Genomic DNA, 44437 nt, shown 5'->3' on the forward strand with positions numbered 1-44437 from the left:
CGCGCTCGCCCATCGTTGATCGGCAGTGCCGGCCGCTGGCCGGCAACCACGGGACACTGGGAGTGCCGGCCAGCGGCCGGCACTACCTCATCCAAGCGCGTCGGCCCACCACAGTGCGGCCGGTCCGGGCGGCGTGTCGCGGCGCCACAGCAGGTCGCTGTGGATGCGCCGCGGCCACCCGGGCAGGGTCAGTTCCACCAGTTGCCCGCGGTCGTAGCGTTGCACCAGCGCGCGGGGCAGCTCGGCCCAGCCGATGCCGTCCTCGGCCATCTCCATCACCATCAGGTAGTCGGTGGCGGTCCAGGCCAGGCCGGTGACCACGCGGGACTGATCGACTTCCGCGCTCAGGCGCACCTGCCGATGCCGCGCCAGTTGTGCGGCGGCGCGACGCCCGGCGCTGGCCAGCGGATGGTCGCGCGCCACGTACACCGACAGTTCGCTGTGGTGGGCCAGCGGCCGGGCCATCAGGCCATCTGGATAGTGTTCCTGTCGCGGCAGCAGGCCCAGTGCGGCGCGGCCGCTTCCGACCAGCTCCAGCACGTCCTCACCCTCCGCATCCAGCCATTCCAGTTCGATCTCTGGGAACGCCTCGGAGAAGCGCTGCAGGATCCGCTGTTCGGGATCGAGCTGATAGACATCGGAGAACACCACGGTCAGTCGCGCTTCGACCGGTGCGGCCAGGCGCACGCTCAACTGTTGCAGGCGCGCATCGGCAGCCAGGATCTCCTGCGCGTGCCCCAGCACCTGGCGCCCGGCCTCGGTCAGCTGCGGGTAGCGCCCGCTGCGATCGAACAGACTCACGCCCAGGTCGGTTTCCAGGTGGGCAATGGCGGTACTGACTGTCGACTGGGTCTTGCGCAGGCGTCGCGCCGCAGCCGAGAACGAGCCCAGCGCCGCGGCTTCCACGAAGGCCTGCAGGGATTCAGGGGAGTAGGGCATATATCCATCGCTCCTGTCGATGGAATCCATTTTGATTCCACCGTAAAAGGCGATGATACTGGCCGCCGTCGCCCCTGTCTGCGGGGCGTTCCGGACCCTCCACGCTCGGCGTGGATCCATTGATGAGGCGGAGTGGTCCCCGCCCTGCAAGGAGCTTCACATGTCCCGTACTGTTCCCGCCCGTGGCGCGCTGGTCGCCTGGGCCTGCCTGACCGTGGCGATCGTCGCCGAAGTGGTCGGCACGTCGTTCATGGCCCACGCCGCCCGCGATGGCGGCTGGACCGGCTATCTGGTCATGGCCGGCGCGCTGGCGCTGTCCTACTTCTTCCTGGCGCAGTCGGTGCGCCGCATCGCGGTGGGCGTGGCCTACGCGGTATGGGAAGGACTGGGCCTGACCCTGCTGACCGTGGTCGGCCTCACCGTCTTCGGTGAAAGCCTGTCGCTGCAGCAGCTGGCCGGCCTGGTGCTGGCGGTGGTCGGCATCGTCTGCGTCACTCTCGGGGAGGCGCACTGATGAATACCCTGGCCCTGTTTTTCGTGATCTGTTCGGCGCTGATCGACGTCGCCGCCAACATGATGGTGGCCAAGTCGGAGGGCTTCCGCCGCTGGCGCTGGGGCGTTGGAGCCATCGTCATGGTCTGGATTGCCTTTGCCCTGCTGGGCCAGGCCGTGCGTTACATGGACCTGGCCACCGCCTATGCGATGTGGGGGGCAATCGGCGTGATCGGTACCGCCACCTGCGGACGCCTGCTGTTCGGCAATCGCCTGCGTCCGATCGGTTGGGTCGGCATCGCATTGGTGACCGTCGCGGTACTGCTGCTGAGTACCGCGAAGTAACGCGTCGCCGTGCCAACCAGGGTTGGCATCTACCGGTGCGGAAGCGCTGTGCCAACCAAGGTTGGCACCTGCCAGAGCGTGAGCGCCGCAGGCAAGCGCCCCGGAGGACCCCTCCGGGGCGTTGCTGTTTCTGCAGCAGTTAGAACCGTGCGGTGAAGTTCAGCCGCGTGGTGCGGCCCGGGCCCGGCATCAGGCTCATCGCCAGCGTGTCCATGTAGTAGGTGTTGCGCAGGTTGCTGACCACCAGTTCCACTTCGGCCTTCGGGGTGAACTGCCAGCGCGCATAGAAGTCATAGATCGCGGTCGGCAGGTAGATGTTCTGCAGGCCGGTGGAGCCGGTGGTGTTCCAGGGCTTGTCCAGTTCATGGGTGGGGCCGCTGTTGTAGGTGCGGCGGATGCCGGTATCCAGTCGCTTATCGAACAGGCGGACGCCCAGCGTGCTGTGGATCGAGTACTTCGGCGGGTTCTGCGCGTTGACGAACGAGGTGCCGAAGCCGCCGTCCACGCAGTCCGGTGTGGTGTCCAGCTTGCTCCACTTCGCATACGGATCTTCGCGCAGGCGCTTGGCAGTGGCCGCATCGCAGGTACGCGCGCGCTGGTAATAGCTGGCCGACAGGTCCAGGTAGGCGATGCCGGCGTCATAGCCGGACTGCAGCTCGTAGCCCGACACCGTGTAGTTGTCGACATTGTCGACGTAAAAGGCCCAGTTGCTGGAATCGAAGCGACGGGTGATGGCGTTGTCGATATCGTTCTTGAACCAGGCCACCTTGAACGCCAGGCGATCACCGTCACGCCACAGGTCCTGCTTGAGCAGGCTGAAGCCGATGTCCCAGGAGCGGTTCTTTTCCGGCTTCAGGTCGGCCACCGGCGCCGAGGTGCTGTTGCCCAGCGTTGATTCGAACAGGCTGGGCATCTTCCAGCCTTGCGCGTACTTCACGTAGAAGAACATGTCCGCGTCGAGGTTGAAGCGGGCTTCGGCATACGGCGCGAAGCCGTGGCCGGAGCGGCGGATCGCCGGCTTGTAGCCCCAGGCGGTGGGAATCTGCTTGGTATGGAAGCCGTTGGCACCGCGCGGGTCACGGATGAAGCCGTCGAAATCGTAGGTCTGGCCCAGCGTGCTGTCGCCATAGGGCGTGGCGCGCAGCGAGTCATACGTGTAGTTGCCCTGTGCATCCGGGTACCACTCCTTGTACCAGCCCGGCAGCAGCTGGCCACCCTTGCTCAGGCGCGCGAAGGTGTAGCGCAGGTCGCGCGATTCACTGACGAAGGCCACGCGGTTGCGGTCGCGGGTGCGGTAGTCGATGAAGCGGCCGCCGGCCGTCAGCGACAGCCAGTCCCACGGCTGCCATTGCAACGACGCCACCACGCTGGCCTCGCGGCGCGTGCCCGATCGCAGGTAACGGTTGTTGTTGTAGTCCACCGGCAGTACCGGCGAGTTGGGTGCGGTGTCTTCATGCTGGAAGGACGCGCCATAGCGCAGCGTCCAGTCGCCCAGATCATTGCTGAAACGCGTGGTGTTGCTGCTGTCCAGGCCCCAACGCCGGGTCTTCACGTCCGACTGCAGCCCAGGGCCGTAGGTCTCGCCCAGCGTGTCGGGCATCTGGTCGTTGGGCACGTCCTTGAACAGCGGCGTGTTGGCGATATTGCTGTTGAACATGCGGCTGGTGGCCGTGGTGAACCACAGCGTGCTGTTCAGGTCCAGCCACGGGTGCGCCTCGGGGCGGTAACGATGGCGCAGCGAAGTGGCGTTGACCCGCATCTTCCCGGGCTCGAACTGGAACATGGTGTTGGCCTTGTCCACGTAGGTCACCCATTCGTTGGACTCACCCACGCGGCCGATCGCCGACGGCATGATTTCGCCGAAGCTGGAGTTGAAGAAGCGGTGGCTCAGCTCCAGGCGCTGGTCGGGGTTGGGTGCCCAGGTGAGTTTCAGCAACGCCGATTCGTTGTCGGTGTGCGTGTTCAGGACTTCATCGCCCGGGTGGTACAGCTTGGAAACGGCCTGGCTGGACATGCCGGTACCGCCGCTGGACAGGTGCTGGTCGTCGTAGCGGTCGGCGCCGCTGCTGCCGGCGAAGTAGTTGCCCTGGCGGCGCCGTGCGTAGGCTGCGACAAGCTGCCAGTCTTCGCCGCGCTGGGCGAAGGCGACGCTGCCGTTCCAGTCGCGCGGGTCGCGCAGGCTGTTGCGGTTGTCGCTGCCGCGCGCGATCTGCTTGAAGGTACGGGTGCGGTCGATGCTGTTGTCGGCCACGCCGCCACGCACGCGCAGGCCCCAGTCCTGGCCGTCGTCGAGGATGTCCTCGGCCTTCAGCGTTTCCATGTAGACCACGCCACCGATCGCGCTGGCGGCATTGGCGGCCAGGCTCGGCCCTTTCTCGATGCTGATCGCGCTGATCAGGTCCGGGTCCAGGTAGCTGCGCTGCTGCACGCCGGCATAGCCGCGGTACACGTCGATGGCCTGCTGGCCACCATCAATGATCACCGGCACCCGGTTCTGGCCCTGCAGGCCGCGGATGTTGACGTCCAGCGCGCCGCCATTGCGTACGTCTCCGGTGTGCACGCCGACTGCGCCGGCCAGTACATCGCCGATCGACTGGCCGCGGAAGCGTTCCAGCTGCTGGTGGTCCAGGTGCACGCGCGAGCCGCTGTCACGGTAGACAGCATCGGCATCGGCAAGCCCCCACGGCGAAGCACCTTCGCTGGCCTGGCCGGCCACGCGCAGGGTGCCGATCTGGCGTACGTCGGCGTCGGTGGCCGGGGCGGCCTGCAGCACCACGCCGCTGGCATCACGCTGGAACGAACGGCCGGTGCCGGTGAGCAGCTGTGCCAGCGCGGCCTCGGTGTTGAGCGAGGCCTGCACGCCACCGCTGTGCCGGCCGCGGGTCAGGCGCGCATCGGCAGCGATGGACAGGCCGGACTGCTGACCGAACGCGGTCAAGGCCTGGTCAAGCGGACCGGCCGGGATCTGCCAGCGAACGGCGGAGGCAGCATTCTGTGCGTGGGCGGCGGCCGGCAACAGGCACGGCGTGGCCAGGGCCAGGCACAGCGCGATGGCAAGCGGGCGAGGGGAAGGGCAGGGTAGTTTCATGGGGGCGGCGACATCCGCAATGGGTTCCCTTGTAGTGCCCGCCGAGCGCGCAGAAAGGGAACCGCGATTTCAACGCGGACGCACAACGGTCCACCATGGCCAGCGCTGCTCGATGCGGATCGGCAGGGCGCGCGCCAGCAGTTTCAGGGCCTGCAGGCTGTCCAGGCGCGGCAATACCGCGGTGACATTCAATGCGGACAGTGCCGGATCACAGCCCAGATAGCCCCGATGGTGACGGGCCAGTTCGTCGATCACCCGGATCAGTCGCGTGTCCTGCACCTGCAGGCGTCCGCCCTGCCAGTCGCCGCGCAGAGGATCGGCAGCGACCGTTGTGAGTCCCCCCATCGGTCCGATCTGCAGCGCACTTCCCGCAGGCACATCCAGCGCCGCGCCGAACATCGGCAGGCACCGCACCACGCCTTCGAACACGTCCAAGCGGCTGTGCTGGGCTTCGCGGCCGACCGCGAAGCGGGTGCCGATCGGCTGCAGGCGCGCGCCGGGTACATGCACGCTCAGGGGCAGGCCGACGAATGCGGGGTGGTGGCCGGTCTGCAGCAGCAGTTCGCCGCGCAGCAGATGCAGGGCGCGGTTGCCGTTGCCGATGTCGACGGTCACTTCGCTGCCGGCGTTGAGCCACAACTGGCTGCCATCGGCCAGCGTCCAATGACCGGTGCGCCCGGCAGCGGTGCGTTGCGTCTGCAGGTGGCGCTGCGCCTGCAGCCCGTGCAGGCCGAGAAGCGAGACCGCACCGATGCCGAGCGCGCCGCCGAGACTGCGAAGTGCGCGGCGGCGGCGATGGCCGGCGGCATCGAGCGCCGTTGCTGCCGCCGGTGCCGACAGCGGTGCGAACGACTGCCAGACCGCCTCGACCCGGCGCCAGGCGTCGGCGTGACCGGCGTCGGCCTGCAGCCACGCATGCCAGTGTTGCTGGTCGTCGTCGCTCCAGCCCTGTTGGCGCAGCGCGAACCACTCTGCCGCCTGCTCCAGCGCCGGGCCGGCCACTGCCGCGCTCATGCCGCCGCGTCGCCGGACAGGCGCAGGCAATGCAGCATCGCCTGCGCCATGTACTTCTTGACCATGCGCTCGGACACGCCCAGCTGTTGGCCGATCTCCGCATAGCCCAGTCCGGACAGCCGGGCCAGCAGGAAGGCACGCCGTGGCCGCTCGGCCAGGCCGGACAGCATGTCAGCGATGGCATGCAGGAGCTGCAGCGCCTGCGTGCGCTCCTCCGCAGAGGGATGCACCGGCTCCGGTTGTGCGGCCAGCGCGGTCAGATAGGCGCGCTCCAGGTCCGCGCGCTGCCAGTGATTGACCAGCAGCGCGTGCGCGATGGTGCTGAGATAGGCGCGGGGCAGGCGCAGTTCGGACGGATCGACGCGCCGGCTGAGCAGGCGCAGGAAGGTGTCCTGGGTCAGGTCGGCGGCGCAGTCGGCGTTGTGGGTGCGGCGGCGCAGCCAGCCCAGCAGCCAGCCATGGTGTTCGCGGTAGAACCCCGCCAGCGCGGTGCTGGAGGCGGCGGGCACGGCCATCGGCACGGGTCATTAATGAGAATGATTCCCATTATAGGGCGATCGGGCGGCGCACGACAAATCCTGCGCATGCCGCAGCAGGAGAGATCGCCGGATTTGCGATGCCCGGCGTGCTCGCCGACACTGCGGCTTTCCACAAGGAGTGCCCGCATGTTCAGCCACATCACCGTAGGAACGAACGACATGGATGCCGCGCGCCGCTTCTACGATGCCCTGTTCGCCGCGATGGGGGCACGTCCGGGTGTGTTCGACGAAAAGGGTCGGCTGCTGTACTTCAAGGATGGGCGGATGTTCGGCGTCACCGCGCCCATCGATGGGCAGCCTGCATGCCATGCCAACGGCGGCACCATTGGTTTCACCCTCGACAGTGCCGAGGCCGTGCGCGGTTGGCAGGATGCTGGCGTGGCCCATGGCGGTACGGCCATCGAAGACCCGGCTGGCATCCGCAGCATGGCCGGGCGCCAGCTGTTCCTGGCCTACCTGCGCGACCCGGACGGCAACAAGCTGTGCGCGGTGCATGTGGTGCATGTGATGTCGTGATTGGACAGTGCGCGCGTGGCCGCGATGCACGCGGTCCGCGCGCGGCTGCGCTCGCAGATATGCTTCGGCGCGCGCGTGATAGCACGGAATGGCGGGCCGGGCCTGTGACCACAGGCCGCAACTTCATGCTCTGTCCACTGCGGTTCAGCCAGAATTGGTCGGCTAACCCTTTGATCTACCGGAGAACGCCGCCCCATGGAAGTACTGGAGCCGCAACAATCCCCGGTGCGCACCCTTCGGCCTGTGTTCGCCTTCGCGGCGATCGTTGTCGTGGCGTTCGCGCTGTTCGTCAGCCTGTTCCCGCTTGGTGCGGGCCGCCTTCTGCTGAAGGCACAGGACTGGGCCGCACTCAATGTCGGCTGGTATTACCTGCTGGCGATGACCCTCTACCTGGTGTTCGTGGTCGGCGTGGCGCTGTCCAAGTACGGTGGCATCAAGCTCGGCGCCGACCATGACGAGCCGGAGTTCAGCTACCTTTCCTGGGCCGGCATGCTGTTCGCTGCCGGCATCAGCATCACCCTGTTCTTCTTCTGCGTTTCCGAACCGCTGACCCACTACCTGCAGCCGCCGCAGGGCGATCCGGCCGCGGGCGAGGCCGGCGCGCGCCAGGCCATGCAGCTGCTGTTCCTGCACTGGGGCCTGCACGGCTGGGGTGTGTTCGCGCTGGCGGCGATGGCCATGGCCTACTTCGCCTACCGCCACAACCTGCCGCTGGCGCTGCGTTCGGCGCTGTACCCGTTGATCGGCAAGCGCATCAATGGCCCGATCGGCTACACCGTGGACGCGCTGGGCATTGTCGCTACCGTGTTCGGCATCGGTGCCGACATGGGCTTCGGGGTGCTGCACCTGAATGCCGGCCTTGCGCACCTGTTCAACATCCCGCATTCCAACCTGGTGCAGATCATCCTGGTGGTCAGCATGATGGGCGCGGCGGTGGCCGTGGCCGTCTCCGGCGTGGAGAAGGGCGTGCGCTGGATGGCCAACATCAACATGCTGCTGGCGATCGCGCTGGTGCTGTTCATGCTGTTTGCCGGGCCGACGCAGTACCTGTTCAGCACGCTGATGCAGAACCTGGGCGACTACCTGGGCAGCGTGGTCGGCAAGAGTTTTGATGTGTACGCCTATGGCGGCCGACCGGAATGGCTGGGCGGCTGGACGGTGTTCTACTGGGCATGGTGGATCGGCTGGGCACCGTTCGTGGGCTTGTTCATCGCACGCATCTCACGGGGCCGCACCATCCGCGAATTCGTGTTCGGCGTGCTGCTGATCCCGCTGGGCTTCACCCTGGCCTGGCTGTCGATCTTCGGCAACAGCGCGCTGGACCAGGTGCTGCACCACGGCCAGCAGCAGTTGGCACAGCTGGCGGTGGATGATCCACCGACGGTGCTCTACGCGTTGTTGGATGGCTACCCGTGGAGCCGCACGGTGATCGCGGTGACGGTGCTGGTCAGCTTCATTTTCTTTGTGACCTCGGCCGACTCGGGGGCGGTGGTGTTGTCCACGCTGTCCTCGCATGGCGGTGCACCGGAGGATGATGGTCCGCGTTGGCTGCGTGTGTTCTGGGGCACGGTGATCGCCGTACTGACCGCCGGGCTGCTGCTGGCTGGGAGCATCGATGCGCTCAAATCTGCGGTGGTGCTGGCGTCGCTGCCGTTCTCGGCGGTGCTGCTGCTGATGATGTGGGGGCTGACCCGCGCCTTCAGTGACGAATCGCACCGCAAGCGCGCGCTGCAGTACCGGCCCTCGCCGCTGATCGGCGACGACCGCCACCACCAGGGCTGGCGCCAGCGCCTGAGCCAGGCCATGCATTTCCCGGTGCGCGACCAGGTCTACCGCTTCATGGACGACACGGTGAAGCCAGCGATGGAAGCGGTGGCCGAACAGCTGCGCGGGCAGGGTTGGGATGTATCCACCCGCTTCGAGGCCGGCGACATGGAGCTGACGGTCAATCACGGCGAGCAGCAGGACTTCCTGTACCGAGTGATCCTGAGCGGCTACCTGACCCCGTCGTTCGCCGCCCAGCAGCTGCGCAACCAGCGCTACTACCGCGCTGAAGTGCATCTGTTCGAAGGCAGCCAGGACTACGACCTGGTGGGCTACAGCCGCAAGCAGATCATCAACGACATCATCAGCCAGTACGAACGGCACCTGCAGTTCCTGCACCTGAGCCGGTGATGCGGTGGGTGCGGACCGTTGGTCCGCACACCCCTGCAGAGCCGAGCCCATGCTCGGCTCTGCAGGTGGCCCATCAGAACCGGTAGCGCGCCCCCAGCGAAACGAACTGCCCGCGCAGGTTGTACTGGCTGATGTCGAAACCATTGGAGCCACCGGCCGGGTCGAACGGCGGGTCCTTGTCGGTCAGGTTCAGCACCGACAGCGACAGCGTGGTGTTGGGAATCCCTTCGTACGCCACGTACAGGTCCAGCTGGTGATACGGCTTGATGCGATCACGCAGGCCGGGGTTGCTGGTCGCTGTCGCCACGCGCTGGTCATAGCCGCTCACGTACTGCAGGCTCAGCGTGCTGCTCCAGTCGCCCACTGCCCAGTTCAGCGACGTAGTGCCGCGGGTGCGCGGCAGTGCGCCGTGGCGGTTGTTGCCGGCCCCTTCATACGGTGCCTGACCGGCCACCAGCGGCTGCTTGAAGCTGAGCAGATGGGTCCAGCTGCCGGCCACGGTGAAGTTGCCCCAGCCTTCGGTGCGGAAGGTGCGGTTGGCTTCCAGGTCCAGGCCCGAGGTGGTCAGTTCGCCCTGGTTGGCATACTGGTTGGTGATGAACTGGATGCGTCCCTGTGCATCACGCTGCACGCGGCCGGGGAACAGCGTCGGGTTGTCGACGATGAACTGCGCGCTGTCCGGCTTGACCAGGTTGTCCTGCTCGATGCGGTACCAGTCCAGGCCGATGCTGGTATCGCCATCGGGCGACCACACCGCGCCCACGTTGAAGTTGCGCGAGCGTTCGGCCTTCAGGTCCGGATTGCCGGTGCGGATGTTGGTCACGCCACGGCTGCCACCGGGCTGCAACGGATCCAGCGGATCGATCACCGAGCCATAGCTGACGGTCTGGCCCGGCGCGATCTCCGGCAGCGAAGGCGCGCGGAAGCCACGCGAGAACGAACCACGCAGCAGCAAGCTGTCCAGCGGCTGCCAGCGCAGCGCCACCTTCGGCGAGAACGCGTTGCCGAAGTCGTCATAGTGGTCGCCACGACCGGCCACCTGCAGCTCCAGCGTGCGGTGCAGCGGCACGCTCAGTTCGGCGTAGGCGGCGCTGACCTGGCGCTCGCCGTTGACCACGTTGATGGCCGGGCGCAGCTCGGTGCCCGACAGCACCTGCGCACTGGTGCGCGCGTCCAGTGATTCCTTGCGGAACTCGGCACCCCAGGCGAAGCCGACCGCACCGGCCGGTAGCTCCCACAGCGAGGTCGAGGCCTTCACGTTCAACGAATGCAGCTTGTACCAGCCCGGACGCTTGGTCTGCAGGCGCAGTGCATCCAGCGCCCCCGGCGTGCTGGACGGGTTGAGGAAGTTGTAGTTGCCATCGCGCAGGATCTGCTCGAACGCGTAGCGGTTGACGAAGTTGTCGACGTATTCGCGCTGCGAGCTTTGCGAGGTCAGCGCCGCCACTTCCCAGTCCCATCGCTCGCCGCTGCCACGCACGCCGGCCAAGGCGCGGTAGAACACCTGCGTGTTGTCCTTCAGGCGCGGGCCGAGGTCGAAGAAGGTGTACTCGAACGGCAGTGGCGTGCTGCCCGGATTGTTCGGGTGGCCGACCGGCAGCACCGCCGGCACGTCGATCAGGGTGCCGGTGGCCGGGTTGTACGCGCGCAGGCCGGGGCCGACGGTCAGCGGCGCGCTGAAGATCTGGTCGGCCTTGTTGTGGCTGTACAGCACATCGGCGAACGCTTCGACGCTGTCATTGAAACGGTAGGTCGCGCTCAACGACGCCTGCAGGCGCTCGGCGCCGGGCTGCAGGGTCTTGAACGGCTGCGCGTTGAAGGCGCAGGCCTGGCCGGGCAGGGTGCTGCCGAAATCGCTGTACGGGCGCAGCTGGCTGCCATCCGGGCAGTTGGCGAACGGTTGCGGTGCGCGCGGGTTGGACAGCCAGTTGCCACCGGCGGTGGACCAACCGGCCAGGCGACCGCCGGGCTTGTCGCGGAAATCGCCGCTGCGGGTGTAGGCACGCTGGTCGGCGTCGAGGCGATCACGCTTGAGCAGGTCCAGCCCGAACAGCACGTTCCAGCCCTGCTGTTCGAGGTCACCGAAGCCAGCCAGCAGGTTGGCCTTGCGCTCGTTCAGGCCGCCATGGGTGGCGGTACCGAAGCCGCCGCCGACTTCCACGCCCTGGAAGTTCTTTCGCAGGATGATATTGATGACGCCGGCGATGGCATCGGAACCGTACACCGCCGAGGCGCCATCCTTCAGCACTTCGATGCGTTCCACTGCGCTGATCGGCAGCGCGTTGAGGTCGACGAAGGTGTCCTCGGTGTTGAGCGCGAAACCGAAGTTGGAGACGCGGTAGCCGTTGACCAGCACCAGCGTGTTCTTCGGAGATAGGCCACGCAGGCCGATCGAGGCCGAGCCGGCGGCGAAGCTGCCGGTGTACTGTTCGTCGAAGCTGTTGCCGGCATTGGCCGACAGGTTGCGCAGCACGTCGGTGAGGGTGGAGCGGCCGGTCTGCTCGATCTGTTCGCGGCTGACGATCTGCACCGGGTTCGGCCCGGCGGTATCGCTGCGCTTGATGTTGGAGCCGGTCACCAGCACGGCGCCGAGGGTGGTGCTGTCCTTGCCGGTGTCGGCGGATTCAGCGGCGCCGGCTGCGCCGGCGGTGAGGCCCAGCGCGATCGCGCCGGCAAGCAGGTTCAGGGTGGTGCGGTACATGGAAGCGACAACGCCGAACGGGGGAGGAACCGTCAGTACCGCACGCAGGCACATGCGCCTTCCAATGACGAAAGCGCATTCAGTTATACATCACAGGTTCTTAACGAAAGTCGGTGCCTCCGTTGGAGCAGACCCACTCGGTGGGTGCGGCACCGATCTTTGGTGGGTGCGGACCGTTGGTCCGCACACCCTGCAGGGTCACAGCCCTTTCCCTGTGGAAAGAAGCCTCATCCCCCCGCGCTACGCGCGAGAGTCGACTGACAGTCGACTCTACCGGGACAGCGCCATACCGGGACAGCGCCATACCGGGACAGCGCCATTACCGGGGCAGCGCCATCCGCTGAGGCATCAAGGCCGCAGCAGCACCTTGCCGTTACGGCCCGAACCGGCGCCAGCCTTCGCTGCCTGGGCGATGTCGTCCAGTGCGAAGATCTGCTCCACCGGCAGGGTCAGTTCGCCGCTCGCCGCACGCTTCAGCAGTTCGCCGACCAGCCGGCGCTTGTCCTCCACCGCCATCGCCTGGCTGACCTTGCTGCCCCAGAAACCCTTCACCGTGGCTTCCTTGTAGATCAGGCCGCCGGCGGGAATGCGCATCGGTTCGCCGCTCATCACTCCGAACGACACCAGGGTGCCGTGGTGGCCGAGCAGGTCGACCAGGTCACCGCTGGCGTCGCCGCCGATGGAATCCACCGCGGCCGCGGCCTGTGCTTCGCCAGTCGCCTCACGCACGCGATCCTTCCAGCCTTCCAGCGAGGTGTCGAATACATGATCGATGCCCAGCGCCTGCAGCTGCGCGACCGCATCAGCATTGCGCGCCAGGTTGGCCACATGCACGCCACGCGCCCGCGCCAGCATCGCCAGCGACTTGCCCACCGCGCCGTTGGCGGTGTTCTGCACGATCCACTGGCCCGGCTCGACGTGCAGGAACTCCAGCAGCATCAGCGCGCTCAGCGGCATGGCAATCAGCTGCGCGGCCATTTCGTCCGGGATCGCCTCCGGCATCGGAATCACCATGCGTGCCGGCGCAATGAACGCTTCGGCCCAGGTGCCGTGCACCGAGGCGGCGGCCACCCGCTGGCCGATCTGCAGGCCGTCGACACCGTCGCCAAGTGCATCGACCACGCCCAGCGCTTCACTACCACCGATCGCCGGCAGGGTCGGCTTGTAGCCGTACAGGCCGCGCACGGTCAGCAGATCGTGGTTGTGGATCGAGGCCAGCACGGTGCGGATGCGCACCTCGCCGGGGCCGGGCTCGGGCAGCGGCGCATCGGCAATGGCAAGGACGTCGGCCGGATCGCCGAAGGAGGGGTACTGGGCAGCGCGCATGGGCGGTGTTCCGGGGAAAGTTGATGTTGTACCGAACTGGGGACGCAGGCGCTGTCGACAAGGCGCCGCAGGTGCAACACGGCATCCTGCGACTGATCGTCGCGACATGTGTTGATTACCGCATCTTGTGTTGACGAGTTCGAATATCCCCACTATGTTGTGGCCGTCACTCCCGGTCAGCCGCCGCCGCCGGACATGCAGCAAACGTCCCGCGGCCCGCCCCTGAGGCTTGCCGTGTCGACGCGGCCGCCATCGTGCGGACGCAGGTCGCCCCCACGGCCCGGATACCGGCCGCAGGCGCAGGCAGATGCCGACGACCTACGTTCCCGTGCCCTGGCAATCCACCCGTTCGCCCCGTGCGCCGGTATCGCGTTCAGGGCCGCCATGGCATCGACCGCCAACGCGCGCGCGAGCCTGGAGTTTCACCACCATGACCGACAGTACCTTCCGCGTGGCCGATCTGGCCGGCGCTGGCGACGCCTTGCGCGCCGGTGGCGAGCGTGTGCCGACCTGGATCACCAAGGAGGCCGGCAACCGCCGCCTGCCGTTCGAGGCCGAGCGCCTGCAGCGCAGCATCGACGCCGTGCATGCCGAGTTCCCGCAGCTGGACGTGAGCGACTACCGCCGCGTCGTGCAGTCGATGGTCGAGCGCAAGCCGAGCATCAGTGCCGATGACCTGGTCGATCTGCTGATCCGCGAGGCCGAGTCGCGGGTGGACCTGGTCGCACCCGAGTGGGAACAGTTTGCCGCGCGCATCTACCTGCGCCGCCTGTACAAGCGCGCCAGCCGCAACCGCTTCTACGACGTCGGCCTGAAGTACGGCTCGTATGTGGGCCTGCAGGAAAGCCTGGCCGACCGCGGGATCTACAGCAACGACATCCTGCGCTGCTATTCGAAGGAAGAGCTGCAGCAGGCCGGCGAGATGATCGATCCGGAACGCGACCGCCTGTTCGCCTACAACGGCCTGTACCTGCTGGCCACGCGCTATCTGGCCAGCGATCGCAGCCGCGAGGTCTACGAGCTGCCGCAGGAGCGTTGGCTGACCATCGCGCTGTACCTCATGCAGGAAGAAAAACCGCGTGAGCGGCGCATGCAGCTGGTCAGCGAGGCGTATTGGGCGCTGTCCAACCTGTACATGACGGTCGCCACACCGACGTTGGCCAATGCCGGCAAGGTGGGTGGGCAACTGTCCAGTTGCTTCATCGACACGGTGGACGACAGCCTGCAGGGCATCTATGACTCCAACACCGATATCGCCCGCGTGTCCAAGCATGGCGGCGGCGTTGGCGCCTACCTGGGCTATGTGCGCAGCAGTGGCGCACCGATCCGTGGCGTGGCCAATTCCTCTGGCGGCGTGGTGCCGTGGATCAAGCAGCTCAACAACACCGCGGTGTCGGTCGATCAGCTTGGCCAGCGCAAGGGTGCGGTGGCGGTGTACCTGGACATCTGGCACCGCGACATCGAAGCGTTCATGGACCTGCGCCTCAACAACGGCGACCAGCGCCTGCGCGCGCACGATGTGTTCACCTCGGTGTGCGTGCCCGACCTGTTCATGGAGGCGGTGGAGCGCCGCGCCGACTGGTACCTGTTCGACCCGCACGAGGTGAAGCAGGCCAAGGGCTGGTACCTGCAGGACTTCTACGACGAGACGCGCGGCGCGGGCAGCTTCCGCGACCGCTACGCCGAACTGGTGGCCGACGAGCGCATCAGCCGCCGCACGGTGAAGGCCATCGATCTGTTCAAGCGGATCATGCTCAGCCAGCTGGAGACCGGCAACCCGTTCCTGTTCTACCGCGACGAGGTCAACCGCCGGAACCCGAACAAGCACGCGGGCATGATCTATTCCAGCAACCTGTGCACCGAGATCCTGCAGAACATGAGCCCGACGCGGATGATCCAGGAGATCGTCAGCGGCGACCAGATCGTCACCACACGCCGTGCCGGCGATTTCGTGGTCTGCAACCTGTCCTCGATCAACCTCGGCCGGGCGATCAGCGCACCGGATGACCTGCTGGCCACCGATGTGCTGGAGCGCCTGATCCCGATCCAGGTGCGCATGCTCGACAACGTGATCGACCTCAATGCGTTGCCGGTGCCGCAGGCCACGATCACCAATCGCAAGTATCGCGCCATCGGCCTGGGCACGTTCGGTTGGCACCACCTGCTGGCGCAGCAGGCAATCCAATGGGAATCACCGGATGCCGAGGCGTTGGCCGACCGGCTCTACGAACGCATCAATTTCCTGACCATCCAGGCCAGCGCGCAGCTGGCGAAGGAGAAGGGCAGCTACCCGATGTTCGCGGGTAGTGACTGGCACAACGGGCGTTACTTCCGTGACCGCGACTACAGTGGCGCCGCGTGGGACAGCCTGGCCCACGAAGTGGCCACGCACGGCCTGCGCAACGGCTGGCTGCTGGCGGTGGCGCCGAATATGAGCACCGCGCAGATTGCAGGCTCCACGGCCTCGATCGACCCGATCTACAGCGCGTTCTACTACGAGGAAAAGAAGGACTTCCGGCGGCCGGTGGCGGCGCCGGGCCTGTCGCTGGAAACCTGGCCGTACTACGAGAAGGGTGCCTACAAGGTCGACCAGTTCGCCAGCGTGCGCCAGAACGCGCGCCGCCAGCGCCATGTCGACCAGTCGATCAGCTTCAACCTGTACGTGCCCAGCACCATCCGCGCCAGCACGTTGCTGGAGCTGCACCTGAGCGCCTGGCGCGAGGGCCTGAAGACCACCTACTACGTGCGCTCCAACGACATCGACATCAGCGAATGCGAGTGGTGCTCCAGCTGATCAATGGTAGTGCCGGCCGCTGGCCGGCAACCCCGTGATCTTCGGTAGTGCCGGCCGCTGGCCGGCAACCCCGTGATCTTCGGTAGTGCCGGCCGCTGGCCGGCAATCCCGCGATCTTCGGTAGTGCCGGCCGCTGGCCGGCAACACGATAGAAAGAGAACGAAGGCAGAAAACCATGGCAACTCCCCTCGACCGCATCAAGATCCTCGAACCTCGCCATCCCAACCGCAGCACCGGCATCATCAACGGCCGCACCAGCGGCATCCTCAACTGGAACGACATCCCGTACCCGTCGTTCTATCGGGCCTACAAGGAGCTGTCGACCAATTTCTGGATTCCCGACGAGGTCGACATGAAGCTGGACGCCCGCCAGTACGGCGAGCTGAACGCGCGCGAAAAGAACGCCTACGACTCCATCATCGGCCTGCTCGCCACGCTCGATTCCCCGCAGACGCGCTTCATCTACAACGTGGCCGAGTACATCACCGACCCGGCCGCGCACGCCAACGCGGCGATCATCGGGCAGCAGGAAGTGATCCACAACGAGAGCTACAGCTACGTGCTGGCCTCGATCACCGACCTGCCGAACCAGAACCGCATCTTCGAGATCGCCCGTACCCACCCGACCATCATCAAGCGCAATGCGCCGATCATGGGGGCGTATGACGATTTCATGCGCGAGAAGACCGCCGAGACTCTGCTCAAGTCGTTGATCCAGTCCTCGATCCTGGAGGGCATCAATTTCTATTCCGGGTTCGCGTACTTCTACAACATGGTGCGGCAGAACCGCATGAATGGCACCGGCAAGATCATCAGCTTCATCAACCGCGACGAGCTGGCGCATACCAAATTCATCAGCGAGCTGATCCGCGCCATCATCGGCGAGAACCCGGAGCTGCAGACCAATGAGCTGACCGCCTACGTACACCAATCGTTCGAGCATGCCATCGAGCTGGAGACGCAGTGGTCGTCGGAGGTGCTGGATGGCATCGACGGCATCGACGTGGACGAGATGGTGCGCTACGTGAAGTACCGCGCCAACAAGATGGCCGGCATGCTCGGCATCGAACGCCTGTACAGCGATACCACCGACAACGTGATGCCGTGGATCAAGGCCTACGCCGACAACTTCACCGAAACCAAGACCGACTTCTTCGAGATGCGCAATGCAAGTTACAAGAAGACCAACGTCGACAACGGCTTCGACGACCTGTGAGTCCGGCGCCGCGCTGAGCATCCTGGTGGTGGTCGCCTCGTTGAGCGGCAATACCCGCGAACTTGGCCGGCAGATTGCCGAGCGCTGCCGCGCTGCCGGTCATGCGGTTCACTGGCAGGAGGCCGACGACCTGCGCCAGGCGCCGCCGCTGGCGGCCGACGAGGCCGACCTGGTGCTGCTGGGCTGCTGGACCGACAACGCCGGCCGCACGCCGTCGGAGATGAAGGCATGGGTGGCCGGCATCGCCGAACGCGGCGAGCGGCCGCGGCAGCTGGCGGTGTTCGGCACCGGCGAAACGCAGTGGGGGCAGGAGTACTACTGCGGCGCCGTGCACCGCCTGATCCGCTACTTCCGCAGCGACTATCCGCCGCTGGAAATCGAACAGATGCCGCATGGGCAACGCCATGCGGGGGCCATCGAGGCCTGGACCGACGCGGTCCTGGCCCACTATTGGAGCAACACCGATGCAGATCATCGACGCCACCACGCCTGAGCAGTTCCAGCAGCTGCTGGCCGAGCACCCGCGGGTGCTGGTGGATTTCCACAAGGACCAGTGCCCGGGGTGCCGGATGCTGGAGATGTCGTTGCACCGGGTGGCCAACAGCGCGGCGGGGCAGGGAACGACCCTGCTGCGCGTGCAGCTGGAAGTGCTGGGTGAGGCGTTCTTCAGGGAGCTGGGGCTGCGGCAGACGCCGACGCTGTCGCTGTTCCGTGACGGTGACGAACGTACGCGCCTGGCCGGATTCCAGTCGCCGCAACAGATCGAGGCCGCGATCGCGTTGCATCTGTAGCGTGGAGATGGTGGGGTCGGATCCCTTGCCAGAGGCAAGGGCTCTGACCCCGCATCGTGTAAAGGCATCCACGCATGGCGTGGATCTACTGGGTCCAACCCCTGGATCTGGCATCACCCGCCGCTGAAGGTATCCACCAGCAGCTTCACGTTCAATACCACGATCACCAGCGCGATCACCCAGGCAATCGCACCCAGCAAGCGCGGTGCGACCAACGCGCCCATCGTCATCTTGTCGGTTACGATCCGCACCAGTGGGATGATCGCGAACGGCAGCTGCATCGACAGCACCACCTGGCTCAGCACCAGCAGCTTTACCGCGCCCTGGTCGCCGAACAGCATGATCACCACCACCACCGGAATGATTGCCAGTGCGCGCGTGATCAGCCGCCGCAGCCACGGCGGCAGGCGCAGGTGCAGGAAACCTTCCATCACGATCTGGCCGGCCAGCGTGGCGGTTACTGTCGAATTCAGGCCCGACGCCAGCAGGGCCACTGCGAACAACGTCGCCGCCGCGCCCACCCCCAGCATCGGCGCCAGCAGCTGGTGGGCTTGTTCGATGTCTTCCACATCAAATCGGCCATTGGCATGGAACACCGCCGCCGCCAGGATCAGGATGCTGGCGTTGATGAACAGTGCCAGGGTCAGCGCAAGGGTGCTGTCGGTCACCGCCCAGCGCAGCGCGCTGCGACGGCCCTCATCGGTGCGCGGGTAGGCACGGGTCTGCACGATCGACGAATGCAGGTACAGGTTGTGCGGCATCACCGTGGCACCAATGATGCCGATCGCGATGTACAGCGCGTGCGGATCGGTCACTACCTGCGCGCGCGGAATGAAGCCGCCCAGCACGTCCATCACCGGCGGTGCGGCCAGCGCGATCTGCACCATGAAGCAGCCGAAGATCACCATCAGCAGCGCGATCACGAAGGCTTCCAGCGCCCGGAAGCCGCGGTTCATCAGCAGCAGCACCAGCAGCGTGTCCAGGGCGGTGATCACCGCGCCCCACAGCAGCGGCAGGTCGAACAGCAGCTTCAATGCGATCGCGGTGCCGATCACTTCGGCCAGGTCGCAGGCGATGATCGCCGCCTCGCACAGCGCCCACAGCGCCAGGTTCACCGGCTTCGGGTAACGCGCGCGGCAGGCCTGGGCCAGGTCCATGCCGGTGGCGATACCGAGCCGCGCAGACAGCGCCTGCAGGATCACCGCCATCAGGTTGGAAATGAGGATGACCGACAACAACAGGTAGCCGAAGCGCGAACCGCCGGCGAGGTCGGTGGCCCAGTTGCCCGGGTCCATGTAGCCGACCGAGATCATGTAGCCCGGGCCGAGGAAGGCCAGCAGGCGGAACCACCAGTGACCCTTGTCGGGCACCGCCACCGAGGCGTTGAGCGCACCCAGGCTGGCCGCAGTGGAGGCCGAAGGGTCGCGGGGCGCCAGGGTGTTCATGGGTCCGAATATAGCTCCTGCTATAGTCATTAGCAATGTGAAACAATCGTCTTTATCGCGTTACTGGTCCAGAATTCAGGTTCAACACCGGATCACCCCGGAAGGACAGGCGCAGGCGTGGGCAAGACCGACGATTCGACATCGCTGAAAAGCACCCCCTTGATCGAGGCCGAGCGCCAGGTCGAGAGCTTCCGGCAAGTGCGCGAGGCGCACCGGATGGAGCTGGTGGAGGACTATGTCGAGCTGATCTCGGACCTGCTGGCCGACGGCGGCGAGGCCCGCCAGGTCGACATCGCCACCCGCCTGGGCGTGGCCCAGCCCACCGTGGCGAAGATGCTGCGGCGCCTGGCCCGTGATGGCTGGGTGGTGCAGCGGCCGTACCGCGGTGTGTTCCTGACCCCGGAAGGCGAGGCGCTGGCACATGCCAGCCGCCAGCGCCACCAGACCGTGGAGCGATTCCTGCTGGCGCTGGGCGTGGACGCGGATACCGCGCGGCGCGATGCCGAGGGCATCGAGCACCATGTGAGCGAGCAGACGCTGGCCTTGTTCGAAGCGTTCGTGCGCAAGGCCGAGGGCGGGGCGCCGTAGCGGTGGCGCCGGGCCATGCCCGGCGGCATTTCGCGCGACCCTACAATCCAGGCGGGCAGCGTGCCTGTTCCTGCGCGCACGCCCGTTTCGTCCATTCCTTCAACACCGGCTGCAGGCCTTCATAGCGCCGGCCTTGCCAGCCATTGGCCAACACCGCGCCGTCGGCATCGATCAGCACCAGATTCGGCGGTGCCAGCCCAGCCAACGCCTGCAGTGCCGGCATGCGCGCGGCGCGGCGCGGGTCCAATACCGGCCACGGCATGTCCTGTGCATGCATGTAGCGGCGCAGTGCGCTCTCGCTCTCATCCAGGCTGACGTACACCACTTCGGTATCGGCGCCGGCCTCGCGCAACGCGTCGCGCACGCTGCGCAGCGTGGGTACGAAGGCATGGCACGGTGCACACCAGTCGGCGCCGAAGTACAGCGCCACCAGTTTCGGCGGCGGCGTCCACTGCATCGGTCGCAGCGAGCGCTGTTCCGGCCGCATCAGCGAGGCCGAAACCTGTGCGTGCAGGTCCGCAGCCACCGCCGGTGCGGCCAGCAGCGCGGCACAGGCCAGCAACAGCGCTCGCAGTGCTTCAGAACGCATAGCGCAGGTTGACGTACCACGAGCGCGCGAAACGCGGCCCGTAGACATAGTCGCTGTCACGCAGCGCGCCCATCTCCAGATCCTTCTGGCGCTGATCGAACACGTTCTTGACGCCTGCGGCTACCGACACTTCCTGCTGCGCCTGCGCGCCCAGATGCCGGTGCCAGCGCGCACCAAGATCGGTGACCAGGAACGAGCGCGTACGGTGCAGCTCGCCCAGCCGGTTGTTCAGCACCGCCATCGGGCCGGTGTGGCGCAGCGCGACGAAGGTTTCCCACGGCTCGGCGGGCATCCAGCTGAGCTGGGCCAGGCCGGTCCAGCGCGGGGTCTTCAGGTAGTCGCGGCTTTCGATCACGGTGTCGCCGCCATCGCCGGTGTCGTCGAAGATGCGCTGCGGTTCGCGGAAGCGTGAGCGGTACCACGAGGCACCGGCGGTCAGGCGCCACTGCGGCGACGGCTGCCAGCCGAGGTTGGTTTCCGCGCCCAGCACGTTGGAGCCGGAGGCGTTGTAGCGCAGCTGGCTCAGCTGTCCGTCATCGCCACGCTGGATCTCGCCCAGCGCGAAGGTGTCGCGGATGCGTGCATAGGAGGCAGTGGCATCCCAGCTCCACACCGGATTGGCCGGGTCCGAGCGCCAGTCGAAGCCGAACAGGGTGGTCAACGCGCGCTCTTCCTTCAGGCCATCGGTGTTGCGCACGCGCACCTGTTCGCCACCCAGCGTGTCGACATGCACGTCCTCGACGAAGATCTCGGGAGCACGGAAGCCGGTGGCGATGCCGGCACGCCACTTCAGGTTGGGCGTGGCCTGCCAGGCCAGCGCGATGCGCGGCGAGAACACCGCGCTGTCCAGTTCCGAGCTCTTGTCCACGCGTGCACCCAACACCAGGTCGACGTTGTCGCGCAGGCTCCACTCGTCCTGGATGAAGGCGCCCAGGTTGTGGAAGGTCGCATCCTCCAGTACCGCAAGACGCTGGCCGTCACCGGTGCGGTTGTCGTCGCGCAGCGCCTCGTGCTTGTACTGCACGCCGAAGGCCAGCGCGTGCGCACCCAACCGCCAGTTCAACTGGCTGTCGATGTAGTGCAGCGGGTTGTGGGTGCGGCCGTACTGGCGCCACGAACGCGAGGCCGCGCTGCCGGCCACGTTCGGGTCCAGCTGCGACGGGTCATAGCCCGGCGCGGACGGATCGGTGACTACGTCGCCCAGACCGCCATAGAAGCTGTCGCGGTCAATGTCGGCGAAGGCGTAGGCCAGGCGGAAATCGACGTCGGCATTGATTTCCTGGTCCCACGACACGCTGCCGCGGCGGTATTTCGTATCCAGCGATTCGGCGATGTTGGCCAGGTATTCCGGCTGGTCCAGGCGGTTGCCGCCACGCCGGGTTTCATCGGTCACCTGCAGGTCCAGGCGCAGCCGCGTTCCCGGCGTCGGTGCGTACCAGGCCTGCAGCCCGCCGACCTTGAGGTTCTTGCGGGTGATTTCGGTGTAGCCGTCACCGTTGTAGTCGATGCCGCTGTTCCAGTTGCGCTGGGCAATCACCGACAGGCCGGCGTCTGCTTCCTTGGCCACCAGGTCCAGCCGCACGTCGGCGTTCTTCTGCGGCGTGCCTTTCAGGACATCCACGCCGGCCTGCACATGGCCACCGCTGCGCGCCGGCAGCGGCGGAATCAGGTTGATCACACCGGCAACCGCACCCGGGCCGTACAGCGCCGAGCCACCGCCCTTGACCACTTCGATGCGGTCGACGAACCCGGCCGGGATCTGTTCCAGGCCGTACACGCTGCCCAGCGTGGACAGCAGCGGGATGCCATCGAACAGCAGCTGGTTGTAGGCACCGGGCAGGCCCAGCAGCTGTACTTCGCTGGTGTTGCAGTTCTGGCAGTTGCTTTCCACGCGCAGGCCGTTGATCAGCTCGGCGGCACGGGAGAAGTCGGTGGCCGCGCGCAACGCGATGTCTTCCTTGCGCAGCACTTCGGTGCGGATCGGGACATCGGACAGCAGGCGTTCGCTGCGGGTGGCGGTGCTGACTTTCACCTGCACGCGGTCCAGCTCGGTCGGCTTCGGTGTGGCGGCCAGTGCGGGCAGCGGCAGGGTCAGGGCGATGGCGGCGGCCAGGGGCAGCCGATGGAAGAGGGGTGTGGCAACGGGCATGAAGGCGTCGTCCTTGGGAGAGGAAAGGCGGCGAGGGCGACCTGGCTGACGCATATGAAAGCAGAGGGTTATAAATATAGCAACGGCTATATAAATAAGTCCGTGCAATCACGAAGCCGAAAGCGGGATCAGAACATCGCGGACGACGATGTTAGAACATTACAAATAAGCGCCAGAACCCTGCCGGATGTCATTCCCGGCAGGGTGCGAGGGGAGTTGAGGAACGCCGCCCCGGGCCTGGGCCCGGGGCGGCGTTGGCCTTACCAGGCGGCGCGCAGACCCACCTGGGCTCCATGGTTGCGGTAGCCGCTGTCGCCGCGCTGCACACGCAGGTCACCCCATGCGCTCCAACGCTGGCCCAGCTGCAGCTGGGCACCGGCCTGCACTTCGTAGCGGTTCTCCGGCGTCTTCGCGCTCAACGACTCGCTGTTGAAGCGCATGGCCTCATCGCGCTGGCCACGCAGCCAGTTCGCTGCCAGGAACGGCTGCACGCGGTTGCCCTGCAGCGTGCTCTGGCCAAACAGGCGCAGGCCGAGGCGGCTGTTGAGGCCGCCGCCGCGACCGTCTTCGACCGTGGTGCCATTGTTTTCAACCAGACTGTCGCCGTCGTAGTCGGTCCAGGTCAGCTGCGCCTGCGGCTGAAGGTACAGCGTGCTGGCCTCAGTGCTGCGGATGGCCCAGGCATAACCGGCTTCCAACGATGCACTGCGGGTCCTGGAGTCGTAGGTCTCACGGGCGATGCCTTCGCCCTGCACCTCGTTGTCGAAGCGCGCCGCCTGCAGCCAGCCGTCCACATACAGGCCGGCACTGCTCTGTGCATCCTGAACCCAGCCCAGGTAGACACCGGCCGACTTGCCCTTGACCTTGCCGCGGGTGCCATAACCGCTCAGCGTCGACACCGCCTGTGTGGTCGCCTCGCCGGTGCCGAGCATGACGCCGACCTGGCCACGGCCATCGCCCCAGCGCCAGACATCGCTGCCCAGCTGCAGGGTGTTGATGTGGGTACGGGCATCGACCTGGCCGGCCACGTTGGCTTGCAGCTGGTCACGCCCGGCGCGCACCCAGGTGCCGGTGCGGGCGCGGTCGAAACCGGGCTCGCCGCGGTCATGGCGGCGCAGCTGGAACATCTGCACGGCCGCGGCCTGGTTGGCCAGGTACGCGCCCGGCTCCGGACGCAGCACGGGGACCGGATCGACCGGATCGGTGGGATCAACCGGGTCCACGGGGTCGACCGGATCCACCGGCGTGCACTCCGGCAGCGACGGATTGATATCGCACGGATTGCCGGTGTAGACCGAGGTCAGGTACCAGTTGCCGTTGGCGGCGCCCGGCGAGCCTTTGTGCAGGAAGTACTCGTGCATGCCGCCGATGGCACGGCCCTGCAGAGTGAACTTGCCATTGCTGGCACCGTCCACCTGCACCAGCGGAATACCGTTGACGGTCTGTGCGCCAGCACCGGCAATGTTGTTGACGGTGACCTGGGTGGTGCCACTGGTGTCGCCGGTCACGTGCATGCGGGAGCTTGCTGCGTCGTCGCCGGCCAGCACGGTGTTGAAGTGCAGGGTGCCGCCATTGCCGGTGTAGTTGCCGTTGACGGTCAGCTGCGGATAGGCCGCGGTACCCGCTGCACCGAGGAAGATGTTGCTGCCTGCACCCAGGGTGAGGTTGCCGGTGTTGCTGTCGCCGGACAGCGTCCAGCGACCGCCCTGGTCGACGATGACGTCGGCCGGGCCGAGGATGCGGCCGGTGAGGTCGAGGCCGTCGAGCAGGCTGATCTTTGCGGTGGCGGTATCGGCAATGGTGATGTCGCCCTTGAGTATGGAGGTGCGCGCGGTGAAGTCGAGCAGGGCGTTGTCACGCGCTTCGATCATTACGCCGTTGCCGCCGGTAAGCGTGGCGCCGTTCTGAGCGATGATGCGGACGGTCTCGTCACTGCTACCGCGGGTGACGAGGATCGCGCTCCCCGCAGCTCCGGCGACCGAGGAACCATCGATTGTCAGTCCCCATTCGCTGAAGTTCTCCGCAAATCTTGTATCGCCGTTGTAGCTGACGGAGATGCCGTTGGTATCCCCTTTGACGGACGTCCCTGCGTTGAGATTGACCGTGGCGCCGGTGACGAGAATTCGGCTGTTGAACAGGGTGGCTTCGCTATCGAGGCGACCACCCGCCGATGCGGCGAAAGAGATGCCCCCTGTTCCGGCGACGGTGCTTCGAATCAATGACACATGAGAGCGTGGAAGCGCAGAAGCACCCACAGTCGTGGACAGCGTGATACGGCCGTCAATATTCGAGTCCTGGATGACGGCGTTGCTGTTGACCAGGCTGTTTATGCCTCCGCCGGTGACCGTGGCGTTCTGCAGCGCGATGGAAGCAGGGGCGCTGCCCGCGTAGCGACCGGTGATCGTGGAAGTTCTGGCGTTCTGGACGATCAGCGTTCCACCATTGGCGGAGAAGGCCTCACCTTCCAGCGTGCTGCCAGGCGTGACAGTTACTGTCTGCCCCGGGTTGACGGTTGCTGCGCCGGTTGCGCCTGCGGCACTGAAGAGCAATGAGGCGACTACGGCCAGGCCAAGTCGTGAGCGCACCGGGGGAGTGGAAGCAAGCATCGGCGTGAACTGCATCATGCGCATGAGTGTTTCTCCTTGAAGCTCATCGGGGTGGGACCTGCATCCGCAGGGCCGGAGGCGGCACTGTGCGGATCGGGTCTTGCCTGGGCCATGCAATTAATCTGAAACGACTGCAGCGGCACGTGCCGGGTTCAAACCCTGTTCAATAACTCACCAAACTGAATGGAGTGCGCGGTCTGAATAATTCAGCGTGCGTGAGATCTCAGTGAATGGCGCGTGCAGGATGTCCAACCTGCGCACTCGCGACACAGTTCTGTGATGGCGTCCACGGTTCACCGGCACGGCGGTGCCGTGTGGGGGGGGGCTGGAGTCGGGGTGTGCGGGGGCAGGGCCCATTCCTGCGGAAAGGGATCCGGCCAGGGGGAGCTTGATCAGCCGCGGCGGAAAGCGGCGGGGGTGCGGGCGCCGACGATGATCATGCGGATCATCGTAGAGATCTGCTCGACCAGTTCCGGATCCTTCTCCGGCGGCAGGTCCATGGCGGTGGCGCCCATCGCGAACACCAGCCGGGTGATGGCCTTGGCCACCAGTTCCGGGGCATGCAGTACGGCGCCATCCAGTGCGGCCAGGCGCACCAGGTCGTGCTGCAGCTCTTCTTCGAAGTAGTGCAGCTCGCGTTCGACCGCGTGCTTGAAGTCGTCCGAGCCGACCGCGCCTTCGCGCAGCAGCACGTGCAGCAGCTTGTCGTCGGCGCGCAGCTGCTCCATGAAGGTCTCCACGGAAACGCGCACCACGCTGGTGGCGGTGGAGGTGGCGCGCTGGCGGGCCTCGCCGATGATGGTGCGCAGCGAGCGGCCGGCGGCGTCGATCAGCGCCACGGCCAGTTCATCCATGTCGCGGAACTGACGGTAGAAGCTGTTCGGCGAGATGCCGGCCTCACGTGCCACTTCGCGCAGGCTGAGCGTCGACAGGCTGCGGTGCGGCCCGATCAGTTTCAGGGCGGCGGCCAGCAGATCCTCGCGGCTCACCGTACGGCGGGCCGGGCTGTTGGCATCTTCGGGCGTCGACAAGGCGGTGGCGGCGGCCATGGGGGTTCCGGTGGGGCGAGGCTGAATCATACCCAATCCGGTTCAATATACACATGTATACACAGGTGTATGTGCGCCCGTATAGTTCGCTCATGAGCGCTGTCGTCCGTCCGTCCCTGTTCTCTCCGTACCGCTGGGTCTCGCCGTCGCTGTTCGATTTCTGGGCGGGCCAGCTCAATCCCCTGTGGACCCTGCGCGAGCCGGTGGCCCGCCTGGTCCGGCGTGAGCCGGCCGGCGAGGGCGCGGCGACGCTGGTCCTGCGCACCAACCGTCACTGGGCCGGCATGCGCGCTGGCCAGCACGTCACCCTCGGCGTCGAGATTGAAGGACGCCTGTGGCAGCGCAGCTACAGCCCCACCGCACTGGGTCGGCGCGAGCTGGCGATCACCGTCAAGGCGATCGACGGCGGCCGGGTGAGCCAGCATCTGGTCAACCACGCGCAGCCGGGCGAACTGTTCCGCCTCGATGCCGCCTTCGGCGAGTTCCATATGCCGGCCGCGGCGCCGGTGCTGCTGCTGGCGGCTGGCAGTGGCATCACGCCGATGCGCAGCCTGCTACGCGAGTCCTGCCAGCGCCCGCTGGAAGCGCCGGTGGACCTGTTCTACTGGGAGCGCACCGCCGCCCATCTGCAGTTCCGTGATGAACTGCAGGCGCTGGCCGCGGCCCATCCGAACCTGCGCGTGCACCTGCTGACCACCCGCGAGGGTGAGGCGCCGGCGGCGCGAATCGATACCCATGATCTGCAGGTGGCCGGCGATGACACGCCGCTGGCGCAGCGCCATGTGCTGGCCTGCGGCCCGGACGGCTTCGTTGCTGCCGCGCGTGAGCGCCTGGCGCACCAGGTGGCTGGCTTCCAGGCCGAAGCCTTCACCCCGCCGGCGCCGCTGCGCGATGCCATCAGCGAAGGCGAGGTGTCGCTGACGCTTGCGCGCAGTGGTCGCCAGCTGAGCGTGCCGCGCGGCCGCTCGCTGCTGGAAAGCCTGGAAGCCCATGGCATCAAGCCCAAGCATGGTTGCCGCATGGGCATCTGCAATACCTGCACCTGTGATCGCGTCAGTGGCGCCACCCGCCATCTGCGCACCGGCGACCTGCAGTCCGAATCGGCACAGCCGGTGCGGATCTGCGTGAGCGCACCGACCACCGACCTGACTTTGGATCTCTGAGGACGCCTGCCATGACCCGCGCTACCGACCGTGCCCTGAGTACTGCCGAGATGCATGCCTTCGGTGAGGAACTGGACGCGATCCGCGACCGTGTGATCGGCAGCCTCGGCGCCTCCGATACCCGCTACATCCGCCGCGTTGCCGCCGCCGTGCGTTGGTTCGGCGTGGGCGGCCGTGGCCTGCTGTTCCTGGCGGCGTTCTCGCCACTGTTCTGGATGCCGCTGCTGTGGCCGGCCGCGATCACCGGCACGCTGCTGCTGGCGCTGTCGAAGATCCTGGAGAACATGGAGCTGGGCCACAACGTCATGCATGGCCAGTTCGACTGGACCGGCGACCCCAAGCTCAACGGCAACACCTACGAGTGGGACATCGTTGCCACCGCCGACAACTGGCGCAAGACCCACAATTTCCGCCACCACACCTACACCAACGTGCGTGGCATGGACGATGACATCGGCTACGGCCTGCTGCGCATCTTCCCGGAACAGCGCTGGAAGCCGTTCTACCTGCTGCAGCCGATCATCGCACCGATCTTCGCGCTGCTGTTCCAGTGGGGCGTGGCCGCGCAGGACCTGCGCCTGGGCCGTTGGCTGAAGGGCCGCATCAGCGGCCGTGCGATGTGGATGCAGACCCGCCCGGTGGCGCGGAAAATGGCCCGCCAGGTGCTGAAGGACTACGTGTTCTTCCCGCTGCTGGCCGGCCCGTTCTTCCTCACCGTGATGCTGGGCAACATGGTGGCCAACGGCCTGCGCAACATCTGGACCTACGTGATCATCTTCTGCGGCCACTTCACCGCCGAATCGGAAACCTTCCCGAAGGAATGCCTGCGCAATGAATCGCGCGGCCACTGGTACCTGCGCCAGCTGCGCGGCTCGTCCAACATCAGTGGCGGCTTCCTGATCAACGTGCTGTCGGGCAACCTCAGCCACCAGATCGAGCACCACTTCTACCCGGACCTGCCGGCCAACCGCTATGCGGCCATCGCCAAGGAAGTGAAGGACATCTGCCGCCGTTACGGCCAGCACTACAACAACGGCTCGTTGCCGCGCCAGTTCGGCCAGGTGGTCTGGCGCATCCTGCGTCACGCGTTCCCGAGCAAGCCGCGCCGCCTGCCGATGTCGGACATCATGTCCGCACCGGCATCGGCCAACGCGGGCTGATCGACTCAGCCCGCTTTCGCCAGGTCCGCCTGCTCGCGGTCCAGGCGTCGCAGGAACACCTGCATTTCCTTGCGCGCCTGCTGGTCGCCCTTGCTGCCGGCCACGCTCAGGCCGCGTTGCCATGCTTCGCGCGCCGCCTGCGGCTGGCCACTGGCCAGCCAGGCTTTGCCCAGGAGCTTCCAGGCCGCCGAGTACTGCGGATCAAGCACCACGCAACGGCCCAGATGGGTCGCCGCGCGCACCGGGTTGCCGGCATCCAGCCAGCCCTTGCCCAGGCCGAAGCGCAGCAGCGCGCCGTCCTTGCCGGCGGCGAGCATGCATTCCAGAGCCTCGATGTTCATCAGCGCACCTCCACCAGCAGCTCGGCCGGGCCGGGCTGGAAGCGGCCGCGATGGAACAGCAGCGGCGCGCCGCCGTTCTCGTGCACGTCGATGATGCGGCCGGCCAGCAGCAGGTGATCGCCCACCGGCCACTGTGCGTGGCGGGTACAGGTGAGATGGGCGACCGCACCGGCGATGCGCGGTGGGGCGTCCTCGTCGTCATCCAGCAATGCCAGGCCATCGAAGCGGTTGCGCACCTGCGGATCGGCAAAGCGCCGGGCCAGCGCTTCCTGGTCGGCCGCCAGCACGCTGATCGCAAAGCGGGTGGCGCGCTGGAAGGTGGACAGGCTCTGCGCGTGCAACGCCAGATTCCACAGCACCAGCGGCGGCTGCAATGACACCGGCACGAACGAATTGATGGTCAGGCCGATGGGCTTGCCCTGCGCATCGCGCGCGCAGACGATGGCCACGCCGGTAGGAAAGTGGCCGAGCAGCCGCCGCAGTGCACGCGGCGGCATCTCGACCGACGGCACCGGGGCCGGGGCGGGGAAGACCCCCGCCCACGGCCCGGCGTACGGCAGTGTCTCGCCGCTCATGAGGCCCTGGCCTGGCGGTAGCGCCGGCCGACCTCGGCCCAGTTGATGATGTTGAAGAACGCACCGATGTAGTCCGGGCGACGGTTCTGGTAGTGCAGGTAGTAGGCGTGTTCCCAGACATCCAGTGCGAGGATCGGGGTGTTGCCCGACAGGCCCACGGCTGCACCCATCAACGGGCTGTCCTGGTTGGCGCTGCTTTCCACCTGCAGGCGGCCATCGCGATCGCTGGTCAGCCAGGCCCAGCCGCTGCCGAAGCGGGTCTGCGCCGCCTTGGTGAAGGCGTCCTTGAAGGCATCGAAGCCGCCAAGATCGCGGTCGATGGCGGCGGCCAGCTCACCATCGGGTGCACCACCGTGGGGGCTGAGCACGGTCCAGAACAGGCTGTGGTTGGCGTGGCCACCGCCGTTGTTGCGGACCGCGCCACGCTGGGCCTCGGGCACGGCATCCAGGTTGGCGATCAGCGCCTCGACCGGCTGCTCGGCGATGCCGGCCTGCTCGATGGCGGCGTTGAGGTTGTTGACGTAGGTCTGGTGGTGCTTGCTGTGGTGGATCTCCATCGTGCGCGCATCGAAATGCGGCTCAAGGGCGTCGTAGGCGTAGGGGAGCGGGGGAAGCGAGTACGACATCGAAGCAATCTCCGTGGGGAAGGCCAGAGGGCTGGCCGTGGGGAGATCGTTATCGCACCTCAACATTGGTTGAGGTCAAGGGGCGGGATTGAAATGCGTGCGCGTTCATCGCTTTGATTCTTCCTGGTAGGCAGGGGCTGATGGGTCAGCGCAGGACACGCCGTGAACCCATCCATGGGGGCTCGATGGCGCCATCCATGGCGCCAACGGTCCTGCGCTGACCCATCAGCCCCTGCAGGACAGCTCCCTGCGCTTGCGCGGAGACGGAGTCAAAGGCAGGAGCAGGAGCGGCATGGTAGTGCCGGCGGCTGGCCGGCATGCGGGCAAGGTCGGGTTGCCGGCCAGCGGCCGACACTACCAGAACCCGCTTTTCGAACCTCACCGGCGCGCTGATGTGTTGCCCGCGCTCGCAGGAAACCGTCCGATGGCGGGGGAAGGGGCTGGCCGGGACCGTTGGCGCCATGGATGGCGCCATCGAGCCCCCATGGATGGGTTTACGGCGTGTCCCGGCCAGCCCCTTCCCCCGCCATAACCGATATCAACAAAAGCGCCGGCAGGCGAACCAGCCGCCAGCGCTTTCATCAACTCAACTCAACCAGTCCTTGCACGCACCATCAACCTGTTCGCCGCACGCCTGCTGCATCCGCTGCTGCAGCCGCGCCAGCGTCTCCGCACCCTGGTGCTTGCCGCTCCACGCCTTCAACTGCCCGGCCAGGCGCTCGAAGCGCTGGCGGGTGCGCTGGTGGTAGCCCGACGGCTGCGCTTCCAGTTCGGCGATCAGTGAGGCGGTGGCCTGCTCGATGCGCGGTGCGTCGTCCGGTGCCAGCTTCAGCAACCCTTCCACGTACAGCACGCCCCACTGCACGCGGGTGGCCGGGCCCTGTGCACCGTCGTAGGCGCGCTTCAACCACTCCAGTGCACCGGCGGTATCGCCGCGCTGCTCGGCCAGTTCGGCCAGCTCGGGCATGTAGTAATACGGCTGTTCGCTGCGCTTCAGCTCGGCCAGCAACAGCGCCTCGGCACCGGCGTCGTCGCCAACCTCGCGCAGCGCATGGACCGCGCTGCTGATCGTGGCCTGGCGCGCATGCGCATCGGTGGCGGCGGCATCGGCAGAGGCCACGCGCTGCTTGACCCGATCAACCAGGGCCGCGGGCAGTGCACCCTTCGGCTGCTGCTGGCGGGCCAGCGATACTTCGGTCAGCGCACGCGACAACGCGTCGTCGGCGCGATCACCGCGCTCGGCATCTGCGCGCTCCAGTGCGACCAGCAGCTGCTGTCCCAGCGTGTTGCTGGTGGCCGGCCCGGCACTGGCCTGCTTGACCAGTTGCACGCCCGCATAGCCCAGCAGCTCCCGGTTGCGGCGCACTTCCGCCGGTTGCGCCAGCACCGCCTGCAGCAGCTCGCGTACTTCGGTGGGTGAGGCATCGGGCTTTTCGGCCGTTGCCAAGGCAAGCAGAGCGAAGCGGCGCTGCAGGGCGGCATCCGGTGCCGCCTTGGACAACTGGCGCAGTACGACCTGGCTCTTGCGCTCGCCGGCGAGGCGGTTGGCGTCCACTTCCCAGCCGTAGTCGCCCAGCACCTGCCAGTCTTCGGCGGCCAGGCGGTCCGGCGTTGCCAACGCGGTGGCCAAGGTGGCGGCGACGGCACTGCGGCGGCCTGCGGCAACGGTCAGTGCACGGGTCAGTTCGGCGGCGTCGTTGCCGCCGGCCACGCGGGTGATTTCGTTGCGCTGTGGGTCCAGCACGATCAGGGTCGGATAGCCGCGTACGCCGAAGCGCTCGCCCCAGGCCTGCGCACCTTCCTCGTCGCCATCCAGATAGACGGGCACGAATTTGCTGGTCAGCGCGATGAAGGCCGGGTCCTTGAACAGGCCGGCCTTGAGCTGGTTGCACGGCGGGCACCAGACCGCGCCCCAGTACAGCAGCACCGGCTTGCCGCTGTCGGCGGCTTCGGCGAAGGCATCGTCCACATCGCCCTGGCGCCAGGCGATGGCGGACGCCGGCGCGGGTGCCTCAGCGGAGTTGGCGGTGGAAACCGGGGCCGGGGTGCAGGCGCTCAGCGCCGAAGCCAGCAGCAACACGGAAAGCGCGACGCGCATCGGCAGCATCTCGAAGGGCAGGGTGACAGGCCATTGTAGGAACCGCCGGGGAGCCCGCTGATTCAGTTTGCTCATGACGGGCGTGCTGCAGGGCATGACGCCCACCGGGCATTGCCGGGCAACGCCGGGCGGATGCCTTCAGGCCGCTGCCCGCACCATCTGCTGATACACCAACCCATTGAACTCGCCGACGTCACCGTCCAGCGCAAAGCCATAGCGCAGGTAGGTCGGTACTGCATTGAGCGAGGCGCGCACGGTCAGGACCGGCTCGCGCACCTGTGGAAGCACCGCCTCGAACAAAGCATGGCCGATGCCCTGGCCCTGGCAGGCGGGATCGACGAACAGCATCGCAAGATGCCGACCCTCCTTCAGTTCGATCACGCCGATGACACGGCCGTCCTGCTCGGCCACCAGGATGTGGTTGTCACCGTGCAGGCGCGCGCCGAACGCTTCGGCAGCGGCGACACTGCCGAAGGTGGCGATGCCGGCCGCGCTGAGCGAAGGCGCGACCGCCGCAGTGAACGCGGCCAGGCACACCGCGCTGATCGCAGGCAGGTCATCGACGTGGGCAGGGCGGATCGTCGGCATGCAGTGTTCTTCCGGTAGTGGGCGGCGCGTCATCGTTGCCGCAGGCCTGCACGCTAAGCTGGCGGCATGAGTGATTTCAATCCTGCTTACGCTGCCTTGTTTCCGCAACAGGGCCTGAGCCTGGGCTTGATGACGCCTGTCGCCGCGCATGGACTGGCCGATCCGAATGAGGCGCGGCGCATTGCGCGACTGGCCGATGATCTGGGCTTTGCCGCATTGTGGACGCGTGATGTACCACTGATGGTGCCGCAGGGTCCGGACGCGACAGCAAGCGCGCTGGATGACCCGTTTCTGTGGCTGGGCATGCTGGCTGCCGCGACCGGACGCATCGTGGTCGGCAGCGCGGCCATCGTGCTGCCATTGCGGCAGCCGCTGCAGGTGGCGAAGTCGGCCTTGAGCCTGGACCGGATCAGCGGCGGGCGCTTCGTGCTGGGCCTGGGTTCGGGTGACCGACCGGAAGAGTTCGCCGCATTCGGCGAGGATCTGGAGGGCAGGGCGGCGACGTTCCGTGAGCGCTGGACCTTGTTGCGGGCGGCGCTGTCACCGGAGGCCGATGAGCGGACGGCCGTACTGCAGGCGACGGGTGGCTTCGACGTGCTGCCGGCGTCGGCAACCCGCATCCCGATGCTGGTGGTGGGTACCGCGCGGCAGAGCCTGCAGTGGGTCGCGCGCGAGGCCGAAGGCTGGGCCACCTATCACCGCGAGGAGGCCGCGCAGGAAGGACGCATCGGCCTGTGGCAGCAGGCGCTGGTGCAGCGTGGTGGGCCAGCCAAGCCGTTCGTGCAGTCGATGCTGCTGGACCTGCAGGCCGATCCGCAGGCGCCAGCCGAGCCGCTGCCGCTGGGCCTGAAGGTCGGCCGCGATGGCCTGCGTGACTACCTGCTGCGCGTGCATGCGCAGGGCGTGGCGCACGTGATGTTCAACCTGGTCGACAACGGGCGGCCGATGGACGCGGTGCTGCGTGAGATCGGGGAGCACGTTCTGCCACACGCGCTCCGGTAGCTGTCCACCTCGGTGGGCTCCAGCGGTCGCGCACGGCTCGACTCTACATGGGGTTCGCATCTGCGTATCATTCGCATTTGATACCCCCATGCCGGAGCCCCACGTGACCCAACATTCCCCCATGCACCCGACCGGACGTCTGTTCGCCGCGGTCGCTTTCATCGAGGCCGTGACCTGGGCCGGCCTGCTCATCGGCATGTGGATGAAGTACGGCCCGATGGCCAACGTGGCGCTGGTGAAGCTGTTCGGGCCGCTGCACGGCGTGGCCTTCCTGGTCTATGTGGCAGTCACCCTGTTCGCGGCGGTGCGCCTGCGCTGGCCGTGGTGGGCCAGTGCGCTGGCGCTGCTGGCAGCCATCCCGCCGCTGGTGACGCTGCCGCTGGAGTGGTGGTTCAAGCGCCGTGGCCTGCTCGGCCTGCATGCAATGCGCTGAACCCACTGTTGCGCGCCCATTCAAGAGAATGGGTATCAAATGCAAATACGAGCCGTTATCATTTAAGGGTGGCGTCCGGTCCTGAGCAGGGCCGGTGCCGGGCGGGGTGCGCAGGCGTGCCCGGCCATCCTTTCCTGTTACGGCTGGTGTTCCATGCACGCACGTCCCGTCGTTCCCGGCTTGCCGGCGCTGGTGTTGGCTGCCCTGATCGGCACCATGGCGATGATGTCCTTCGTCGCCGTGATCGGCCCGGTGGTCCGCATGCTCGGCTTGTCCGAGTGGCATGCCGGCCTGTCGGTCACCGCCGCAGGCGTGTTGTGGATGCTGGCCGCGCGCCCCTGGGGCCAGCTCAGCGACCACATTGGGCGCAAGCGCGTGCTGATCCTGGCGATGAGTGCCTATACGGCGGTCTACATCGCACTGGCGGTGTTCATCGACGTCGCCCTGCAGGCGGTGCCGCCGGTACTGGTGTCGGTGCTGGTGCTGGTCGGCGCGCGCGGCTTGATCGGGCTGTTCTACGCGGCCGTGCCGCCCACGGCCGCTGCGCTGATTGCCGACAAGGCACCGACCGGGCAGCGCGCCAGTTTCCTCGCCCGGCTGGGCAGTGCCAACGCGCTGGGCATGGTACTGGGTCCGGCCGCTGCCGGCTGGCTGGCCTATACCAATCTTTCGCTGGCGCTGTACGTGGCCGCGTTGCTGCCGTTGCTGGCACTGGCATTGCTGGCCTGGCGGCTGCCGGCTACACCACCGGTGGTGGGCGCGTCCGCACAGCGCCGCACGCCGATGAGCCGTCTCGACGCGCGCCTGCGCCTGCCGCAGCTGGCAGCGTTCATCGCGATGGTCTCGGTGACCATCGCGCAGGTCACGGTCGGCTTCTTCGCGATTGATCGCCTGGGCCTGGATGCGGCGGCCGGTGCACGCATGGCCGGCATCGCACTTACCGCCGTTGGTGTCGGCCTGATCCTGGCGCAGGCGCTGGTGATGAAGCTGGAGGTGCATCCACACCGCTGGATCGTCCTTGGCGCGCTGATTTCCGGAATTGGCTTTGCTTCGGTGGCGGGCGTGCAGCAGGGCTGGCAGTTGCCGGCGGCGTACGCGTTGGCCGCGTTTGGCATGGGCTTCGTATTCCCCTCGTTCCAGGCGCTGGCCGCCGATGCGGTGGAGGCGCACGAGCAGGGCGCCGCCGCCGGCACCGTCGCTGCCGCGCAGGGGCTGGGCATGGTGGCCGGGCCGATGCTCGGCACGCTGTTGTATCGCGGCGGGCCGAGCCTGCCTTACCTGCTGGTCGGTGCGCTGCTGCTGTTGCTGTGCGCGCTGGCTGCAGCGCATCGGACGAAGGAGACCCCATGAACGATTCCCTGATGCAGGGCGCGTGGCCGGAGGCTGCGCCAGCGTCACTGGACAGCACCGACGACGCGTCGCTGTTCCTGCTGCAGCATGCCGGCCAGCACGTGCATGCACGCGGCTGCCGCGCCACGCTGCCGGCCGGTGCACTGGCGACATTGGCAGAACGCGTCTCGGCGTTCTTTGCCCGGCAGCGTGGCGGCCCGGGCCTGCTGGTTGGCGCAGTGCCGTTCGAACCGCGTGCGGACGATGCGCTATTCCAGCCCGAGCGCCTGCTGCCGGCACTGGCACTGCAGCCGCAGGCCGCACCGCCGCTGGACGGTTCCCTGAAGGCCGAGCCTGCGCCGCAGGACTATGCGTCAGCGGTTGCAGCGGCGGTGCAGGTACTGCGCGCGCCCGAACTGAACCTCCAGAAGGTGGTGCTGGCGCGCAGCCTGCTGGCACGCACCCGCCAGGCGCTGTCTCCGGACGTGCTGCTGGCACGCTTGGGCGCAGATCCGTCGGTGGCGACCTACGCGGTGCCGTTGCCGGTGGAGCTGGGCCAGGCACCGGCCTGGCTGGTGGGGGCGACGCCGGAACTGCTGCTGCGCAAGCGCGGCGCCGAGCTGTTGTCGCATCCGCTGGCCGGTTCCGCGCGGCGCAGCGCCGATGCCGCCGAGGACGAGCGTGCGGCGCAGGCGCTGCTGGCCTCGGCCAAGGACCACGACGAGCACCGCCACGTGGTCGAAGCCATCGTCGAGGGCCTGGCACCGTACTGCAGCCACATCGATGCGCAGCCGCGCCCGGTGCTGCATGCCACCGCCAGCATGTGGCACCTGGGCACCCGCATCCACGCCACCCTGAAGGATCCGCAGGCGTCTGCCGCCGAACTGCTGGCGCAGCTGCACCCCACGCCGGCAGTCTGCGGTACGCCACGGTTGGCGGCGCTGCAGCGCATCCGCGAGCTGGAACCGGTGCCGCGCGGCTTCTACGCCGGTGCCGTGGGCTGGTTGCACGCGCAGGGTGACGGCGACTGGTACGTGGCGATCCGCTGCGCGCGCCTGCAGGGCACGCAGCTGCGCCTGTATGCCGGTGCCGGCATCGTCGCCGAGTCACACCCCGAGGCCGAGGTGGCCGAAACCGCAGCGAAGTTCGCTGCCCTGTTGAACGCGCTGGGTGTCCATGAATCCGCGCCCGCCATCGAGCCTGCCGCATGAGTACCTCCACTGACTCTTCCCGCCTGCCACTGCAGCAGGTGTGGCCCGACACGCTGGTGGCGCGCTATCGCGAAGCCGGTCACTGGCGTGGCGAGACCTTCCCGGGTTTCCTGCGCGAGCGTGCAGAACGCTACGCCGATGACATCGCGGTAGTCGCCGGCGACGTACGCCTGAGCTATGCGCAGCTGTGGCATGAGGCAGGCCGCATCGGTGCGGGCCTGCTGGCGCTCGGCCTGCAGCCTGGCGAACGGGTGCTGGTGCAGCTGGGCAATACCGCCGGGTTCATCACCACGGTCTGCGGCCTGTTCCGCGCCGGCCTGGTGCCGGTGTATGCGTTGCCGGCGCACCGCATCACCGAGCTGGTCCACTTCGCCAGCAAGGCGGAAGCCAGTGCCTACATCACCACCGCACTGCACGATGGCTTCGATCATCGCGCGTTGGCAAGGGCGCTGCAGGCCGAAGTGCCGGCGGTTCGCCATGTGGTGATCGACGGCGATGCGGCGGAGTTCATCGCGCTGGAGGCACTGCAGGGCGATCGCAGCCAGCTGCCGTCCGATCCGGACCCGCAGTCGGTGGCGTTCCTGCAGATATCCGGAGGCAGCACCGGGCTGTCCAAGCTGATTCCGCGTACCCACGACGACTACATCTACTCGTTCCGCGCCAGCAATGACCTCTGCGGCATCGACCGCGACAGCGTCTATCTGGTCGCGCTGCCGGCCGCGCACAATTTCCCGATGAGTTCGCCGGGCTTCTTCGGCGCACTGTATGCCGGCGCCCGCGTGGTGCTCAGTCCCGGCCCCGGTCCGGATGCGGCCTTCCCGCTGATCGCCCGCGAGCAGGTGACCTGCTGCGGGCTGGTGCCGCCGCTGGCGTTGCTGTGGGCACAGGCCGCCGCCACCAGCAAGCATGATCTGTCCAGCCTGCAGGTACTGCAGGTAGGCGGCGCCAAACTGGTGCCGGAAGCCGCACGACGGGTGATCGATGGCCTTGGCTGCACGCTGCAGCAGGTGTTCGGCATGGCCGAAGGCCTGGTCAACTACACACGGCTGGATGACCCGGAGGAACTGATCGTGGCCTGCCAGGGCAGGCCGATCAGTCCGGATGATGAAGTGCGCGTGGTCGATGATCACGACCAGCCGGTGGCCGAAGGCGAGGTAGGGCATCTGCTCACCCGTGGGCCGTACACCATCCGCGGCTACCACAACGACGCGGTCGCCAATGCGCGCTCGTTCACCGATGACGGCTTCTATCGTACCGGTGACCGTGTGCAGCAGCTGCCCGGAGGCTACCTGGTGGTGCAGGGCCGCGCCGGTGACCACATCAACCGTGCCGGCGAGAAGATCTCCGCCGAAGAGATCGAAGATCACCTGCTGGCCCACCCCGGTGTGTTCGATGCGGCCGTGGTCTCCATTCCCGACGAGTACCTGGGCGAGCGCAGCTGTGCCTTCGTGATTCCGCAGGGCGAACCGTTCAAGGCGCCGGCGCTGAAGTCCTGGATGCGCGGGCGCGGCCTGGCGGCGTTCAAGGTGCCCGACCAGGTCGTGTTGGTCGACAGTTTCGATACCACCGCGGTCGGCAAGATCAGCCGCCGCGAACTGCGCGCGCAGTTGCGTGCGCGTCATCTGCAACAGACAGGAGGAACGCGCTGATGGCGCTGCCCCGTATCACCGATTACCCCTTGCCGACCGCCGCCGAACTGCCGCAGGCACGCGGCCCGTGGCGCCCGCAGCGCGATCGTGTCGCCTTGCTGGTGCACGACATGCAGCGCTACTTCCTGGCCGCATTCGACGCCGGCAATGCACCGCTGCGGCCGGCCGTGGACAACATCGCACGCCTGCTGGCGCATTGCCGCGCGCGCGGTATTCCGGTGTTCTACACCGCCCAGCATGGCGACCAGGATCGCCGTGACCGTGGCCTGCAGGCCGACCTGTGGGGACCGGGCATGCGCCGCAGCGCCGACCATGAACCGATCATCGACGCGCTGGCACCGCAGCCGGGCGAGCACGTGCTGGTGAAGCACCGTTACAGCGCGTTCCAGCGCAGCAACCTGGAGACGCTGATGCGGGTGCGTGGCCGCGACCAGTTGCTGGTGACCGGCGTGTACGCCCATATCGGCTGCACCGCGACCGTGGTCGAAGCGTTCCAGCGTGATATCGAGGCCTTCATCGCCGCCGATGCCGTGGCGGACTTCTCGCGCGCCGATCACGATCAGGCGCTGCATTGGATCGCACGCACCTGTGGCGTGCCGATGACCACCGACCAGTTGCTGGAGGTGCTGTGATGGCTGCCACCGCTGAGATGCTGGATCTGGAGCGGATGCGTGCCGACGTGGCGCGCGTTCTGGAATGTACGCCGGCCGAGATCGGTGACGACGACAACCTGATCGACCTGGACCTGGACTCGATGCGCATGCTCGGCCTGGTCCTGGCCTGGGGCAACACCGGCCTGCCGATTGAGTTCTCGCAGTTGGCCGAGCACACCACGCTGCGCCAATGGTGGAACGTGGTGCAGACGCTGCAGGCCGCGCAGAACGCATGAACGCCGCTGCGCTGGCCACGCCGGTGGCATTGACCGAGGCCCAGACCGGACTGTGGTTTGCACAGCGGCTGGCGCCGGACAATCCGTCATTCAATACCGCGCACGCGGTGTGGATCGATGGCCCGCTGGACGTGACCGCGTTCGTTGCAGCGGCAGACCAGGCTGCGTTCGAAGCCCAGGCCTTTGCGCTGCGCTTTGCCGAAGGGGCCGATGGCCAGCCGCTGCAGTGGTACGACCCGGCACACGTGCCGCTGCTTTCGGTGCGTGATGTTTCCGCCGAAGCGGATGCTGCCGCTGCGGCACGCAGCCTGATGCACGCCGACCGGCTGAGCCCGGTCGACCCCGCCCGCGACCGGATCAGCCAACAGATGCTGCTTGAGCTGGGCGGGCAGCGCTGGGTCTGGTACCTGCGGGTGCATCATCTGGCGGCTGATGGCTATGGCATGGCGCTGTTCACCGATCGCGTGTGCGCGTTGTACGCCGGCCGCATGGGTGAGCCACTGCCGGGGCTGGCGGGCGTGCTGGCCGATGATGCCGCTTATCGTGCCGATCCGCGCCGCGCGCTGGCCGGGCAGTGGTGGCGTGAGCACATGCAGGGCGCACCGGCAGGCGTGGGCCTGGCCGGCACGCTCGCGGCCAGTGACGACGCGCTGCGCTGGGTGCAGCCGCTCGATGCGGCCTTCCGTGAGCAGCTGCTGCAGGCCTCGGTGCGTTGGCTGCAGCCCTGGCCGGATGTGCTGGCCGCGTTGTCGGCCGAGTACCTGCGGCGGATGAGCGCGGCCGATGAAGTGGTGCTGGGCGTGCCCTACATGGGGCGGCTCGGCAACGCGTCGGCGCGGGTGCCGGCGATGGTGATGAATGTGTTGCCGCTGCGCGTGGCGGCCGGCGAGGGCAGCGTGGAGGCCTTCACCCGCGGCCTGGGCCTGCAGCTCAGCCAGGGTCGCAAGCACGGCCGTTACCGCGGTGAGCAGCTGCGCCGGGACCTGGGCCTGGTCGGCGCGCAGCAGCGCCTGCACGGTTCGTTGGTGAACGTGCAGCCGTTCTACAGGCCGCTGGCGCTGGCCGACGTGCAGGCGACGCTGGAGGTGCTGTGCACCGGGCCGGTGGATGACCTGACGCTGGGCTTCCGTGGCGATGGCCAGGCGCTGCTGGATCTGGAAATCGAGGCCAATCCCGCGCTGTACAGTCGCGAGGATGTCGAGGCGCACGCGGCGCGGCTGCTGCATTTCGTATCGGCGGCGCTGCAGGCTGACGATATCGCAGCCGTGCCCCTGGCGACGCCCAAGGAGGCGCAGCAGGTGCTGCAGGAATTCAATGCCACCGCGCACGCGCTGCCGGAGACGACCCTGGTCGAGCTGCTGCAGCAGGGCATGGATCGGGACCCACACGCGCCTGCGCTGGTGTTCGGCGACGCTGCTTTGGATTACGCAACGCTGGAAGCGCGCAGTTTCGCGCTGGCTGCACAGCTGCGGGCGATGGATGTCGGCCCGGGCAGCGTGGTGGCGGTGGCATTGCCGCGCTCGCTGGAGCTGGTGATCGCTCTGGTCGCGGTGCTGCGCGCAGGCGCGGCCTACCTTCCGCTGGACCTGGCCCATCCCGATGAGCGGCTGGCACGTATTTTCGCGTCGGCACAGCCGGTGTGCGTACTGGCTGCGGCCGAGGATTCGGCGCGCATGGCCGGCGTGCCGGTGCTCGCGCCGGAGCAGTGGACGGCGCTGAGCTTCGCCGCGCCATGGGCCGATCCGGCGCCCAGCGATGCGGCGTATGTGATCTATACCTCCGGTTCGACCGGCGAGCCGAAGGGCGTGGTCATCGAACATCGTGCCATCGTCAACCGCCTGCTGTGGATGCGCGAGCACTACAGCATCCGTGCCGACGACCGCGTGCTGCAGAAGACCCCGGCCACCTTCGATGTCTCGGTCTGGGAGTTCTTCCTGCCGCTGCTGTGTGGGGCCACCCTGATGGTCGCCGGGCCGGACGCGCATCGCGATCCCACCGAACTGGCGCGCTTGATCCGTGGGCATGGGATCACCACGGCGCATTTCGTGCCGTCGATGCTCGATGCCTTCCTCGCTGCGCCGGCTTCGGCAGGGCTGCAGCTGCGCCGGGTGTTCACCAGCGGTGAGGCGCTGGACGCCTCATTGCGCGACCGTTTCCACACGCACGTGCACGCAGAGCTGCACAACCTGTACGGCCCGACCGAGGCGGCGGTGGATGTCAGCTACTGGCCGGCGTCGGCGCAGGATCGCTCGCGGCCGGTGCCGATCGGATTCCCGGTCTGGAATACCCGCCTGTACGTGCTGGACGCCCGGATGCAGCCGGTGCCGGTCGGTGTGGCCGGTGACCTGTACCTGGGCGGGGTGCAGCTGGCACGCGGCTATCTCGGTCGCGACGATCTGACTGCCGAACGCTTCATCGCGAATCCGTTCCGGGCGGGCGAGCGCATCTACCGCACCGGCGACGTAGCCCGTTGGCGCCGCGATGGTGCGGTCGAGTATCTCGGCCGCAGTGACCATCAGGTAAAACTACGCGGCCTGCGTATCGAGCTGGGCGAGATCGAGGCGGCACTGCGCGAGCTGCCTGGCATGGAGCGGGTGGAAGTGCTGCTGCGCCAGGATGCTCCCGGCGATGCGCGTCTGGTGGCCTATGTTCCAGCGGCGCATGCCGACGCCGTGACGCTGCGCAGCCACCTCGCCACGCGTGTGCCGGACTACATGGTGCCCTCGGCCTTCGTTGGTGTGGACCACTGGCCGGTGACCGCCAACGGCAAGCTCGATCGCAACGCGTTGCCGAAGCCACCGCAACTTGAAGTTGCCGGCTTGGCGCCGCGCACGCCGCTGGAACAGGAGCTGGCGTTGATGTTCGCACAGGCGCTTGGGCGTGAGGCGCCGGTGGCAGTGGATGCAGATTTCTTCAGTCTCGGCGGTGATTCGTTGTCGGCGGTGCACCTGCTGCTGGCGATCGAGCAGCGCTGGCGCTGCGATCTGGGTCTGGGTGCCTTGTTTGCCCAGCCCACCGTGGCCGCGCTGGCAGTTCGCATTGCCGAGCCGCCCGCGCTGGCCGATCACGCACTGGGGCCAGTGATCGCGCTGGCCGCGACCGACGCTGCCGGGCCCACGCCGCTGTTCGTGCTGCACCCGGCCGGGGGGATCGCCTGGAACTACCGCACCCTGGCCCGGGCACTGCAGCCGGCACGCCCGGTGTATGGCCTGCAGTCGCCGGCCCTGGACGCGCGGCTGCCGCTGCCAAGCAGCATCGAGGCGATGGCCAACGACTACGTACAGCGCGTGGTCGCATTGCAGCCGAAGGGGCCGGTGCATCTGCTGGGCTGGTCGGTGGGTGGCATCCTCGCCCAGGCGATGGCGGTGCGCCTCCACGAGATCGGGCGCGAGGTTGGCGAGCTGGTGCTTCTGGACGCCTATCCCAGCGAGTGCTGGCGGGCCGAGCCGGAACCCGATGCCATCGCTGCATTGCGGGCACTGCTGGCGATTGCTGGTCATGACCCGGATGCGCATCCGGAACTGGACAGCCGTGAACGCATTCTGGCGTTCCTGCGGCGTGGTGGCAGTGCACTCGGCAGCCTGCCGGATGTGGTGCTCGACGGCGTGGTGCGCGCGGTGACCGGCACCAATCGATTGATCCGCGAACACATCCACCAACGGTTCGATGGCACGCTGGTGCACGTCCGCGCGGGCCGGGATCACCAGGCGCGACCACAGCTGCAGTCGGCGTTGTGGCGGACCCACGCGCGCAAGGTGCAGGCCTTGGAACTGCCGTTCCTGCACGCCGAGCTGACCGGCCGCGATGCGGTGGCGCAGCTGGCGCCGTGGTTGTCGGCGCGGTTGCGCCAATGGGACGAGCAACAGGAGATCGCAACATGCAGTTGACCGGTTTTGAAGGCCGCGTGGCGTTGGTGACCGGTGCCGCCGGCGGCATCGGCGAGGCACTGGTACGGCTGTTGGCCGAGGCCGGCTGCACGGTGGTGGCGACCGATCGTGAGGCGCCACACGTGGCCGATACGCGGGTCAGGTCGTTCGCACTCGACGTGACCGACAGCGCAGCGGTGGACGCCCTGGTGGATCGTGTGGAAGCCGGCATCGGGCCCATTGGCCTTGCCTCCAACGTGGCGGGTGTTCTGCATGTGGGAGCTGTTGCGGAGACCACCGATACCGATTGGCGCCGGGTGTTCGCGGTCAACGCCGATGGCGTGTTCCACGTTGGGCGTGCGCTGGCGCGGGTGATGTCACCGCGTGGCCAGGGCGCGATCGTCACCGTCAGCTCGAATGCGGCCGGTGTGCCGCGGCATGGCATGGCGGCGTATGCCGCGTCCAAGGCCGCCGCCACCATGTTCACCCGCTGCCTCGGGCTGGAGCTGGCGCCGCTGGGCATCCGCTGCAACATCGTCGCCCCGGGGTCCACGTTGACCCCGATGCAGACCGGCATGTGGCAGGACGAGCGCGGTGCCGAGCGGGTAATCGCCGGCAGCCTGGAGTCCTACAAGGCCGGCATTCCACTGCGCAAGCTGGCCACCCCCGAGGACATTGCGCACTCAGTGATGTTCCTGCTCTCGGAACAGGCCGGGCACGTGGCGATGAGCGACCTGTACGTGGACGGCGGCGCCACCCTGCGCGCCTGAGCCCCGACCGCCGCCTGCCGGCAGTGGTAGTGCCGGCCGCTGGCCGGCAACCCACAGCTCCGGTAGTGCCGGCCGCTGGCCGGCAATCCATAGCCCCGGTAGTGCCGGCTGCTGGCCGGCAATCCATGGCCCCGGTAGTGCCGGCCGCTGGCCGGCAACCCACAGCTCCGGTAGTGCCGGCCGCTGGCCGGCAATCCATAGTCCCGGTAGTGCCGGCCGCTGGCCGGCAACCCTGGCCCCGGTAGTGCCGGCCGCTGGCCGGCAATCCATAGCCCCGGTAGTGCCGGCCGCTGGCCGGCAATCCATAGCCCCGGTAGTGCCGGCCGCTGGCCGGCAATCCATAGCCCCGGTAGTGCCGGCCGCTGGCCGGCAATC

The 44437-nt window shown here is 67.4% G+C and carries 36 protein-coding genes; 20 read left to right on the forward strand and 16 right to left on the reverse strand.

Annotation, left to right across the window (positions count from 1 at the left end; translation table 11 throughout):
* Window positions 1-87: 87 nt before the first annotated feature.
* The gene (locus tag AC5P5R_RS20285) at window positions 88-939 is read right to left on the reverse strand and encodes a LysR family transcriptional regulator (RefSeq protein ID WP_049396525.1); all 852 of its coding nucleotides are present in this window, start codon (window positions 937-939) and stop codon (window positions 88-90) included.
* Between the two features lie 160 nt (window positions 940-1099).
* Between AC5P5R_RS20285 and AC5P5R_RS20290 the strand changes: the two genes are divergently transcribed.
* Both AC5P5R_RS20290 and AC5P5R_RS20295 read left to right on the forward strand, forming a co-directional pair.
* Window positions 1100-1453 (forward strand): SMR family transporter, encoded by a 354-nt coding sequence (locus tag AC5P5R_RS20290; RefSeq protein ID WP_005409979.1) that lies wholly within the window; start codon window positions 1100-1102, stop codon window positions 1451-1453.
* Window positions 1453-1776, forward strand: a complete 324-nt coding sequence (locus tag AC5P5R_RS20295) for a DMT family transporter (protein ID WP_005409978.1) — start codon at window positions 1453-1455, stop codon at window positions 1774-1776. Before AC5P5R_RS20290 ends, AC5P5R_RS20295 begins: the two co-directional genes overlap by 1 nt.
* A 139-nt stretch (window positions 1777-1915) precedes the next feature.
* On the opposite strand, the gene AC5P5R_RS20300 is transcribed toward AC5P5R_RS20295, so the two are convergent.
* From AC5P5R_RS20300 to AC5P5R_RS20310, 3 genes are all read right to left on the reverse strand, one after another.
* Window positions 1916-4864: a TonB-dependent receptor gene (locus AC5P5R_RS20300; protein WP_164281597.1), complete on the reverse strand. Its 2949-nt coding sequence runs from the start codon at window positions 4862-4864 to the stop codon at window positions 1916-1918.
* A gap of 69 nt (window positions 4865-4933) precedes the next feature.
* Window positions 4934-5878, reverse strand: a complete 945-nt coding sequence (locus AC5P5R_RS20305; protein ID WP_100438605.1) for a FecR family protein — start codon at window positions 5876-5878, stop codon at window positions 4934-4936.
* Window positions 5875-6393 carry a sigma-70 family RNA polymerase sigma factor gene (locus tag AC5P5R_RS20310; RefSeq protein WP_005409975.1) on the reverse strand — a complete coding sequence of 173 codons (519 nt, stop codon included), beginning with the start codon at window positions 6391-6393 and terminating at the stop codon, window positions 5875-5877. The genes AC5P5R_RS20305 and AC5P5R_RS20310 overlap by 4 nt, the downstream gene beginning before the upstream one ends.
* Window positions 6394-6543: 150 nt before the next feature.
* Here AC5P5R_RS20310 and AC5P5R_RS20315 point away from each other — a divergent pair, with 150 nt between their 5' ends.
* Both AC5P5R_RS20315 and betT read left to right on the forward strand, forming a co-directional pair.
* Window positions 6544-6933: a VOC family protein gene (locus tag AC5P5R_RS20315; RefSeq protein ID WP_005413725.1), complete on the forward strand. Its 390-nt coding sequence runs from the start codon at window positions 6544-6546 to the stop codon at window positions 6931-6933.
* A gap of 195 nt (window positions 6934-7128) precedes the next feature.
* Window positions 7129-9108 carry a choline BCCT transporter BetT gene (gene betT, locus AC5P5R_RS20320; protein WP_100438604.1) on the forward strand — a complete coding sequence of 660 codons (1980 nt, stop codon included), beginning with the start codon at window positions 7129-7131 and terminating at the stop codon, window positions 9106-9108.
* Window positions 9109-9181: 73 nt separating this feature from the next.
* On the opposite strand, the gene AC5P5R_RS20325 is transcribed toward betT, so the two are convergent.
* Window positions 9182-11809, reverse strand: coding sequence for a TonB-dependent receptor (locus tag AC5P5R_RS20325; protein WP_100438603.1), 2628 nt, complete (start codon window positions 11807-11809; stop codon window positions 9182-9184).
* Between the two features lie 348 nt (window positions 11810-12157).
* Entirely contained in the window at window positions 12158-13135 is a 978-nt protein-coding gene (locus AC5P5R_RS20330; RefSeq protein WP_100438602.1) for a zinc-binding dehydrogenase, read from the reverse strand.
* Between the two features lie 430 nt (window positions 13136-13565).
* Between AC5P5R_RS20330 and AC5P5R_RS20335 the strand changes: the two genes are divergently transcribed.
* The 4 genes from AC5P5R_RS20335 to AC5P5R_RS20350 all read left to right on the forward strand — a co-directional run bounded on the left by AC5P5R_RS20335 (window position 13566) and on the right by AC5P5R_RS20350 (window position 17936).
* The gene (locus tag AC5P5R_RS20335) at window positions 13566-15929 is read left to right on the forward strand and encodes a ribonucleoside-diphosphate reductase subunit alpha (RefSeq protein ID WP_495226438.1); all 2364 of its coding nucleotides are present in this window, start codon (window positions 13566-13568) and stop codon (window positions 15927-15929) included.
* Window positions 15930-16104: 175 nt separating this feature from the next.
* Entirely contained in the window at window positions 16105-17145 is a 1041-nt protein-coding gene (locus tag AC5P5R_RS20340) for a ribonucleotide-diphosphate reductase subunit beta (RefSeq protein WP_024957408.1), read from the forward strand.
* Window positions 17146-17170: 25 nt separating this feature from the next.
* Window positions 17171-17638: a flavodoxin gene (locus tag AC5P5R_RS20345; protein ID WP_012480523.1), complete on the forward strand. Its 468-nt coding sequence runs from the start codon at window positions 17171-17173 to the stop codon at window positions 17636-17638.
* The gene (locus tag AC5P5R_RS20350) at window positions 17610-17936 is read left to right on the forward strand and encodes a thioredoxin family protein (RefSeq protein WP_043035264.1); all 327 of its coding nucleotides are present in this window, start codon (window positions 17610-17612) and stop codon (window positions 17934-17936) included. Before AC5P5R_RS20345 ends, AC5P5R_RS20350 begins: the two co-directional genes overlap by 29 nt.
* A gap of 113 nt (window positions 17937-18049) precedes the next feature.
* Here the strand turns inward: AC5P5R_RS20350 and AC5P5R_RS20355 are convergent, their stop codons facing one another.
* Window positions 18050-19381 (reverse strand): Nramp family divalent metal transporter, encoded by a 1332-nt coding sequence (locus AC5P5R_RS20355; RefSeq protein WP_043035263.1) that lies wholly within the window; start codon window positions 19379-19381, stop codon window positions 18050-18052.
* A gap of 117 nt (window positions 19382-19498) precedes the next feature.
* On the opposite strand from AC5P5R_RS20355, the gene mntR reads away from it, so the two are divergent.
* Window positions 19499-19969, forward strand: a complete 471-nt coding sequence (gene mntR, locus AC5P5R_RS20360) for a manganese-binding transcriptional regulator MntR (protein ID WP_005413716.1) — start codon at window positions 19499-19501, stop codon at window positions 19967-19969.
* A gap of 40 nt (window positions 19970-20009) precedes the next feature.
* Here the strand turns inward: mntR and AC5P5R_RS20365 are convergent, their stop codons facing one another.
* The 4 genes from AC5P5R_RS20365 to fabR form a co-directional block, all read right to left on the reverse strand.
* Complete coding sequence (locus AC5P5R_RS20365) at window positions 20010-20558, reverse strand: thioredoxin-like domain-containing protein (RefSeq protein WP_049396543.1); 549 nt, start codon at window positions 20556-20558, stop codon at window positions 20010-20012.
* The gene (locus AC5P5R_RS20370; RefSeq protein ID WP_044570396.1) at window positions 20548-22707 is read right to left on the reverse strand and encodes a TonB-dependent receptor plug domain-containing protein; all 2160 of its coding nucleotides are present in this window, start codon (window positions 22705-22707) and stop codon (window positions 20548-20550) included. Before AC5P5R_RS20370 ends, AC5P5R_RS20365 begins: the two co-directional genes overlap by 11 nt.
* Window positions 22708-22967: 260 nt before the next feature.
* Window positions 22968-25337: an autotransporter family protein gene (locus tag AC5P5R_RS20375; RefSeq protein WP_164281596.1), complete on the reverse strand. Its 2370-nt coding sequence runs from the start codon at window positions 25335-25337 to the stop codon at window positions 22968-22970.
* A gap of 368 nt (window positions 25338-25705) precedes the next feature.
* Window positions 25706-26362 carry an HTH-type transcriptional repressor FabR gene (gene fabR / locus AC5P5R_RS20380; protein ID WP_049396173.1) on the reverse strand — a complete coding sequence of 219 codons (657 nt, stop codon included), beginning with the start codon at window positions 26360-26362 and terminating at the stop codon, window positions 25706-25708.
* Between the two features lie 92 nt (window positions 26363-26454).
* On the opposite strand from fabR, the gene AC5P5R_RS20385 reads away from it, so the two are divergent.
* Together AC5P5R_RS20385 and AC5P5R_RS20390 are read left to right on the forward strand one after the other, a co-directional pair.
* On the forward strand, window positions 26455-27525 hold the full coding sequence (locus AC5P5R_RS20385) for a ferredoxin reductase (RefSeq protein ID WP_164281595.1): 1071 nt from the start codon (window positions 26455-26457) through the stop codon (window positions 27523-27525).
* An 11-nt stretch (window positions 27526-27536) separates the two neighbouring features.
* Entirely contained in the window at window positions 27537-28685 is a 1149-nt protein-coding gene (locus AC5P5R_RS20390) for a fatty acid desaturase family protein (protein WP_005413710.1), read from the forward strand.
* A gap of 5 nt (window positions 28686-28690) precedes the next feature.
* On the opposite strand, the gene AC5P5R_RS20395 is transcribed toward AC5P5R_RS20390, so the two are convergent.
* The 5 genes from AC5P5R_RS20395 to AC5P5R_RS20415 form a co-directional block, all read right to left on the reverse strand.
* The gene (locus tag AC5P5R_RS20395; RefSeq protein WP_005409958.1) at window positions 28691-29026 is read right to left on the reverse strand and encodes a tetratricopeptide repeat protein; all 336 of its coding nucleotides are present in this window, start codon (window positions 29024-29026) and stop codon (window positions 28691-28693) included.
* Window positions 29026-29601, reverse strand: coding sequence for a flavin reductase family protein (locus tag AC5P5R_RS20400; RefSeq protein WP_012480517.1), 576 nt, complete (start codon window positions 29599-29601; stop codon window positions 29026-29028). Before AC5P5R_RS20400 ends, AC5P5R_RS20395 begins: the two co-directional genes overlap by 1 nt.
* A complete protein-coding gene (locus AC5P5R_RS20405) occupies window positions 29598-30227 on the reverse strand; it encodes a superoxide dismutase (RefSeq protein WP_012480516.1) in 630 nt (209 codons plus the stop codon). The genes AC5P5R_RS20400 and AC5P5R_RS20405 overlap by 4 nt, the downstream gene beginning before the upstream one ends.
* Before the next feature lie 586 nt (window positions 30228-30813).
* Complete coding sequence (locus AC5P5R_RS20410) at window positions 30814-32334, reverse strand: thioredoxin family protein (RefSeq protein WP_100438597.1); 1521 nt, start codon at window positions 32332-32334, stop codon at window positions 30814-30816.
* Window positions 32335-32463: 129 nt separating this feature from the next.
* On the reverse strand, window positions 32464-32913 hold the full coding sequence (locus AC5P5R_RS20415; protein ID WP_012480514.1) for a GNAT family N-acetyltransferase: 450 nt from the start codon (window positions 32911-32913) through the stop codon (window positions 32464-32466).
* Window positions 32914-32979: 66 nt separating this feature from the next.
* Here AC5P5R_RS20415 and AC5P5R_RS20420 point away from each other — a divergent pair, with 66 nt between their 5' ends.
* The 9 genes from AC5P5R_RS20420 (at window position 32980) to AC5P5R_RS20460 (ending at window position 44062) form a co-directional block, all read left to right on the forward strand.
* Window positions 32980-33915: a TIGR03571 family LLM class oxidoreductase gene (locus AC5P5R_RS20420; protein WP_100438595.1), complete on the forward strand. Its 936-nt coding sequence runs from the start codon at window positions 32980-32982 to the stop codon at window positions 33913-33915.
* A gap of 121 nt (window positions 33916-34036) precedes the next feature.
* The gene (locus tag AC5P5R_RS20425) at window positions 34037-34348 is read left to right on the forward strand and encodes a DUF3817 domain-containing protein (RefSeq protein WP_005413704.1); all 312 of its coding nucleotides are present in this window, start codon (window positions 34037-34039) and stop codon (window positions 34346-34348) included.
* A gap of 153 nt (window positions 34349-34501) precedes the next feature.
* Window positions 34502-35698, forward strand: coding sequence for an MFS transporter (locus AC5P5R_RS20430; RefSeq protein WP_012480512.1), 1197 nt, complete (start codon window positions 34502-34504; stop codon window positions 35696-35698).
* A complete protein-coding gene (locus AC5P5R_RS20435; RefSeq protein ID WP_164281594.1) occupies window positions 35695-36888 on the forward strand; it encodes an isochorismate synthase in 1194 nt (397 codons plus the stop codon). The genes AC5P5R_RS20430 and AC5P5R_RS20435 overlap by 4 nt, the downstream gene beginning before the upstream one ends.
* Window positions 36885-38537, forward strand: coding sequence for a (2,3-dihydroxybenzoyl)adenylate synthase (locus AC5P5R_RS20440; protein ID WP_012480510.1), 1653 nt, complete (start codon window positions 36885-36887; stop codon window positions 38535-38537). Before AC5P5R_RS20435 ends, AC5P5R_RS20440 begins: the two co-directional genes overlap by 4 nt.
* Window positions 38537-39169, forward strand: a complete 633-nt coding sequence (locus tag AC5P5R_RS20445) for an isochorismatase family protein (protein ID WP_033835614.1) — start codon at window positions 38537-38539, stop codon at window positions 39167-39169. The genes AC5P5R_RS20440 and AC5P5R_RS20445 overlap by 1 nt, the downstream gene beginning before the upstream one ends.
* A complete protein-coding gene (locus tag AC5P5R_RS20450; protein ID WP_005409947.1) occupies window positions 39169-39426 on the forward strand; it encodes a phosphopantetheine-binding protein in 258 nt (85 codons plus the stop codon). The genes AC5P5R_RS20445 and AC5P5R_RS20450 overlap by 1 nt, the downstream gene beginning before the upstream one ends.
* Window positions 39423-43313 (forward strand): enterobactin synthase subunit F, encoded by a 3891-nt coding sequence (locus tag AC5P5R_RS20455; protein WP_111723002.1) that lies wholly within the window; start codon window positions 39423-39425, stop codon window positions 43311-43313. The genes AC5P5R_RS20450 and AC5P5R_RS20455 overlap by 4 nt, the downstream gene beginning before the upstream one ends.
* Window positions 43304-44062: a 2,3-dihydro-2,3-dihydroxybenzoate dehydrogenase gene (locus AC5P5R_RS20460; protein WP_100438593.1), complete on the forward strand. Its 759-nt coding sequence runs from the start codon at window positions 43304-43306 to the stop codon at window positions 44060-44062. Before AC5P5R_RS20455 ends, AC5P5R_RS20460 begins: the two co-directional genes overlap by 10 nt.
* Window positions 44063-44437 lie beyond the last annotated feature (375 nt).

Source organism: Stenotrophomonas sp. YJH_SMC_19 (assembly GCF_059367915.1).

Excerpts from the sequence above, each read along its gene's own strand:
- AC5P5R_RS20365 (WP_049396543.1), bottom strand. The coding sequence starts at position 20,558 with ATGCGTTCTGAAGCACTGCGAGCGCTGTTGCTGGCCTGTGCCGCGCTG.
- AC5P5R_RS20305 (WP_100438605.1), bottom strand. The coding sequence starts at position 5,878 with ATGAGCGCGGCAGTGGCCGGCCCGGCGCTGGAGCAGGCGGCAGAGTGG.
- AC5P5R_RS20335 (WP_495226438.1), top strand. The coding sequence starts at position 13,566 with ATGACCGACAGTACCTTCCGCGTGGCCGATCTGGCCGGCGCTGGCGAC.
- AC5P5R_RS20445 (WP_033835614.1), top strand. The coding sequence starts at position 38,537 with ATGGCGCTGCCCCGTATCACCGATTACCCCTTGCCGACCGCCGCCGAA.
- AC5P5R_RS20405 (WP_012480516.1), bottom strand. The coding sequence starts at position 30,227 with ATGTCGTACTCGCTTCCCCCGCTCCCCTACGCCTACGACGCCCTTGAG.
- AC5P5R_RS20290 (WP_005409979.1), top strand. The coding sequence starts at position 1,100 with ATGTCCCGTACTGTTCCCGCCCGTGGCGCGCTGGTCGCCTGGGCCTGC.
- betT (WP_100438604.1), top strand. The coding sequence starts at position 7,129 with ATGGAAGTACTGGAGCCGCAACAATCCCCGGTGCGCACCCTTCGGCCT.
- AC5P5R_RS20340 (WP_024957408.1), top strand. The coding sequence starts at position 16,105 with ATGGCAACTCCCCTCGACCGCATCAAGATCCTCGAACCTCGCCATCCC.
- AC5P5R_RS20310 (WP_005409975.1), bottom strand. The coding sequence starts at position 6,393 with ATGGCCGTGCCCGCCGCCTCCAGCACCGCGCTGGCGGGGTTCTACCGC.
- AC5P5R_RS20460 (WP_100438593.1), top strand. The coding sequence starts at position 43,304 with ATGCAGTTGACCGGTTTTGAAGGCCGCGTGGCGTTGGTGACCGGTGCC.
- AC5P5R_RS20440 (WP_012480510.1), top strand. The coding sequence starts at position 36,885 with ATGAGTACCTCCACTGACTCTTCCCGCCTGCCACTGCAGCAGGTGTGG.
- AC5P5R_RS20370 (WP_044570396.1), bottom strand. The coding sequence starts at position 22,707 with ATGCCCGTTGCCACACCCCTCTTCCATCGGCTGCCCCTGGCCGCCGCC.
- fabR (WP_049396173.1), bottom strand. The coding sequence starts at position 26,362 with ATGGCCGCCGCCACCGCCTTGTCGACGCCCGAAGATGCCAACAGCCCG.
- AC5P5R_RS20355 (WP_043035263.1), bottom strand. The coding sequence starts at position 19,381 with ATGAACACCCTGGCGCCCCGCGACCCTTCGGCCTCCACTGCGGCCAGC.
- AC5P5R_RS20330 (WP_100438602.1), bottom strand. The coding sequence starts at position 13,135 with ATGCGCGCTGCCCAGTACCCCTCCTTCGGCGATCCGGCCGACGTCCTT.
- AC5P5R_RS20300 (WP_164281597.1), bottom strand. The coding sequence starts at position 4,864 with ATGAAACTACCCTGCCCTTCCCCTCGCCCGCTTGCCATCGCGCTGTGC.
- AC5P5R_RS20350 (WP_043035264.1), top strand. The coding sequence starts at position 17,610 with ATGCAGATCATCGACGCCACCACGCCTGAGCAGTTCCAGCAGCTGCTG.
- AC5P5R_RS20375 (WP_164281596.1), bottom strand. The coding sequence starts at position 25,337 with ATGCGCATGATGCAGTTCACGCCGATGCTTGCTTCCACTCCCCCGGTG.
- AC5P5R_RS20410 (WP_100438597.1), bottom strand. The coding sequence starts at position 32,334 with ATGCTGCCGATGCGCGTCGCGCTTTCCGTGTTGCTGCTGGCTTCGGCG.
- AC5P5R_RS20455 (WP_111723002.1), top strand. The coding sequence starts at position 39,423 with ATGAACGCCGCTGCGCTGGCCACGCCGGTGGCATTGACCGAGGCCCAG.
- AC5P5R_RS20450 (WP_005409947.1), top strand. The coding sequence starts at position 39,169 with ATGGCTGCCACCGCTGAGATGCTGGATCTGGAGCGGATGCGTGCCGAC.
- AC5P5R_RS20325 (WP_100438603.1), bottom strand. The coding sequence starts at position 11,809 with ATGTACCGCACCACCCTGAACCTGCTTGCCGGCGCGATCGCGCTGGGC.
- AC5P5R_RS20385 (WP_164281595.1), top strand. The coding sequence starts at position 26,455 with ATGAGCGCTGTCGTCCGTCCGTCCCTGTTCTCTCCGTACCGCTGGGTC.
- AC5P5R_RS20390 (WP_005413710.1), top strand. The coding sequence starts at position 27,537 with ATGACCCGCGCTACCGACCGTGCCCTGAGTACTGCCGAGATGCATGCC.
- AC5P5R_RS20425 (WP_005413704.1), top strand. The coding sequence starts at position 34,037 with ATGCACCCGACCGGACGTCTGTTCGCCGCGGTCGCTTTCATCGAGGCC.
- AC5P5R_RS20415 (WP_012480514.1), bottom strand. The coding sequence starts at position 32,913 with ATGCCGACGATCCGCCCTGCCCACGTCGATGACCTGCCTGCGATCAGC.
- AC5P5R_RS20400 (WP_012480517.1), bottom strand. The coding sequence starts at position 29,601 with ATGAGCGGCGAGACACTGCCGTACGCCGGGCCGTGGGCGGGGGTCTTC.
- AC5P5R_RS20435 (WP_164281594.1), top strand. The coding sequence starts at position 35,695 with ATGAACGATTCCCTGATGCAGGGCGCGTGGCCGGAGGCTGCGCCAGCG.
- AC5P5R_RS20420 (WP_100438595.1), top strand. The coding sequence starts at position 32,980 with ATGAGTGATTTCAATCCTGCTTACGCTGCCTTGTTTCCGCAACAGGGC.
- AC5P5R_RS20430 (WP_012480512.1), top strand. The coding sequence starts at position 34,502 with ATGCACGCACGTCCCGTCGTTCCCGGCTTGCCGGCGCTGGTGTTGGCT.
- AC5P5R_RS20295 (WP_005409978.1), top strand. The coding sequence starts at position 1,453 with ATGAATACCCTGGCCCTGTTTTTCGTGATCTGTTCGGCGCTGATCGAC.
- AC5P5R_RS20395 (WP_005409958.1), bottom strand. The coding sequence starts at position 29,026 with ATGAACATCGAGGCTCTGGAATGCATGCTCGCCGCCGGCAAGGACGGC.
- AC5P5R_RS20315 (WP_005413725.1), top strand. The coding sequence starts at position 6,544 with ATGTTCAGCCACATCACCGTAGGAACGAACGACATGGATGCCGCGCGC.
- AC5P5R_RS20285 (WP_049396525.1), bottom strand. The coding sequence starts at position 939 with ATGCCCTACTCCCCTGAATCCCTGCAGGCCTTCGTGGAAGCCGCGGCG.